The organism is Ottowia thiooxydans, assembly GCF_040548795.1.
Lineage (GTDB): Bacteria > Pseudomonadota > Gammaproteobacteria > Burkholderiales > Burkholderiaceae_C > Ottowia > Ottowia thiooxydans_A.
Window position 1 is genome coordinate 57,482 of sequence record NZ_JBEPSH010000005.1, and the last position, 56,762, is coordinate 114,243.

Genomic DNA, 56,762 nt, shown 5'->3' on the forward strand with positions numbered 1-56,762 from the left:
TTGTTTAATGGACCGCTAAATGCTTTTCAAGACGTTCTGGGTCCGCCAGCGCTTCTGTACTGGTCATGCTGTCTACCGTTGCGCCGTCCTCTAGCAGGACAACGCGATCGGCGACATTTAGCGCCATACGCAGATTCTGCTCGACCAATACCACCGTCAGCTTCTCCTGCTTGAGTTTTTGAAGGACCTCGGCGACCGCTGTCACCATCACCGGTGCCAGGCCCTGGGAGGGTTCATCGAGCAGTAGCACGCGAGGGTTCATGGCAAGTCCCCTGGCCATCACCATGATTTGTTGTTGACCACCTGAGAGCTCCCCGCCTTTTCGGCCTCGGAACTCCTTGATGATAGGCAGCAAGTTCATAATCCGATCTAGCGTGAATGGTGAACCTTCGCGGTAGCCCAGCATGATGTTTTCTTCGACGGTCAGAAGCGAGAACGCGTCACGCGTCTCGGGCACCAAGGTCATCCCCATGCGTGCGATTTCATGGGTCTCTCGGGCACTGATGTCCTGGCCGGCGAAATGTACCCTGCCCGTAGCTACATGGTTGAGCGCCATGATGGAGCGCAGGGTAGTGGTTTTGCCAGCGCCGTTGCGCCCGAGGAGCGCCACGGTCTCCCCTTCATTCACATGGAAGGTGACGCCGTGCAGGGCCTGACTCTTGCCGTAGAAGGTTTCGATGGCATCGATTTGCAAAAGGGTTTTCATGGTCGTTTCTTCACAGTCCGAAGTAGGCGGCTTTGACGGCTGCGTCATTCGATATTTGCTCAGGTGATCCAGAAGCAATAACCCGGCCCCGGGCCATCACCGTCACGTCGTCGGAGATGTCCATCACGACGTTCATCTTGTGCTCAATCATCACGATGGTGTAGCGCGACTTGAACGAGTTCACGACGTCCTTGACGCGTTCACTCTCACGTTGAGACAAACCAGCGGTGGGCTCGTCGAGCAGGAGCACTCGGGGTTGAGTGGCCAGGGTGACTGCAAGCTCCAACATGCGCTGGTCACCGTAAGACACGTCGGCGGCTTTTCGGTCATTGAATCGCTCCAAGCCTAGGCTGCCTAGCAACTCTCGCGCCTGGGCTGCGGCTTTCGGGTCTTGCCGTACCGCTCGCCAAATGCCAAATCGGCCTCTGCGTTGAGCACGATAGGCTGCCAGAAGGACATTCTCGAAGAACGTAAACTCGCGGATCACGCTTGTGATTTGATACGACCGCCCAACTCCGCGGCGGGCAATTTCATGCGGCTTCAGCGACGTCACAGCTTCGCCCAACAGATGGATCTCGCCGCCGTCGGGTTTGTAGTCTTTTGTGAGCAGGTTGAAGAGCGTGGTTTTGCCAGCGCCGTTGGGTCCGAGGACTGTGTGAAGACGCCCTGTCTGGAAGCGAATCGACACTCCGTCGACTGCCGTCATACTGCCGAACTTCTTGCTGACGTTCACTGCTTCAAGTGCGATATCGGTGCTCATTGCCGGTCACCTTTCCTCTGAATCAAGAACGCGCGCAATTTTTCGAATGCGCCCACCAGGCCATTGGGCATGGTGAAGACCACCAATACTATGAAGAGCCCGAACAGCAAGGCCCACCTTGCCCACATCAGGCTGAACAACCCCTGTAACCATACGAAGACTGCTGCACCAATCAGTGGGCCGACCATGGACGACAGGCCACCGATCACGATCATGAACAGCACATTGCCCGACATCGCCAGGCTTATGGTGTCCACGGGGACAAAACGGTACAGCAGTGCGTACAGTGCGCCGGCCAGGCCAGCGAATGCGCCGGAGATTGCAAAGGCGGTGATTTGTGCCCGATAGACTGAATAGCCGATAGACGCGGTGCGCCGTGGGTTATCTTTCGCAGACTCCAGAACCAAGCCAAGCGCACTGCGCTTTACCCGATTAAGGATGTAGTAGCTGGCCAGGAACACTAGAGCACACAGTGCATAGAACACTTGGCGATCATCGAGGTTCAGTGCTCCAAGGCCGGGGATGCCCAGGGGGGTGCGGGAAATGCCTCCCATGCCATCTTCCCCACCTGTCACGTTTGACCATGTGAGCACCACGTAAAACGCCATCTGGTTAAATGCGAAGGTTAGCATCATGAAGTAGAAGCCAGCGCGCCGAATCACGATGGCGCCGATGATCGTGGCCGATAGCGCGCCGGCCACGATGGAAATCAACAGCGTGGTCAGTGTCGATGTCTGGAACTGGGCCAGGACGTAGCCGCCCATGTACGCACCGACTCCAAAGAATGTGGCGTGTCCAAAGGAGTAGAGGCCGGCGACGCCAATGATGAGATTCGCGGCCATGGCGAAGATTGCCATGACCACAATCTCATTGGCGATGTTGACGGGCATGGTGAGTGGGGCTACGGCTAAAACCGCCGCGAGGATGGCCGGTACGCGCCAGCCGTTGTGTTTGTTATTCATGGTTTCAGCGTTCTCCGAAGAGGCCTTGCGGACGAACCAGCAACACCAAAGTCATTACGACATACAGCAGCAAGGTGCTCATGGTGGGCGCCACCAGCGTGCTCAGGCTCTGCACGATTCCCAGCAGCAACCCGGCAACCACTGAGCCGTAGAGTGAACCCAAGCCACCCAAAACCAGAACGACGAACGCGATTGACATCATGTCGTTGCCCGAACTGCTATTGGCGCCCAACAGGGGCAGGGCAATCCCACCAGCAAGGCCGGCCATGCCCGCGCCCAGCGCAAAGCCCAGGATAAGCAGGCCTTTGATATTGATGCCCAAGCAGCGCGCCATCTCACTTTTTTCGATGCCTGCGCGCACTTGAGAACCGAGTTTTGTTCGCTCGATAAGGAACCAAAGCACCGCGATGCACATAGCGCTGGCAACCGTCACGAATACCAGGTAACGCGGCAGCCGCATGAACCCCAGGTCGAAGGACCCACCGAAGAGGCTAGGCGCAGCCAGGCTCACACCCGAGGTTCCCCATATCACGACGAGCGTTTGCTCCAGCGCCAGTGCAATTCCGAAGAGGAACAGCACCTGCAGCAAGTAGTCCGCCTTCGCCAGTTTTTCCAGTCCGAATCGTTGCAACATTGCGCCGATCAGTGCTGGTACGGCAAAGGCGCCGATGAGCGCGAGACCAAATGGCAAGCCCATGTTGGCAATCGCGTAGCAAACGTACGCACCCGTCGCAAAGAGCGCTCCATGCGCGAAGTTCGGGACATTGAGCAGCCCCTTGATGATGGACAGCCCGAAGGCCATGACCGCGTACAACATTCCTATCGCGCAGCCGTTGATTAGCTGCGCCATGACAAGGGAACTCAAGAGGCTTCTCCTGTTGGCTGGCCGTTTAGGCTCGTTTGCAATCGTTGAGCTCTGCCGGCTGCGGCTTGTTGCCCTGGTAGACGATTTCGGCAATGTCGTCCGCATTCTTCATTTCACTTGCTGCCTTGCAGCGAGCGAGGTAGTAGGGGCGCAGGCTCTGGTGGGTTTTCGCGTCGATCTGTGTGCTGCCGTGCACGCTGTCGAATCGCCAGCCTTCCAATGTCTTGGCCACCACCTTCGGGTCAACACTGTTGGCTTTCTCCATCGCCAAAAAGAGCGTGCGAAAGGTGTCGTAGCCCATCGCCATGGGATACGTCGGCACACTCTTGTATTTTTTGACCGCGCTGACCACGAAGGATTTGTTGACCGGGTTGTCGATGCCTGCGTGATAGTTCAATCCCAGGATGAGCCAGGCGCGCATATTGGGGGTGAGTTCCTTCAAGTCATCAATCTCGGCCGCCCAAGGCGCGCCCACGACCAGGTTTTTGGCGCCAAAACTGTGCAACTGACGCGCAGCGGCCAGGAAATCGGCACCTGCGGTTAGCAGCAGGACCACGTCGGGCTTGGCAGCAAACGCTTTGTTGAAGTACTGGGTGAACTGACGCTCGTTGGCCGGATGCCGGTCTCCAGCGATCATTTCGAAACCAAGACCCGGGGCCAGCGCCTGGGTGTACTTCAGAAGTGAATGGCCAAATGCATAGTCAGCTGTCAGCGTGTAGATGCGCTTGGCATTGGGATGCAGCTTACGGATGTATTCGAGAGTGGCGCTGCAGGCTGTGTAAGGGTGGGCTGACCACTGGAAGGTGAAGTCATTGCATCGCGCACCAGTAAATTCATCCGAGCCGCCTCCAGCGAACTGAACAACTTTTGAGCGAGCAGCGATCTCTGCTTCAGCCAAGCCGACGGCACTGGAGGCATTGCCTGTGAAGTAGCGTACGCCTTCGTTCTCCACCAACTCCGTAATGCGGCGCACGCCGACTGCCGGTTTGCCCTCGTCGTCGCGTTGCAGAAGGTTGATCTTGCGACCGAGCACCTTGCCGCCGCGCTCTTCCACGATGAGCTGAGCTCCCCGAAGAATGGAAGGTCCCAAGGTCGCGTAGTTGCCGCTGAACTGCGACAAGACCGCAATATTGAGATCCCCTTGAGCGGACTGCGCCCAGGTAGCACCACTTATTATGGAGCCACTCGTGGCGGCGAGGGTCTTGAGTGCGTCGCGGCGGCTAAAGTGAAAGTTTGACACGGCAGTTCCTTTAGTTAAGGTTTAGGTGGGAGAGAACAGGAGCGAAAAGCGCTGCAAGCTGGCGTCCAGGCGTTGGAGCAACACAGCGATATCTGCGTCGCCAATCGTCAGTGGTGGACTGATAATTGCGGCGTTGTTGGCCGGCGCGATGCCGGCCGGATAGATGATCAAGCCTTCTGCCTGACAGGTATCGGCAAATACGGTGTTGGCGTTCAACGAGGGTGTAGGTGTGCCGCCGCGAACGGGGTCGAACAGATCAAATCCCAGCAGCAGACCCCGCCCACGCACATTTCCCATCAACCCTGGATGGCGCGCTTGGATTTGTTGAAGGCCTTCACGCAGCTGATTGCCCCGTGCAGAAACGTTGTCCAGCACGTCATGCGACTTGAGGTAGCGAACTACGGCCAAGGCCGTTGCAGCACTCAACGGGTTGCCACTGAAGGTGTGTCCAAACGGCGCACTGCGAGAGCCCTTGCTCATCGCCTCAACCAGGGTGTCGCTGTAGAGAACGGCGCCCAGCGGTGTGTACCCGCTGGTAAGTCCCTTGGCCACGGTGATGACATCGGGCGTGACGCCGTCATGGTCACAGGCGAACCAGCGGCCCGTTCTTCCCATTCCCGTAATCACCTCATCAGCAATGAAAAGAATGCCATAGACATCGCAAACCTCGCGCAGCATGCGCATGTAGCCCGATGGCGGCGTGAGTGCACCGCCAGCCGCACCCACGATGGGCTCGATGATCAAGGCCGCCACCTTTTCTGCTCCAATGGATTCGATGGCTTGAGACCAGGCTCGACGATCTGCCTCGACATCGGTGGCTTCTGGACCCTCCGCAACACGTGAAAGGCTCGGGCCAACTGCCAGCGGGTGCAGCAAGTTGGCGTAGTCGCCACGCCGTGCCGTATGTCCCGACAGCGAGAGGGCTCCCATCGTCATGCCGTGGTAGCTGATGTCGCGGCCGAGTATTAACGTCTTGTCAGGCTGCTCGCGCTCGCGCCAGTACTGGATAGAAGAGCGAATGGCTAGCTCAGAGGCTTCGGAGCCGCTGTTAACGAAGAACGCGTGCGAGATGCCCACTGGCGCCAGGCTCACCAATTCCTCAGCCAGTTCCAGTGCGGGCGTGTTGGCAAATTGGGTACGGTAGGAAAAGCACAGGCGTTCGGACTGGGCCTGTATCGCCTCGATGACCTCCGGCACAGCGTGTCCCAGACTAACGGTCATGGCTCCGCCTGACCCATCCAGATAACTTTTTCCTTGCGTGTCGTAGATGTAGCAACCCCGGGCGTAATCGGCAGTGGGGAGGGGTGTCGAGCGGAAGTTGAGGAGTGCAGTCATAGCTGGTCTGGTGAATTTCGGTGCATTATGAATTCGCATGCACATAATTGGATACAGGGATAACACCAATTCGGAATAACGAGCCAAAATAGTGCGAATGAATGGGATATTGGATAGATCCTTGCTGATTTATATGAATGCGTATGCAGTTTGCGTGCCAGAATTTATCGCGCCGTGTTCGAGCGCTGAGTCGTCAGACTTCAATAGCTCTTTGACTGGTGGAGGGGTCAACGCCAGATACAGCCGCCGAAAGCCGTGCACTCAACACTGCGACCATCGCGACTGCAGCGCTTATGGCCGCAGTGTTTTTACGGCCGTCGTCGCGCTCCAGTGACCGAGGGGAGGCGGGGTGCGCGAAAAGGGTTGGATATTAGGGATGACGACGCAAATCTGCCAACGATTGATCGGCTCTGACACCGAACTCGGCTTGGCAGTGGGTGATCATGGTTTACTTGACCAATTGTTCAAGTATTGCTATGCTGATGTTATGGGCCGCCCTAAACAGTTTGATCCAGAAGATGCTCTTGACGCCGCAATAGCGCTGTTTCGCGAGCATGGGTATGCCGGCACGTCAGCAGATATGTTGATTGAGTCGATGCAGATTGGAAAACAAAGTCTCTACAACACCTTCGGTGGCAAGTGGCAGTTATATGTTGCCGCTTTGGCGCGATATGCCACAGCAGAGACCTCCCACCACATGGCCGCCTTAAGGGGTGGGCCGACTGCCTTTGGTGGCATCGAACGCATGATGAAGCGGGTTGTGGCAGAGGCTCAACAGCCTTGTTTGGGCGTGAATTCTGTCAGCGAGTTCGGTTGTACCAAGGACGACCTGACGGAGATTCGTGAAACTGTTGGGCGGCCGCTTCATGCACTGCTGGTTTCCAAAATCCTGGAAGCCCAGAAAAATGGGGATGTATCGCCCACCTTGAATCCTGAGCATGGCGCAGCCTTCCTCCGCGCTAACGTGACAGCGATTCGCGTTGCAGCGCGGGCCGGCGCAGGAGAAGCTGAGTTGAGAGGCGTGATGCGACTTGCACTGCAGGCGCTTAAGTGAGCCTGCTTTTTTTTGATTAATTTTGGAACGGTCATTCAATAAAGGAAGAACCATGAGAGTAGTGAACATCGCCCACCCAGGTGGGGCAGAAGTGATGGAGTATCTTGACCGGCCAGACCCGGAAATCGGTGTTGGACAGGTGTTGGTAGGGGTGACCGCAGCCGGTGTCAACTTCATGGACATTGGCGTAAGGCAGGGGAATTTCTGGCGGGAGATTCCGTATCCCAAAACGCTCGGAGTCGAAGGTGCGGGTCGGGTGTTGGCCTTGGGCGCGGGGGTTCAAGGCTTTGCGTTGGGCCAACGCGTCGCGTGGGTCTACGCGCCCGGGAGCTATGCAGACAAAGTCGTCATTCCGGCCGCATCGCTGGTCCCGCTGCCTGACGGGATAGACGACCGGACAGCCGCAGCCTTGATGATGCAGGGCCTGACGGCCAGTCATTTTGCAACCGACTTCTACCCCGTACAGACGGGCGACATTGCATTGGTTCATGCAGCAGCGGGCGGCCTGGGGCTGCTGCTTACGCAAATCATCAAACTTCGAGGCGGCACAGTGATTGGTCGCGTGTCATCGTCAGACAAAGTTGCTGCGGCCAAAGAAGCAGGGGCCGATCATGTGATTGTGGATCGTGATGGCGGCTTTGCGGAGGAAGCTATTCGTGTATCTGGCGGAGAAGGCGTGCATGTCGTTTATGACGGATCTGGCCCCACTACGTTCCAGGGATCGCTGAACGCCTTGCGAACCTCGGGTACGTTGGCCTGGTTTGGCCCCGTGCTTGGAGCACCTGCGCCTATCGACATCATGAGTCTTCCTAAAAGCATCAAAATTGGTTATCCCTCCTTTGCCCATCACATCAGGACGCCGGAGCTGCTGCTTTCACGCTCAACTCAGCTGTTCGATTGGGTCTTGAAGGGGCAACTCCAGGTCCGAATTGGCCGTGAGTATCGTCTGGAAGATGCGGCACAAGCACATGCTGACATGGAGAGCCGGGCAAGCACAGGCAAGTTGCTGCTGATTCCATAGGGGTGAGAGGCCAGCGCGGGTTCAGTTGATGGCCACACGTCTGACCCTTAGCGTGTCGCCGGGATACATTCAGAGTTCTTTAAAAGTAGTGTTTGAAAAACCTTCACTCAGAGGCCCGCTCCATGATCCTTGTCGGCCAATATGACAGCCCCGTCACACGTCGCATCGCAATCGCGCTGCATCACTACGGCATACCCTTTACCCGAGACACCCGCTCGATCTTTAGCGATGCGGCTGCGCTCAGTAAGATCAGCCCTCTGACCCGCATCCCGGCTCTCGTCCTCGACGATGGTGAGGTGCTGATCGACAGCGCCGCCATCCTTGACCATCTCGACGAGCAAGCGGACCATGCGTTGCTCATCCCTGCCTCCGGCCCTGCGCGCCGTTTCGTCCTCCAGATGACGGCACTGGCTCAAGGTACGCTGGAAAAGGTTGCGGCTGTGGTCTATGAGAGGCACTTCCATCTCCCTGAACATCGAAGCATCGATTGGCTTAACCGCTGCCTTGGCCAAGCCCGCGCTGGCCTCGACGAACTGACGCACCGCCTTGTCACCCCCTATGCCTGCGGGTCAACGCTCACCCATGCCGATGTCATGATCACAACGCTGATCTGGTACATGCAGGACCGGATGGACGAAGTGCTGTCACCCACCGCCCATGCTTCTCTGATCACCTTGGCCGAACACTGTGAAACGCTGCCCGCCTTCCGCGCGGCCGCCCTGAGCGATTTCGAGAAAATGCCGCGCAGCTAATTTTTACCAGCCTGCAAGTCATACAGACCTGTCTCTCCCTTCCTCCAATATCCAACGCGAGGTCCGCACGATCGGTTGGGCCGCACCTGAGGGCGGTCTTGCGCGGGTCCTCGTTCAGTTGGCAGTGGGGGCCGGCAGTGTGGCCCGGCGATTTGAGCGGACTGCAGGTGAACCAAGGTTGTTCATGCAACGCCAAATGCGATCACTTCTCATTTGACAATTTATAATAAGGGCATTCCCGTCATATATCGCGCGATAGATCAGCTGCCGCCACATCTCAGCCATTCGACGGATCACGCTTATCCATTGGCTGGGGCAAACCGTGGTCGTACGTTATTACCAGGACCTGCTGCGCTTTTGCAGCCACAACGTCAAAGACGCTGACGCGGCACGTGATGTCGTGCAGGAAACCTATGCACGCTTCCTGGCTGCTCAGCGGGATGGCGACCCTCCTGCAATCCAGCCCGGCGCCGTGCTGCGGCAGATTGCCAAGCACCTGCTGGTGGACCGCCATCGACGCGCCGTGGTGCGTGCCCATGAGAGCATCGACGAACTACAAGAGTTCGAGCAGCCCGCCGCACCACGCCATCTACAACCCGAAGAGGCTCTGGCCTCCATGCAGGTCATCCGTGCCTACGTGGGCGTCATCGAATCCTTACCCCAGCGTTGCCGTGAGGCTTTCGTGTTGCACGTATTCGACGGCCTGCCACACGCGCAGATTGCCCAGAGAATGGGCATTTCCTACAGCATGGTCGAAAAACACATCGTTCGGGCGATGGTCGCGTGCAAAAACTGCGAACGTGCTCAGGCTGCTTCCACCAAGCGTACAGGTGATCGCACGTTATAAAAGACACCAATGCATTCCGCACGGGGTGAGGATTCCGTATAGGGTCTGCGTCTATATCTATAAGCCCCTCGCATTTGCACCCCATGAATCAGTCATCGCCAAATGGCTCGCCCGGCCATCCTGCTCCAGACCATGGCTCTGGTCGGGACGACGGGGACGAGCGCGAGTACGAGGAATTTGCCGACAGGCAGAACCCGCTGGACATACAGGCTGCCACGTGGGTTGCCCGAAGGCGTAATGGGCTAGATGCGGCCGGCGAGGTTGATTTGCGCGCCTGGCTTGCTGCCGACCCCAGTCATCAAGCCGCCTACGATGACATGGACGACACCTTCGGCAGACTGCGCGACATGCCTGCCGACCAGGCGGAAACGCTCAAGGCAGGCCTTCGTCCGAGCGAGGCACTGAACGCATCCACGCACACGCCGGAGCCTCGGCAGCCAGTTGCTCTCGCCGCCCGTCCGTCTTCAGCTCCTTGGCAGCCGACGCCGCCGCGCCCCGCATCGCCCGGCCGCCGCACCTGGCTGCTCGACATCGGTCGCCTGTTCCCGCAAGCGGCCACGGCCGCGGTGGCTTTCAGCATCGTCGGCGGCGGTTGGCTGGGATGGGAGCACTGGCGCAGCCAGCCTACCTTTGAGAAGGCGTACACCACCGCGCGAGGTCAGCAACTGCGCGCCGACTTGCCTGATGGCAGCATCCTGACGCTGGACACCGCGACCCAGGCCGAAGTTCGCCTGGGCCGCGACCGGCGAGAAGTGCACCTGCGTGATGGCCAGGCGCTGTTTAGCGTGCAGGCCGATCCCGAACAGCCTTTCCATGTGTTCGCCGGAGGGCTACGCGTTACCGTGGTGGGCACGCGCTTCTCGGTGCGCCACACCCGCAGCGGCCTGGGCGAAGGAGAGACTCGCGTCGTGGTGGAGGAAGGCCGTGTGCGCGTGGCGCGCAACACATCCGCCGATGCTGTTGAACCTCTGAGCGGCAGCGATGACGCGGTGGAACTCACTGCAGGTCAAAGCGTCGCAGCCAGCAGCGACGGCCAGTTGGGTCGCGTTACCGAGGTACCAACCAGTAGCGTGGCACCGTGGCGCGATGGACGGGTGAACTTCGACAACACGCCGCTGGCCCAGGCCCTGGCGGAATTCGAGCGCTACGGTGCGACGGGCCTTGTCATCCGTGATCCGGTGGTGGCCGGCATGCGTGTGGGTGGCAGTTTCGAACTGAAGCGTTTCAACAGCTTTGCGCGGTCCCTGCCCCAGCAATTGCCGGTACGCCTGGAGCAGCGCGGCGGCTCCATAGAGGTGGTCGACCTCAGGTGACACCATCCGGGCGTGCTGCGACAGAAAGTTGAAAAAAATTCTGAGGAGGACCTGAGGACAAACTAGGGGTGGCGCGTCAATGTCAGTAGAGCTTGTTTTTCTACTTACTGTCATTGGAGATTTTGCCTCATGCGCAAGACGCAGTTCACCCTCGCGCCGCTGGCCCTCGCGGCCGTCCTCGCGGTCAGTGTTGGCAGCATGGCGCATGCCCAGACGGCGCAGGCGATCAGCGTGTCGATCGCGACCCAGCCTCTGGGGCAGGCGCTGAATGAGTTTGCGCGGCAAGCCGGTTTGCAGCTGAGTTTTCCGGCGGCACTGGTGACCGGAAGGACAGCGCCACCGGTGTCTGGCAGCTTTACAGCGCAGCAGGCGCTGGACAGACTGCTGGCGGGCAGTGGCCTGGAAGCACGCGTCAACGGAAACGAGGTCGTCGTGCGCCGCATGCCTGCACCCGAATCTTCCAGCGCGACCACGCTGTCACCTGTCACAGTCACGGCCAGTGCGAACTCCACAGGAGATCTGCCCAAGGCCTATGCCGGCGGCCAAGTTGCGCAGGGCGGCTCGTTGGGGCTTCTCGGTAACACCCGAGTGGTCGATTCTCCGTTCAGCCAATCCAGTTTCACTGCGGAGTTCATTCAAAACAGTCAGGCGCAGACCTTAGGGGAGGCGCTGGAGTCCAGCCCGTCTGTCCGGCGTAACGGTTCTCGTTTCAATCAAAACGACACCTACACAATTCGCGGGTTTGGAGTGACCGTCGGCAGCGATATCGCCTACGACGGCATGTACGGCATCACTAACACCCGCCGAAATGCCATGGAGGGGATAGAAAGGATAGAAGTGCTTCGTGGCCCGAGTGCATTGCTGAACGGTTTACCTGCGGGCGGCAGCGTTGGCGGAACCATCAACCTTGTGCCCAAGCGCCCAAGCGCAGACCCCCTGACCGATGTAACCCTGTCCTACAGCTCTGCGTCGCAGCGCGGCGCCCATGCTGATCTAAGCCGCCGCTTCGGTCCAGACGATCGGTTCGGCGTGCGTACGAATCTGGCGCATCGCGAAGGAGCCACAGGCTTTGACTTTAATCGCGATCGATCCACTCATGCCAGTGTGGCAATGGACTACATCGGCGACAAGTTACGGTTGTTTGGGCATCTGAATCAAGAGGATCAACGTTTGGACGCGCCCTTATTTGGAGCATTGACGCTAAGTCCAGGATTGCAGGTTCCATCGGCGCCAGATGCGGGCAGGAACTTCAACCCCCCATTTGTCTATACCGAGACATCAAGACTGGTTGGCTTGGCGCGCGCAGAGTACGACTTCAGCGAGACGTGGACGGGCTCTCTAGCGTTTGGGGCTCAGAATCTTGAGGATGAACAGGTCACCGCTAGCGGCCAGCGCTTACTCAACAGCCATGGCGACTACTCGAGACCGAGCCGCAATCGCCTGACACGAGGAGACCGAAACGGTCGGTCGGTCGACGGCAAGCTGACGGGATCGTTTCAAACTGGCTCGGTAAAGCATCGCTTGGCAATAGGCTACTCGGGCTTTCGATCGAAGCAGAGCGTGGACACCATCAATGCCCCGGGCAGGGGAAGCAACTCCAACATCTACCATCCGGACCCGAATGCAGAGCCAATTCCGGTCTTCGACACCGCTCCGACGAATGCTCGCCAGAATCTCAGCTTTGGTGGACTGGCGATAGCTGATACCTTGCAGTTCCTGGACGACCGCATTCTGCTCACCATTGGCTTACGTCGCCAGCAGATCAAGGTGGTCGACAACGGCTCGCTCAGCTACGACCGTGCAGTCACCTCACCCTCGGTAGGACTGGTCATAAAGCCCTGGAAGAACTGGTCGCTATATGCCAACTACATAGAGGGCCTCTCACAGGGCCAAAGAGCGCCCGCCGATGCAGTGAACGCAGATGAGGTTCTTCCCCCGTTTGTCAGTAAGCAGCATGAGATCGGGATCAAGCACGATAGCGGAAATTTGCTAACGACGATTTCATACTTTGAGATCAAGCGGCCATCGGCCATCACGGATCCAGTGACACGCGTTTTCAGTGCAAATGGAGAGCAACGCAATCGAGGTTTGGAGATCGAGACTTTCGGTGAGATTTTGCGCGGGACGAGGTTCATCGGCGGCTTCACGCTGATTGATGCCAAGCTCAGCAAAACTCAAGGCGCCGTGAATGAAGGCAACTTTGCCCCGGAAGTGCCGAAATTCTCTGCGAACCTCGGGCTGGAGTGGGATACGTCTTTCGCGCCTGGACTGACCTTGACCGCACGCGCCATCCACACTGGTAGTCAGTATGTCGACCCTGCCAACACGCAGAAGATTCCGTCTTGGACGCGTTTCGACGTGGGAGCTCGATATGCACTGCGGGCGGCCGGCAGGCCTCTCACGCTGCGCGCCAGCATAACGAATCTATTCGACAGGAACTACTTCGAGTCGACGAGGCTTTTTACCGGCTCCGCGCGCAGCATTTCGCTGTCGGCAACCGTCAGCTTTTGAGCCGCCTCTCAGTACTCAAACGCATGGATGTCCTTGAAGATATGGGCTGGCCCAAGAGGTTTTCCTTTTTCCTGAAAAATCAATCCGTTCGAACGGTGGCCAGGTTGATAGTGGCCGTGCCCTTGGGATACGCAGCTACTTCGCTGTTGGTTGCCTTGCTCGGTGCCGCGGGCGTTTTGGTCGGGGTGCCGAGAGTAGACGCAGTTGTCTTATCGGGCATGGCGGCATTCTTGCTCTACATGGTGTGGATTCTCTGGTCTTTTTCCGCACGCAGCATCGCTCTCGTCTACTTCATTGCCTTTGCCGTTGGCTTGGCTAGTGCCGGTCTGCTTTGGTTGCTGGGCATGCCAGGGGGGTGACCATGGGTGAAACCTTTAGAAAGTCCATGGCCCTTCTACACACATGGGCAGGCGTCATTCTAGGTAGCGTACTGTTCGCGATTTTCTGGATGGGCAGTCTCAGCGTTTTTGACCGGGAGTTCGATCGCTGGATGCAACCAGGGATTCGGTTGGGCGCCGCCATGAAATCAGCCTCTCTGGACGAGGTTGTGAAGCCAGCGTTGAAAAATGTGGCCGCTGGCAGTCCGCAGTTGCTGGTGCGCTTGCCCACGGAGCGGATGGCGCACATCCAGCTTTCCTATAGAGACGCCAAGGGTCAGTTCGCGTCTCGCGCGATGAATCCCATGACGGGACGACTGATTGAAGAGCAAGGAAGCCTGTCAGGTACCGGATTTTTCTTTCCATTCCACTTTCGCCTGTACCTCAACTGGATGAGTATTGGCTACTGGCTCGTTGGACTGGCCAGCATGGCTATGCTGGTACTGCTCGTATCAGGCGTGATCATCCACAGGAAGATCTTCAGCGACTTCTTTCTGTTTCGTCCGAAGAAGCAACTGCAACGTGCCGCCTTGGACCTGCACAACCTGACCGGCGTGCTGGGCTTGCCCTTCCACTTTCTGATCACTCTGTCAGGGTTGATCATCTTCCTACAGGTGTACTTCCCCTTTTCCCATGTTGGCGCCTTTGGCTTTGGCGTGGAGGCAAGATCGGCATTTCAGACCGAGGTCGCAGGGCGCTTCGCGCGTCCTCGAAATGGCAACCCTGGTGGGTTGGCTTCGCTGGACACAATGGTCGCCGAGGCTGAGCGAGTTTGGCCTGGTGGAAAGGTCTCTCTGGTACGTATTTGGCATCCCGGCGATGCTGCCGGATACGTTGAAGTGCGGCGCAGTTATGCCAATGACGTAACGATGAACCTTGATCAGCTGTACTTCGACGCGCAAACGGGCGATGTCCTGCACCGCTTCGAGGCAAGTCCTATCGTAGGAATTCAGCGCTTTATTTCCGGAATGCATTTCATCCAGTTCGATCATTGGGGGTTGCGTTGGCTGTACTTTTTTGCAGGCCTATCGGGCTGCGTGATGATCGTGACTGGTTTTTTGTTTTGGCTCGAGTCACGCCGTGCGAGCCATGCAAGAAAGGGACTGCCGGGCGTGCGCACGGTGGAAGCGCTCACGGTGTGCAGTGTCACTGGCATTTTGGTTGCGACCTTGGCCTACCTGGTGGCCAACAGGTTGCTTCCTGTCGGTGTCACCTTGGCCGGACAAGATCGCGCTGAGCTGGAAGTATGGGTGTTCTACCTGGTCTGGTTAAGTACCCTTGTTCACGCGACGTGGCGTCGGGCCGATCCCATCAGCAAGCCGGCACGAAGAGCTTGGCTGGAGCAGTGCTCGGCGATTGCCGCACTGGCTCTTTTAGCCGTAGCGCTCAATGCAATCACGACGGGCGATCACCTTTTTCGAACGCTGCGGCGCGGTGATTGGCAAGTGGCTGGAGTAGACCTGACATTACTTGTTTCCGCCGCGATATTCGCTTGGGCTGCAAGGCGGATTAGTCGCTCTTCGCGGGAAACTGGAAGCGCCGGAAGATCGTATCGGGAACGCCGCGCGGCGGGGGCAATGCAGGAGGCTTCACGTGTATGAAGCATTTGGCCTGTTGGCAGCCTTTACGCTGAGTTTCATAGGCTTTGCATTGATTGCATTAAGTCAAGACAGGCATTGGGAGGCCGTGACAGCAATGCAGGCGGACCATCGCGTCAGGGGAGCCTGTTTGCTGGCAGTTGGATTGATCATGCAGTGTGTGGCATGTCTTCTGATTGTCTTCTCGCAAGGAGCGGGGTTCGGTGTTCTGCTATGGGGCGTAGGCATCACTGGCACAGCCATGCTGGTTGCCTTCGCCTTGGCTTGGCGCCCGCGTTGGATAATTTTCATAGCACTCGTCAGCCGGCGACGACGTGGGTCGTGAATGCGTAAAGATAGATAAGCTTCGAAGCGCTGCCCGCCTTCCGCGCGGCCGCCCTGAGCGATTTCGAGAAGATGTCGCGCAGCTAATTTTCCAGAGTTGACGAAAAATCCAATGCATAGACGTTTTCCGTATTTCCAGTTGATCGCCCTGATAGTCAGCTTCGGCGCTTGTAGCGCACCGACTCACGCCCAGGCCCCATCTATACCAAAGGTGCAGTCTGGCAATGGCCACCCTTACGAGATCGCCGGCAGCGAGGTATGGGACGTGCCCGATCCCATTTCTAAGCGCGGCTACCAAATTTTCGTTGCGTTGCCGCCGTCCTATGCCAAGCAGCCACAGCGGCGCTACCCCGTGCTGTATGTGACCGACGCCGACTACGCCTTTCCCATCATCCGCCAGCTAGGGCGTCGCTTGAATGTGGAAGGTCCCCAGATCGAGGAATTCATTCTTGTCGGCCTGTCTTATGGAAAGGGCGAGGACGGCAGTGTCAGCCGTCAACGCGACTACACGCCCACACCGAATGGCCCAAGTACTGCACCACCGAATGCGGTCCATGGTCAGGCGCGCGCCTATCAACAATATCTGCGCGATCAGGTAAAGCCCTTCATCACCGCTCGCTACCGGGCCGACCCTGCCAGAGCAATCTTTCTGGGCCACTCCTACGGCGCGCTGCTTGGAACGCAGATTCTTTTTACCGAACCTGGCTTGTTCAGCAGCTACATTCTCGGCAGTCCTTCCCTCTGGTACGACAAACGACATGCCTTGAAGCTCGAAGCGGGCTATGCCAAGCAGAATCAGGACCTGAAGGCGAATGTCTATCTTTATGTCGGTGCCTATGAGGCCTTGCGCAAAGGTGATCGACGCTACAACCAGACAGTAGACATGGTTGCTGACAGCCGCGCTTTGGAAGCGGCACTGATAAGCAGGAAGTACCCGAATTTGACACTGAAGTCAGCGGTCCTGAACGACGAGGATCATCTCACCGTTGCACCGCGAGGTTTCACGCAGGGAATCAAGTATCTGCTGCCAGTGCGCTGAATCATCACATTGAGCTGACAAGTCGCTGCAAGGCTCCGTGGGTATGGGCGCTGCTCAACCGGTTGGCCGCTATGGGCCCTAGCTGGCCGATTTTTACCTAGGTTCTTAGCCCTGAACTAGACAAGGTTTGCAACTGCAGCATTGATTTCAACTCAATGATGTATGCAACTATAAGTAACTATAAAATACATATAGAAACCATCTGCAATAAAGCTGGGCTAGTTATGAAGATTATCAAATCGCTTGCAATCTGTATTGCTCTGCTCGCAAGTGGAGCCGTCGCTTTCGGGGCTCCGACATCTGTGACTTTCACCTATACAGGCGCCGTCCAAACCTTCGTCGTGCCTTCGGGGGTCACGAGCCTTACTCTGGAAGCCTGGGGCGCGCAAGGCGGCACCAGATCCCCTGCGTTTTCTGCAAACCAAGGAGGCTATGCAACCGGTATTCTCGCGGTCACTCCAGGCGAAACGCTTCAAATCTATGTGGGTGGTCGCCCCTCGGATTCTTCCGCTGGCTTCAACGGTGGGGGCGCGGGCGATTTCGGCGGCGCCGGCGGTGGCGGTGCATCGGACATTCGCCAGGGAGGAACAAGCTTGGCGAACCGTGTGCTGGTAGCTGCTGGTGGCGGGGGTGGAGGCGAGTTCAGTTCTTTAATGGTCGTCGGCGGGGTGGGCGGCGGCCTTAGTGGAGGGGACGGATATCGTGAGCCAGATTATTCTGCGAATCCCGGAGGCTTAGGGGCCACTCAAACCGGGGGCGGCGCCAACGGCACATGTGGGTCACTTTACGTCTCAGCTCTGGCCGGTAGCCTGGGCCAAGGTGGATCACCTGCGGGACTGTCATGCGCCGGTTGCCAAGGTCATGGCGGCGGTGGCGGCTACTACGGGGGCGCCGGTAGCGGCAATTGCCGTGGCGGGGGAGGTGGCTCGTCTTATTTCGGCAGCCTATTCTCAGGCAGCAGTACGCCGGGTGTGCAATCGGGTAATGGAGAGATTCAGATTACCTTTGGCGGGTTACCGCAGACGTTGACCTTTGATTCAGGTCCCGTCGTCGCCGTCAACGCAACCAACAGCGTCAACGCAACCAGTGCGTCGCCAAATTCCGGCAATGCCGTTGTCTACACCACGACTTCCACCGGCTGCTCAGTAACAGCCGCAGGAGTGGTCACGGGAATTCATGCCGGTACTGGCAACTGCACCATCTTGGCCACACAAGCTGGCGATGACACTTTCGCAGAGGGGACTGCGTCGCTCACTTTCAGTATCGTTCAAAGCGGCCAGACGCTCGTCTTTCCTCCGCAGACCCCAGCCAGCCTAACCTTTGTCTTGGGTTCCACGTTCGTCATCAATCCAGCCGCTAGCAATACGGGGCTTAGTTCTGGCAACGCCATTACATACTCTTCGCTAACCACCGATGTGTGTACCGTCAGTGGCACCACCGTGACGATGCAAGCCGCTGGGGCTTGCATACTTGCCGCAGACCAGGCGGGCAATACCGATTTCACATCCGCCATTCAAGCTACCCAGACCGTGACGCTCAGTGCCGTACCTGTCGTACCTGCAGTGACAGCGGTGCCTACGCTTTCCGAATGGGTCATGGTGCTGCTCAGCCTTGGCGCTGCAGCACTCGGAGTGCGACGATTGAAAAAGGATTGAGTAGCTTCAATACGGTAGCGCTTTGTACGAGGCGCGGCAGGTTCTCGGGCAAACATCGCGCATGATCATGCGAATCGGTAGGTCCGGTTCGGTGTTCGGGCCGGTATGTCTTTAGAGGCTGCGCGTGTTGAAAGGCGTCTTTGTTCAGGCCGGCGGGCGTCATGAGGACTTCACCCCCGCAGCCGCCCGCGCAATCGCACTTGCAAGTCCCACATGGTGCGTCTCGTCCAGCAGCTCCGGGTGCTCCGCCAGTAGGGGGCGAAGCTCATCGCTTTGCCGCAGCACGTCCTTCATCGTATTGCGGCTGTCACGCGCCAAGTTGGCGGCGCGTTTCATGAGTGCGTAGGCGCTGCGCTTGCCCATGTGCTTTGCGAGTGAGAAGGTGAGGGCCTCCGACAGGATCATTCCACCCGACCGCAGTAAATTGTCCTGCATGGCTTGAGGCGAAACCACCATACAGGCCAGCAGCTGGTCGAGTGCGGAAAGCAGGTCTGCCATTTTTCCGCACATATCGCGCAGCACCTCGCCATGCTGAGACGAGTCACGATCGTAGGTGATGGGGATCCACTCCATGAGCGGCGCGACATACGCACCCACTTCACGCGATAGTGAAACCACCGCAATGCTCAGGCTGGGATTGACCTTGTGCGGCATGGTGGATGAACCCACTGCTTTAGTAGATTCGCCAAGTTCGCCGATGTCGTCGCCGCAAGCAAGAAACACTTCTTGCCCCATGTGGCCGCAACCACGTGCGGCCAGCGCCAGCACGCAACCGAATTCGGCAAAGCGGTCACGGCTGCCTTTCCAGTCGACAGCCTCGGGAGCGTCCAGGCCCAGTTCGGCCATGACCTCACGTTCAATATCGGGCCCCTCGTCGCCGAAAGCTGCATAGGTCCCCACAGCTCCGCTGAGGATGCCCGTGCAATAGCGTTCTAACCAGTGCGCCAACCGCTCCATGCTGCGCCTGTGCTCGGCAAGCCAAGTGGCCACTTTAAAACCGAATGTGATGGGCTGGGCGTGCCGCCCTAGCGTGCGCGCCACCATGGGAGTGGCGCTGTACTGGTCACATAGCTTGGCAAGACGTGTTTCAACGCTGCCCATCTGAGAGAGCAGCGCAGCGCCGGCTTCCTGCAACTGCTGTATGAGCACTGTGTTGAAAACATCCGCTGTGGTTGCGCCGTAATGCAGCCATTCCCGGCTGCCCGGTTGCAGGCTGGCCGACCAGGCCTCCAGCACCGAGACGAGAGGATGGCCCAGCGTCTTGCGCTTTTCTTTCCAGCTCTCGGACGGGAAATGCTCCAGAGAGGCCTTGTCCGCAATATCCTTCGCGGCAGCCTTAGGGATCAGCTCGCGGCGAGCCTGAACTCTGGCCAGAGCCGCCTCGAACTGCAAGATGCGGAGCACGCTCGCTTCGGCAGAAAACACGTTTCGCACCGCAAACCCCTCGGTGCTTGATGCCGCATCATCCGATAAACAGATCATTGCCCAAAGACCTCTTTATCGATCCAGCTTCAGACCGGCTGTGGCCTTGCGGAAGCGCGCATCATCGCGCTCAATAAGTTGGCGAAACTGTGTTGGTGTGTCGGCTACGCCGGTGCGAAACCCCAGTTTGCCAAGACCTTCACGCACTTCGGGCTTAGCGAGCGCTTGCAGTAGGGCCCCATTGAGCTTCTGTCCCAGAGCTGGTGACAACTTGGCGGGAGCGAACAGGCCAAGCCACGCTTCAGTGGAAAAGCCCTTGATCTCACGCCCTTCGTTGATGGTGGCTATGTCTTTGTTGACTTCGTCGCGCTGCTGGCTCATGAGGCCCAGTGATCTAAATTTACCTTCCTTGATGTAGGGCACTGCGGACGGCAACGTGACAACGGCAGCATCAATCTGGCCACCCAGAAGATCTGCATTGAGTGGAGCCGCGCCCTTGTACGGCACGGTGGTCCAGCTCAGCTTGGCCTGCTGCTCAAGCATGGAAGCTGCCACATGCTGAAGTGTGCCCACGCCCGGAATGCCCACATTGACTTTACCGGGGTTCTTGCGCACGTAGGCCAGCAACTCGTCGATGTTCTGTGCGGGCAGCTTCGGGTTGGCCACCATCACAAAGGCAGTGCTGCCGATCGCGCCGATGGGCGTAAAGTTGTCGAAGGTGTAGCCTGCGCTCGGGTTCGTGATGGGAGCCAACACGACATCGTTGACTGTTCCGGCCAGAATCGTGTAACCGTCCGGTGCCGAACGCAAGGTCTTTTGTGCGGCTATAGCTCCGCCAGCGCCTGCCACGTTATCCACCGCAATCGGCTGACCCAGTACCTGCCCCAGATGCGTGGCCACCAGCCGGGCGGCAGCATCCGTGGCGCCGCCTGCAGGGAAAGGCACCACCATACTGATGGGCTTGCTCGGGTACACATCCGCTGCGGCCATAGTCGGTGCGATCAACAACGCGCAGCCAAGCGCCAGTGCATTCGCGGCAAGTCGCAGGGGTTGTGGGAATGCGCGAAGCGCGCGAAGTAGTGGGGTGATCTGCACAGCAATGTCTCCTGTAGTTATGAACTCACAAGATTCTGCGAAGATATCTACAGGCTATAAACATATAAGTGGCACTGAGCCATAGGTAAACCCAATGGCTAAACAGCCCGACGTCTCCGACAACCAACTCGATCGCGTAGGGCAGATCACGCGACGTCTAGTTCACTATGCTCGGCCGCGTCAGCTTCAGCTCGTGCTGCGCATGGCTGAGCTGGGCACCATTCAGAAAGCCGCTAATGCGCTGGGCATGAGCCAGCCATCTGCCACGCAAGCGCTGACGCAGTTTGAATCGCTTCTAGACCTGCGGATATTCGACAGGCATGCACGGGGAGTCCGCCTCACACAGCAGGGCGAGCTTCTGCTGCCCACTATGCAACGCGTGCTCGCATCGCTTGACGCGCTGGGACGAGACACCGTGACGGTACTGCAAGGCGCGCGAGGCTTGGTAAGAGTGGTCGGCATCTCGGCTGCCAGCACGGCTGTCGCCGCCCAGGCGTTCCCCGCACTGTGCAAACAGACCAAGGACCTGTCTATCGACTACACCGAAGTGGACGCAGCAGACATTCCTTCGCTCTGCGCGACGGGAGAAGTGGACATTGCGCTCTGCCGATCGTCCACCGAGGTATCAGCCGACTTCGAGTTCCTCGCACTTCGGGAAGACTCGCTGGGCGTGTACTGTGTCCCCGAGCACCCACTTGCAGTCAAGCGTCGACCCAGCCAGCGCGACTTGGCTGAGGCCACCTGGCTACTGCCGCCAGCCGGCTCGGCACCTAGCATTGCATTCATGAAATTTTGCGAGAGCGCCCACATCACACCGCAGCTCGTACGGTTGAACACGCGATCTCTGTCGTTGACCTTTGCCCTTATGAGACAGTTGCAATGCCTCTATGTCGGCTTGGCCAGCCATATGGACACCCTCGTTGAGGCCGGGCAGTTCCACCGGCTCATGCTGACGATACCCACCGAGCTGGAACCCCTGGGCATGTTGCGCCGTCGCGAGGGCAGAACGCCCGCAGCCGATGCGGTGACCGCCCACCTGTTGCGCTGGTTCACGACTTAACCGAAAGGCTTCTGCCATGTCGAAGGCAATGACAGCGCCATAAGCGGATCGGGTCGCGCAATAAGGGCGAATGAGCATCGCCCCCGGGCCTCGCCATTTGGCGAGGCCTTTCTTCTCGTGTGGTGGGCCCTGTCTTCAGGCCGTCAGGTCGACGACCGTGGCGTCGGCTGCGTTCTTTTTGACCGAGGCAATGCCGCCTTCCATGGCGGAGGGGGACGAATAGGTCTCGCTGCGGCCTATCACCTGGCCGTTGGCGGCCTTGAGGTTGAAGTACGGCTGGCCGCTGGTGGAGGTGCTGCGCTCGTAGCGCTCGTCCAGCGGCGCATTGGCTTTTACCGAGTCGATGCCCTGCTGGGCGCTGGTCTTGGCCTCGTAGAGCTGACTCGTCAAAATAATCTCGCCGTTGCCGGCCTTCAGATTAAACATGAACTTGTCGTTCTTGGACTTGGTGATTTCGAACTTGCCGCTCATTGAATCCCTCCGTTAATTAAATGAAATGCCGGTAGGCACAGGCTTTGTACCAGATCCACCTGACAGGCTTGTAGGAGGAGTTGTCCATGCTTCTCATTCATGGGTTCTGCCAAAGCCTATATTTGCGCCGATCTTGAGCCTTCATCAGGGGTCGAAAGGGGACTAAATAACTGCGTGTTCGGTGTGTTTTCAGTTTTCTGAAAAAGGGTCTTTAGTGCTAAGAAAGCAAGCGAATGCTAGAGGGCAACCCAATTTTTGCCATCATATTGTTGAGTTTGTTTTCAAAAGTATTTTTTGAAAACCTCCAGCGAATGCGATGGCGGCCGAACCTCCTATTTGGGAGCGCAAGCGTGCCGACCAACGCCACTCCCGCGCGTCCTCTGCAGATGGAAAATTTTCATGACACACGCTTCGTGCGTCCGTACGGCAATGACTTTGGTACCGGCGCGTTGTCAGGAGATCGCGCTGGCGCAAGTCCACCTGCCGGCGGACGCCGAGGCCCTAGCGCTCATGCAATTGGCGCATGGCGTCCCCGAACCGACTGTATTCCTTGCCTCGTCAAGACAGGTCCTCAAGGCTGAAAAATGCTTATCGGCCTATGCACCGCCGTCAGACGGCCATCATTTTTTCGGAATACCGGCCGCACTGATCAATTGACCATACCGTGCAATCTCGGAGGAGACAAAGCTGCGCAATTGATCGGGACTCATGGACATCGTAGAGGCGCCCATCTTTTGAATGTATTCCTTGCCATGTGGGCTGGCGAGGATCTTGTTGATTTCTGCATTCAGCCGTTTCACGATCGCTGGATCGGTTTTGGCGGGTGCAAACACTGCAACAAAACTCACGAGCGCCACGTTTTGAAAGCCAGCCTCGGTCATGGTTGGGATATTGGGAAGCAGCTGTACCCGTGAGGCATCGGTCACGCCCAGTGCCTTGACCTGCCCGCCGTTGATGAAGCCGGCTGCCGCAAATGGATCTGAAAACGTAAAGTCAATCTGTCCGCCGACCAGATCTGTCATGACCTGGGGCATGCCGCGGTAGGGGGCAATGGTCAGTTCCAGACTGCCCGCCGTTTTCAGCAACTCTGCTGCAATTCGACTTGAGGTGTTACCGGTGCCTAGGGACAAAGGCTTGCCAGCAGCACCACGTTCCTTGGCGAGCTTCATGAAGCTCGCCACATCGTTAGATGGAAAGTCCTTGCGCACCACCAGCATCTGCGGGATCTTCATCACGCCAGCAACGGCTTCAAAATCCTTTTCCGGGTCGTAGGGAAGCGTGTTGTACAACGCGGGATTAGAGCCGTGAGCCGAGTTGGTGCTCACCATCAGCGTATAGCCGTCGGGCGCCGCAGCCTTGACCGCTTGCGCTGCGATGATGCCGTCGGCGCCCGTACGATTGTCAATCACAAACGTTTGGCCCAGGCTTTTGCGCAGTTCGTCCGCAAGGAAACGCGACACGCCGTCAGTGGCGCTTCCGGCTGGAAATGGCAAGACCAGCTTGATGGGCCGGTCGGGATAGGTCTGAGCCAAAGCCAACGTGGTGCCGGTAAGCAATGCGCAGGCTGCGAAGAGGTGTTTGAGTAGACGAACGACGGTCACGACTTGTCTCCTGTATTTCTGTTTCTAAGGAATCGGCGCAGTGCACACTCACACGGTTTACTCCGACCGTGCGCAGTCTATGAATGGCGCCTGTCATGTGTCCATTCGTTTTTTCGGGATGCGGAGTCCCTGATTCCTGAAGATGTGACTTTGGGGAGCCTCTGCGCGAATCCTCGGCGACACGTTAATGCGTCTGCGGCATGAAGCATTAGCGGTTGGTCCCTCGCATGCATCCTTAGACCATTACCCGGGTCCACTTTGCCCTGGCTTGGTGGGAGCGAAGCGGAGGTTGGTTGTTTTTGACAGGTGTCGCGAGCGAGCCCCCACCTCAGGCGGCTTGGCGTTGCAACTGCTCCCAGCCGATACAGCTAGACCAACGGTTTTCGGCACAGGATCCAGAACGATCACTGCACGCTCAAAGCATGGCGTGCAGGGCTAGGGAAAATGACCTATCGCTGTCTAAAGCACGCCCGTAGCCATGCTGTTCAGTAGGCTCATCAGTGTCTTGTCCTCATAGCGGGCCAATCCCAGCGTTTTGGCATATTCAGGCAAAGGACTTCCCGCCACCAGGGCCGCGCCAAGCGAGCCTGTCGAACACGCGGCCATCGTGCCGAACCCCGACAGTGCGCCCGCAACGAAGGCGCCTTCGGTACGCATCGGTCCGATGAGGGGCCAGTTCTCATCGGTCATGGTGTAGTAGCCGCCATAGTGGTGCGCGCCACGCGGTAGACGGCCAATATAGGCAGCCAGGCCCGGGTGCAAACGACTTCCGGCGCGCAGCACCGAATCTGGAAACTGCGGGTCTCTGGGCTCATCATCATGCGGGTCCGTCGCTGTCGCGTTGTACGCCCAACCCATCTTGATCCAATTGCCGTCCACCGCTCCGTCTGGACGGCAGTGAATGCCGCCGGGCATGGGTTCCACCAGCTTGCGGCTGGCGGGGTCAGAGGCCAGCAGTTCACGGTCTTCGTCCGACCAGACCAGCGTCTGGCCGTCCAGGTCGATGGTGAAAGGCATCTGACGTGGGATGGCGCCCTCGCGGTCCTGGAACGCGATCTTTTGCTGGTAGAGGCATTTGACCGGAAGATCTTCGCCCAGCATCTTGGCGATGTCGCGCAAAAAGGGGCCGGCGGCATTCACCAGGCGGTTCGCACGCAGGGTGGCTGTACCGCCACCTTCGTTCTGCAAGTCCAGCGTGAACGGCTTGGCCCGCGAGATGCCCTTGACCTGCGCGCGCACCAACTGGCCACCAGCGGCGCGAAATTGCTCCAACATGTATTGGCCCATCTGCTGGCCGCTGATAGAGCCCGCGCTGCGGATGTGAATGATGCTGCGAACGTCCGTTGCCAGGTGCGGAAAATGTTGTCTGATCAGCGCGGTATCAAGGAGCACATCAACGCCATCCGGCGCAGCCTGCCACGGCGTGCGCACTGGCGGCTGGTAGCCGGTAGATCGCGATTCGTGGAGGCGGATCTGCTGGCTGGATTGCGCATAGCCGCGGTACAGATCGTCAATCAGATCTTGCGGCCGCTCGCGCCGCGTGACCAGCGCATAGCCACCCCGCGTCATGTTCAGCCGGCCGCCGCTGGCGATGTCCATCTCTTCCATCAAACGAGTGCTGTGGTCCGTGAACGCGGTCATGGTGGGATGCGGCCACCAGTTGCGGTAGTTCTCCCCGGACTGCGCCGAGGTCAGACTCATAGGGTCGCGCGCATCGATGAGCGCCACGCTCCGGATGCCTTGCTCTTTGACCAGGTAATAGGCCACGGCAATGCCTGCATTGCCTGCGCCGATGACGGCGACATCAACTTCTTCCATAAACATAGATTCCTTGGGGAGGTACTAGCGAACGATGGTGACGCGGCGTTGCAGAGACTTGGCGACGCGTGAAAGACTGACGCAGACCACGAGGTAGACGAACGCTACCGTCAGGTACATCTCATGCGGACGGCCGTCGCGCTTGGCAACAAAATCAGCGCTGCCAAAGAAGTCCTTGATGGACAGAACCGACACCAGCGACACGTCCTGGAACAGCACAATGGTCTGGCTCAGCAATACCGGCAGCATGTTGCGAAAGGCCTGGGGCACGATGATGTAGGCCATTACCGTCCAGTAACCCATGCCCAGTGCCTTGCCGGCGTGCAGCTGACCAGGGGGAATGGATTGCATGCCCGCGCGCATGATTTCGCAGAAATAGCAGGCTTCAAACAGGATGAAGGTAATCACGCAGGAGGTGAGCGCGTTGATTTCCACAGGTCGCTGGCTGCCCGTCACCCACGCTGCGATGTAGGGCACCAGAAAGAAGAACCAGAAGATCACCAAAAGCAGCGGAATGGAGCGCAACGTGTTGACGTAGGCGCCAATCATCCGGGACAGCACCGCGTTGCCTGAAAGCCGCCCCAGTGCCAGCAACGTGCCCAGCAGTACCCCGCCCAGCGCGGAGATGGCAGTCAGCTGTAGCGTGAACCAAAAGCCCTTGGCCAGTTGCGGCAGAACCCGGATGATGAGGTTGGTATCGAAGTCCATTGCCCTTCACCTCGACTGCCGAATACCCAGGCCCGGCACGTCGAGCTTGCGCTCAATGAAGGCCATGAGCCTGACGACCAGCAGATTCACGGCCAGGTAGATCAGCGTCGCCGCCGTGAACGCCTCGAAGATCTGGAAGGTGGTTTCCTGCATCGACCGCGTGGCGGCCATCAGTTCCACCACGGCGATGGTGAAGGCCACCGAAGTGTTCTTGATGATGTTGAGAAACTCATTCGTCAGCGCTGGTAATATCTTGCGCAAGCCCACGGGCAGCAGCACATACCGATAGACCTCTGAAGTTGTAAGCCCCAAGGCGCGCGCTGCATGGCTCTGCCCGGTTGGAATGGCCTGGATACCTGCTCGCACCTGCTCCGCCACGCGGGCGGAGGTATAAAAAGACAGGCACAGGATGGCGGCAACCACGTTGTATTTGTCCCAGGCCTTGACAGCAGAGGCGGCGCTTTCCGGCAGCAGGTCGGGCGCCACATAGAACCAAAGGAACATCTGCACGATCAGCGGAATGCTCCGAAAGAATTCCACATACGCGTCGGCCAGACGCGCGAACACGCCGCCGGTGAAGGTGCGGGCGACGCCGACGACGGCGCCGGTCAACAGCGCCACAACCCAGGCGCTCAAGCCGACCACCAGCGTCCACTTCAGGCCCAGAAAAAGCGTGCCAAGATAGCTATAGACGCCGTCCGACGAGGTGGCCCAGAGAATGGGCCAGTTCCACTGGTACATGAAGGTATGCCAGGCGTCTTATTGGTTTTATGGGTCTTCTTGATTTACTCGATACCCTTGTCGTTAGGGCTGGCTAGCACGCTCTTAAGCGCCGCCGTCATCGGGAAATTGAGGTTCACATTCTTGGGTGGAATGGGCGACTCAAACCATTTGGCATAAAGCTTCTGATAATCACCCGAGCGCACCAAAGCGGCCAGCGTCTTGTCCACCGCGGCCTTGAACTGCGCATCATCCTTGCGCATGACCAAGCCGTAGGGTTCCACGCGCAGCGCTTCGTCGATCAGCTTGAAGTCGGCTGGTTTGGCACTGTTGGCCACCTGCGATGCCAGCAAAATATCGTCCATTACGAACGCCTGTGCTCGGCCGGTGCTGAACATCAGGAACGACTGGGCATGGTCAGGGTTGGTCAGCTTCTTGGTCTCAAACTTCTTTTCCTGCTCGAACTTGGTCAGCAAACTGATGGAGGTCGAAGCGGCAGTGAGCGCCACGGTCTTGTCGTTCAGATCGGCAAACTTGTTGATGCCACTATCGCGGCGCACCACAGCGCGGATGCTGGAGACATAGAGCGTATTGCTGAAGGACACTTGCTTTTGCCGCTCTACGGTGTTCGTCGCCGGTCCACAGACAATGTCCACGCCCTGGTTCTGTAGCAGAGGAATCTGGGTACTGAGGGTCACTGGGCGCAGTACGACCTTCACTTCCTGCTTGAGATCGGCCTTGATCGTGTCGACCACGCGGGCGCAGATGTCCATGAAAAAGCCAATAGGCTTTCCATCGTCGGTCAGGTAGGAGAACGGAACAGACACATCGCGGTGGCCAATGCGGATCTCGCCGGTTTCCTTGATGCGCTGCATGGTCCCGTTCAGAGGCTGGGCGTAGGCCGCACCGGTGGCAAGCAAGGCGATAGAGGCGACGCAAGCGCCCAGAACAAGGTGGCGTGAGTGTTGCATGGAAGGCTCCTGGGTTGACGCGAGCTAAAAATGAACCGCGAACCCCTGGATTCTTCCTATTTAACTGTTCGTGAAAAGCGATATTTTTAGATAAAACATATTCCTTGAGGTGATGTTTTATCTGGCATTCGCTTCACTGCCCGCCTAACCACCTCTTTCGTCGCCAGTTAACCCCAGTTAACGCCGCGCTGTAGTGGTGTTGATCTGGAAGGGCTGGCTGAAATCGCAGCACTCTTTCACCAGCTCCACAACGGCATCCAGGAACGTGCTGCGCAGCTCTTTCTTGTAAGCAGCCACATAGGGAATGTCCGGTGCCTGAGGCGTTACCCTGAAGACCTGTAAAAGACCTGCGCTGATCAACGGCGACAGGCATCTGTGCGGCAGGCGGCTAACACCCAGTCCAGACACCGTCATGGCAACAATGGAGACAAGGTTGCTGCTGACGATGGTGTTTTCAGGCACAACGCCCAGGCTTTTGAGCCAACGGTTGAAGATGCGGCCCGTTCCCGAACGCGCGCCTTCGACCAGGAACGTCTGTTCGGTGAGTTCGTCAAGCGCAATGGTCTTGCGCCGAATCAAGCCGGGCTTGCACATCCAGCCCATCTCCACCTCGCCCACAACTTCTTTGACCAACCGGCTGTCTTCCAGCTCGGAGGGAACGACGATGAGGTCAAGTTCGCCAGCCAGCAACTTGTCGCGCAGCGGCACCATGGCGTCCGCATCCAATTCGATGATCACGCGTGGCCAGGTCAGGCGTATGCGCGCCATCAGCGCCGGCATCCAGGTCATGGCAGCCACCTCGGTCACCCCGATGCGCAGCCGACGCTCGATGACGTCCGCCCGTGAAAACGCCTCGACAGCTGCGTTACGCTGATCGAGAAGGCTTTTGGCGATGTGATACATCTCCTGACCCTTCTCGCTCAGTTGCGCCGTGCGCAAGGTGCGGTCAAACAGCGGCGTGTCGAAGAGCGACTCAAGCTCCTGCACACGCTTGGAAACCGCAGACTGCGTCGTGTTGAGCCGGGCCGCCGCCTGCGCGAAGCCGCCAAGTTCCACGACCCAGTAGATGGCTTCAAGTTGTTTGAACGTCAACATAAACAAGTGTAGTCGCTCACTCCGTTTGTCTGACCGGGCAACTTGCAGTCAGACTCCTTGTTTGTCCGCGGTGAAGCATCTCAGAGCGGCTGGTGATGAGATTGGCTGCTGGCGGAGCGCGGGCGTGTTTCTAAAAAGCCACTAACGGCACTAAAGATGCGCAAAATGTATCGCATAAGATTTAATATGCGGACAAGCGGTTTCCCAATCACACCCTTTCGCCGAGGTTTAAAGATGTTTAAACGTTCTCGTCAACTTTATTGCGTGGCCATCGCGGCTATGGCGTTGACGGCGTGGGTGCCGGCTCAAGCACAGAGTTACTTCAACGGCTACAGTGACGCTGCTACCCCCCGAGTGCTTGCTCCGGGAGAGACCACAACGGTGACGATCACTCTGGTACCGCCGGGGGAAAATTGGGGTGTAGTCGCGAGGCTTACTGAGCCCACGCTGAATCCCGGCGCCGGCCCCTTCGCTATCACGGGCGGTACGTGCGATACCATGACCTACACAGGGGGGGCAGATCCGGCTTCCAACTGCACCATCGAGGTCACTAACACCAGCAATGTGCCGGTTGCTGCCGAGGGTACTCTGAGCATCGGGTGTGTCGCGGTGGTACCCCAGGTCGGTGGATTTATGTTCAATTGCTCTGCCACGGAAGACGGCAGTGCAGAGCCCACCAGTACGCCAGGCGTGGTAGCCCAGTTCAGCAGCCGCGTAGCCGCCGCAACGGCCGTGGCGGTCGATACCTTGGGACCTATGGGGCTGACCTTGTTGGCGCTTTCTCTCTTTGGCTTCGCCAGCGCTCGGGGTTTGCGCAAGAAAAGCTGAGGAATGCCTGGCGGCTTCGCCCGGCTCAGACGCCTGGCAGTGCGCAGTGAGATTTGAACACCATGGTTGATTCGGAGTTCGCTCGCTTCGTCAATTTAGTGGCCATGGTTGCCGTGTTCGGCGGTTTTGCGCTAACCGCCGTACTCGAATCCATCTGGCCACGTTATCAATGGAGCGCGCGCGAACGCACGCTGCATTTTCTCCAGAATCTACTGATCTGGATTACGCTGGTGGTCAGCTTCAGTCTCGTGTTCCAGTGGTTTCTAAAGCCCGTCTGGGATGTGCTCAGTCTGCAAAAAGTCGGCCTTTTGAATCTACTGGAAGTTCCCTACTGGGCCGCATGGGCAGTAGGTTTCCTGATCGCCGATTTTTCAGACTACCTGGTTCACCGGATCTCTCATCAGTGGAAGCCCATGTGGCTTCTGCATGCGGTCCATCACTCGGATCCAAAGGTGGATGTTTCCACCTCGTTGCGCCAACACCCGCTGTCGCCGTTTCCAGGACTTGCATTCAGACTGGTCATCCTGTTGGGATTTGGCGTGCCGCTGGAGGTGTTCCTGGTGCGCGATGCGCTGGCGATCGTTCTTTCGCACATGCACCATGCAGCGATTGCCTGGACTCCCAATGCGCTGGCCTGGTGGGAGCGCTGGGTGGGCTGGCTGCTTGTCACCCCAGCGGCTCATCAAACTCATCATTCGCCCGACGTGAAATACACGGACAGCAACTTTGGGCAATTTCTTTCCCTATGGGACCGGTGGCTGGGCACGTATCAAACACCACCCATTCCCTTGCAGGAGACAGGGCTGAGTCGGCTTAGCGATCCCGAATGGCATACATGGTGGGGCTTGCTTAAAACGCCATGGAAAGTAAGGCGCTACTGGGACCAGCTATAGGGAAGGGTGGGTTCAAGCAGAGTTCTCACGCCAAGCGATACATCCAATAGGCTGTTATTTTGATTGACAGCTTTCAGTTTGTTTTTTGAGTCTATAAACCATGATGCGTGAATCAACTAGACAGGGGGAGTTTCCCATGGCGCTGGCTGACAGCGTCCTCAAAGGGCTGGGAGACGCGGTGCTCAAGCTTGGGCAATAGACACTATTGCATCTTCACCTCAGCCTTCTGAATCACATCTTTCATCAAAGCATCGTCCTTGGCGAGCTGAGCCTTGAACTCCGCAGGGCCTTGATACGACGCGGCCATGCTCATCTTGGTGAGTTTGTCTGTATCCATGGATTGCATCACTTCGCGTGACGCTTCGCCCAGTTTGTCCACCACGTCCGAAGGGGTGCCTTTAGGGACAAAAACCCCATACCAGTTGGGTGTGTCCAGATCAACGCCCACTTCCTTGAGTGTGGGAACACTCTTGAGCTCGGGGTGGTGGATGTTGACCATGCTCACCATGGGCCGAAGCTGTCCGGCCTTCACCTGAGGAATCACGACGCTGTCGTACACAAAATCCACCCGGCCGGAGATGAGATCAGGAATGAACTCGGCGGAACCTTTGTACGGTACGTGCACGGTTTTGACGCCAAGCTTGAGGTTCATGAGCTCGCCCATCAGGTGGGTCATGGTGGCGGGGCCGGCTGAAGCGAATGAATACTTGCCCGGGTTCTTCTTCAGTTCTGCCACCAGCTCATTGAAGTTGTTCGCGGGGAAATCCTTGCGCACGACCATCACGGGTATCCACGAGGTGAGCTTGGCGACAGGCAAAAAAGCTTCTAATGGGTCCAGCCCCATCTTGGTGAGATGCGGGGTTACCACGAACACACCGGTGGGAGCGACGAACAAGGTGTTGCCGTCCGCCGGTGCGCGTGCTGCGGCCTGCGCGCCAATCACCGCACCGGCGCCTGGGCGGTTCTCCACCACGACGGGGCGGCCCAGTTTCTTACCCAGAGCTTCCGCGTAAAGCCGCGCAATGTTGTCCGCGTTACCACCCGCTGGGTAGGGCACTATTACACGCAGATTCCGGTCTTGCTGTGCCATGGCGGGCAGTGTTAGAGCGAGTGCAGTCAGGGCGAACACCAAGCGTCTTTTCATGGTTTGTCTCTTTTCACTATGGGAATGGTTTTAGTATGGGCCATTTTTCTAACTTTGGGCAAAGCACGGCCAGATGGTGCGGAAACGATGTAGTGGATTCAATGTTCATTGATGAACCCATTCTGAAGTTTTATTGATAAAAATTATTTACTAAGCAGCAAGATCATTTCAATTCACAAAACAAGTCACCGTCCCTACAGTGCGCTTTAAGCAAATGGAGACTGATTAAAGTGAAACGGGACATCGAACCCATGGCCGACACAGTGCGGCGCCTTCTTCATCCGCGTTCTATTGCCGTCATTGGCGCTTCGGACGACGAGACCAAATGGGGGGGCCGCTTCATGGCTATTTGCGCAAGCACCCGCCACAAGGCGAGTTGTACCCGATCAATCCGAAGGCTAAAACCATATTTGGCTTGCCAGCCTACCCTACGGTGTCTGCCTGCCCGGGCCGGTGGACATGGCCGTGTTGCTGCTGCCACGTCAACATACGCCTGCCGCAATGGTCGACTGTGCCGCCAAAGGCGTTCAATGCGTGGTGGCCATTACATCGGGCTACGCAGAAAGTGGCGCCGAAGGCAAGGCTGCTCAGGATCTCATGGTGGCGGAGGCGCGGGCTGCTGGCATGCGCATCGTGGGCCCCAACTGCATGGGTTTGATGAATACGCACCATAACCTGGCGGCGACAACCGGAGTGGTTGTTGGCTTAGTAGACAAGCTGCCCAAAGGGGGTATCGGTATCGTCAGCCAGAGCGGCGCACTCATGGGCACCATGCTGGCCCGCGGAGTGGACATGGAGGCCGGCTTCAGTTCCACCGTGTCGGTGGGCAATCAGGCGGACCTGAACATCAACGACTTCTTTGAATACTTAATCGAAGGCCCAAAGACCGATGTCATCTGCCTCTACATTGAAGAAGTGCGCGAGCCTGCTCGCTTTGCCGCGTTGCTCGCGAGTGCACGTGCCGCAGATAAACCCGTCCTGGTGCTGAAGGCGGGGCGTACTGCGGCAGGTGCGGCCGCCGTTAGCTCACACACCGCCAGTCTGGCCGGTCCCTATGCGGTGTTCGAAGCCGTCTGCCGCGCCCACGGCGTGTTGCTGTTCGAGAGTCCGTTCGACATGATTCAAGGCGCCATGCTCATGGGCCGTCGGCCAGAGATGAGCTCCAATGCCGTGGCCGAACGCTTTGCCGATGATGTCGCGCCGCTGATTACTGCCGTTGCCAACGCCTAGGACCTACTCTCGCAACACACATCGCTGCGCGTTTTTTTGCTGGATGGAGTGAGATTCAGAATACGAGTTCGTTTGAACAGTTAACAAGCTATTGAAAAACGACGTGAAGCACTCATCAGCAGGTTCCCCATGTTTCGCGAGCCTGCGCGATCAGGACGTCCCGGTGTTGCGGCGCCGCGATAGCAGCCAGAGCCCGAATCCGTTCACGGATCGTGCGGCCACGCAATCGCGCGATGCCGTACTCAGTGGCAACGATGTCGACGTCGCTGCGCGGCGTGGTGACCGGACCTGACAGCGACGCGACAATCTTTGATTCGCCGTTTTTGCCCGTCGCAGCCAGCGCGACGATCGACACGCCACCCTCGGAAAGGCTTGCACCGCGCACAAAGTCGACCTGACCGCCCACCGCGCCGAAATAATCGGAGCCTATAGCTTCAGCATTCACCTGACCGGTGAGGTCGACTTCGAGCGCAGAGTTGAGTGACACGAGCTGCTTCACCGAAGCAATTGTCGAGCTCGCATGCGTGTAGCTGCTCGGGCACAGGCGGAAAGCGGGGTTGCGGTCCGCGAACCGGTACAGCCGCTCGGTGCCAATCAGGCTGCCCGTGACCGTGACGCCCGGGTCAATGCCTTTATAGGCGTTGGTCACGACGCCGCGCTCCATCAGATCGACGACTGAATCTCCTACCATCCCTGAATGTATGCCAAGGTCGCGCCGGTCTCCGAGCATAGCGATGATCGCTTCGGGCACACCGCCGATGCCGACCTGCAGCGTCGCACGGTCGGGTATTACGTCCTGGAGATTTTTCGCGATTGCTCGCTCGGTGTCGCCGAACGGGGCTGCGAGCAGTTCTACCACGGGCCGATTAGTGGAGATCATTGCCGTGATCTCTTCCCGGCGCAGCGGATGGTCGCAAGGCGTCCAGGGGACCTGCTCGTTCACCTCAGCGATCACCTCGCGCGCCGATGCGATAGCCGCCCTCACGTAATCGTTGATTACCCCGAAGCTGTGCTCGCCCGCATCGTTGGACGGACTCACGAGTACCATCGCCACGTCGCAACGGATCGTGCCGTCACGAATCAGCCCCGCGACTGATGAGATATGGCACGGGACCGGATCGAGCACGCCCGAGGTGGCGAGCTTGCGAAGCGTACCGACACCGCCGATGCCCGAGAAGCGCAGATGGTCAGCGTGGGCGGGTTGGAACGTGCGCGAAAAACCCGAGCCGAAGAAAATGCTGCTGCCGCTCAGTGCCGCACGCTGCTGCACCAGGGCCTCGGTGAGTGTCAGCGGCTCGCCCGTGGCTTGCCCGAACACAATGCCGTCGCCAGGCCGTATGTAACGTGCGAGGTCCAGTGTCATTTGCAGCTCGCTGCAGAGAGATCGAGTACCTTCTGTGCTCGCTTCAGAAGCGGTGCATCGATCATCTTGCCTTCGAAGTCGATCGTGCCGATGCCGTTCCGCATAGCAGCCTCGTAGGTGTCCACGAGCCGCCGCGCGGTGTCGTGTTCCTCGGAGGTGGGGGTGTACGCAGCATTCGCGAGCTTCACCTGCCCTGGGGTGACGCAGGTTTTTCCGTCAAATCCCATGTCACGGCCGCTGAGCGTGTCTTCGGTAAAGAGTGCGTCGTCGCGAATGTCCACTACCGCCTGGTCGATTGCGAGCACGCCTGCGGCCTTTGCGGCCATCACGACCATACCGCGTGCGGTCGCGACTTCGACACCTCCGCGCGTGCGCCGCGCGCCCATCTCGGCGGTGAAGTCCTCCGCGCCGAAATACACTGCATCCAGGTGCGGCGAGGTGGCGCAAATCGCCACTGCATTGAGCACGCCGCGTATCGATTCGATGCCGCCAATCACGAATCGAGGCCGGCGGCGCGGTGCCTCGGCATCGCGGCGCCGTATCCAGTGCGCCACCGGAAATAGCTCGTCCGCACTCTCGAGCTTCGGCACGACAATGCCGTCGATGTCACACGCTAGCGCTGCGGCGACGTCGTCAAGGTACAGCGGCGACGATGGGAGGTTCACGCGCACCGTGAGCAATCCGTGATAACCGCCGTTGCGCGCCTTGCCCACGGTCTCGGCAAGCATTTCGCGCGCGCGTACCTTATCAGCGAACGGTGTGCCATCTTCGAGGTCGATGACGCAGCAGTCTGCGCCGAAGCGGGGGAACTTGGCCACGAGGTCTGGCCGGTTTGCGGGAGCGAGGAGGAACGAACGCATCATGCCTGGACTCCCGTGTGCGATGCGTCGAAGCCATATTCTCGGAGGACCTCACCCGTGTGTTGCCCTAGCATCGGTGGCGGTCGGCGGAACTCGCAGGGAGTCTCGGAGAACTTGACCGGAAAACCGAAGGTCTGCACTTCACCCGCAGCGGGGTGATGGAACGTCTGTAGCATCTCGCGATCGGAAATTTGCGGATCTGCCAGCAATTTATCGAGTTTGTTGACAGGGGCGAGCGGCACGTCGAGATCCTCCATGATGGCGACCCATTCGTCGACGGTCTTCGTTAGAAACCGCGCATTGACGATATCGAGAAACTCTTCGCGGTTGGCGAGCCGCTGGGAGATGGTGAGAAAGCGTGGGTTTTCTGCTAACTCGCGCAGTCCGAGGCCCACAGCTGCGCGCTGCCACAACCGGTCGTTGAACGTGGCCATCGCCACCCATCCGTCGCTGCAGCGGAACGCGCCGTAGGGCACAATACTCGGATGGCCCGCGCCCTGGGACTGCGGCACTTTACCCGTGGCATGGTAAGCCGTGATGTGGTAGGAGAGAAAAGCGACTTGACCTTCCATGAGCGATGTGTCGACAAGTTGCCCCCTTCCTGTGAGATGCCGCGCCTGCAGTGCTGCGAGCACGCCGTAGGCGCCGAAAAGCCCCGTTGTCATGTCCGCCATGCTCACACCGACGCGCAGCGGGCCGCCATCGACTTCTCCCGTTAGACCCATGATTCCCGCGAAGGCCTGTGCGTACACATCGGTCGCGGGTTTGTTGCGCCGTGGGCCGGTGCGCCCGAAGCCAGTGAGCGCGCAATAGATCAACCGCGGGTTGACCTTGCGCAGCACCTCGTAGCCGAGCCCGAGCCGGTCCATTACGTCAGAGCGGTAATTCTCGACAAGCACATCTGCTGTCTCGGCCATGCGCAGCATCACTTCCTTGCCCTCGGCGGTCGTGAGGTCGAGAACGATACTGCGCTTGTTGCGGTTTACGCTCATGAAGTAGGTGCTCTCACCATTCACCATTGGCGGCCATTCTCGACTGTCGTCGCCGAGCCCCGGCGGTTCGATCTTGATCACGTCAGCCCCGAGATCGGCCAGCATAAGGCCGCACATCGGTCCGGCGAGGGCTCGCCCTAGGTCGAGGACCTTCACTCCTTCAAGCGCTTGCATGGGATTCCTTGTGTTCAGTCAATGACGCAGTACGCCGCCGCGGTCGACGCGTTGGCGCAGCATGTCGAGTTCCATATCAGTGGGCGGCGCGGTGAAAGGCACTTGGCGCGGAACGATGAGGTCGCACCCCGTTTGATCTACGAGTTCCGCCAGGCTTTGGCCCGGATGCACCGAGCGCAGCCTCAACCGCAGCGTTTGTTCGTCGAAGTCCATCACACCGCGTGGGCTGATCACGAGCGCCGGACCACCGCCCCGCAGAGCTAGCTTCTCGCGTGAATTCGGGCCCGAGCCATGACCGATTGCGGTCATGTAGTCAAGCTTCTTCACGAAGGATCGTGGGCTATGCTCGTGCATGTATATGAAGAAGCGTTTGGCCATCGCCGATGAGTACGCGAGGCCTGCCGCGCCCGGACCGCGCATGGCCGTGCCGTCCTTCAGCATCACGGTACTAAGGTTGATGTTGCCGTAGCCATCGACCTGCATCGCACCGGCGAAGAACCAGTCGCGCCTCGTATGAAAGACGCCGCTCGAGGCCATCACCGCTTCGGTACCTGCATAAAGATTGCGGTAGTCCATCGTCGAGTGGAACAGCGGACTCCATGGTTTGTCGACCAGGGAAGCCACGAAGCCGACTGCACTCGTGATGATCGACAGGTTGGGTGCATGCATGAGTTGCGCGAGCCGCGCCGCAGCCAGTGGAATCTCGCTACGCGAGCCACCTGGCGAGCCCACTTCGCCGTCGCGCAGCTCACGGCTCAGGACGATGGCCGCGAGCTCGCCCCACGACCATTGTTGGTGTTCAACTTCCTGCATAGATGTCCTTGCGCAACGCGGCCAACCGCGACGGCGTGATGGAGCGGTCAAGGTACGCCTCGTGCGTCTCCTGTGTCCGCACATGCTCGTTTAACCATGAGTCCATCTCCAGCTCCCCCTTACGCGCCTGGACCTGGTAGTTTTCGATGTAGGCTTCGTCGTACTGGTAGCTTCCGTGTGAAGAGCACGGATGCGCGCCCCAGGGGGCCTCGACGACAGCATCGACGAGGATGTGAGCGATGGTCGTGCGGAACGGGTCTGCGGAGATCAACGACGGCGGCACAAGTTCATCGACGCTCGCGATCACCTTGCCGCCGCATCGACGCGTGGCTTCGGCAATCAACACGTCGGAAAAGGGGTACCCAGCGTAAGTGAGGTTGCCCCATCTGTCGCCGCGCGACGCATGGATGATTGAAACGTCGGGGCGGATCGCCGGCACGGCCACCATCGGCTCGCCGGTGATCGGGTCGTCGATAGCCCGCAGATCGGGATTCGTACGAAGGAGGTCGGTGCCGACACCGGTCTTCGTAATACCCGACGGGAGGTTCTTGGCGGTGGCCTCAATTCCTGCGATCACCTGAGTTTCGTCGCAGTCCCAGACGCGCAGACGTCCATCGGCCGCATGACGCCTGAAATTCGATGCAAGCCCGAGGTACTCGAATCCGAGGTACGGTACACGCACCTCCGCGACGCAGCCGGCAGCGATCAGAAGATCGACGTCGATAGACGCCTGCGTTATCGCGACCACGGTGAGGCCGCGGGTGCGCCGCCGCGCAATCTCGCGGATGAGTCTCATGGGCTTGTTGTGGAACAACGAGCCGCCGATCGCGAGCGTAGCGCCGTCTTTCAGCCACGCGAGTGCGTCGGCCGCAGAGGCCTGTATGGAAGTCCGCTGCGTCATTCGGGCTGGATCCCGGCGTCCTTGATGCGCGCGCCCCATGCATCTAGCTGCACTTTGGCGTAGTCGGTGTGCTCGGCGAGGGTGTTCGTCTGCAGATCGAGGCCGGCAGCCGCGAAACGCTGCCTCACGTCGTCGCGCTGGCCCATTCTCACGATCTCAACGCTGAGGCGGTCCGCGATGTCCTTGGGGATACCCGCAGCCGCACCGATGCCGAGCCACACCTCTGGATCGAACTCGCCCATGCCCGATTCGGCGAGCGTCGGGACATCAGGCAGTTGGTTCGATCGCGTGCGTGACGTAATCGCGAGCGCACGCAGCTTGCCTGCCTTGACATGCGATGCCGCCACGGAGGGGTCTGCCATCATGAAGCGGGTCTGTCCGCCGATCAGATCGGTAACCGCGGGCGGCTGGCTCTTATAGGGCACACCCATCGTGCTCACCTTTCCAAGCGAGGAAAACGTGGCTGCCGCGACCTGAGAAGTGGATGAGCCATAGCCGTAGCTCAAACCGGGGTTTTTGCGCGCGTACTCGAGAAATTCCCTGACATTCTTCGCGGGCACGTCGGGATGCACCAGCAGCAGGAAAGGCACGTTGATGACGCGGCCTATGTGCACAAAGTCCTTGAGCGGGTCGTAAGGCATTTTCTTGAGGAGCCACGGGCCCGCGGAGTGGGTGGCCGAGGTCGTGAGCAACAGGGTGTGGCCGTCAGGAGCCGCCTTCGAGACGATTTCAACTCCAATCAGGCCGGCGCCCCCCGGCTTGTTGTCCACTACGAAAGTCCCACCGAGCGACTTGCGCATCTCGTCCGCGAAAACGCGTGCAACCATGTCACTCGCGCTACCTGGTGTGAACGGTACAACCACGCGCACCGGCTTGTCGCCCGGGTAGGTCTGCGCGCAGAGCACGAGCGGTACGGCGAAAGCCACACCAGCCAGCCAATGAACCAGTTTCTTCATGCATGTCTCCGTTGTACGGGGAAATCTGCTTATTCGGGCTGGATGCCTGCATCCTTGATGCGCTTGCCCCATGCGGCCAACTGGTCGCGCATGAACACTGCGTGATCGGGCATCGTGTTGGTCACGAGATCGAAGCCTACGGCCTGGAAGCGCTGCCGCACGTCCTCGCGCTGGCCCATCTTCATGATCTCGGAGCTGAGTTTTTCAGTGATGTCCCTCGGCAGGCCCCGCGGCGCACCTATGCCGATCCACACTTCGAGGTCGAACTCCGGCATCCCCGATTCGGCGAGTGTGGGCACTTCCGGGAACTGCGGAGAACGGTTACGCGACGTGATCGCGATTGCGCGCAGTTTGCCGGCCTTGATCTGCGGGCCGACCACCGAGAGGTCGCCCATCATGAAGCGGGTCTGACCGCCTATCAGATCGGTCACTGCGGGCGGCTGGCTCTTGTACGGCACATTGACTGTCTGGATCTTGGCCAGCGCGGAGAACGTGGCCGCGGCCACCTGCGAAGTGGCCGACCCGTGTCCGTATGCCAGGCCGGGATTCTGGCCTGCATAGTCGATAAATTCCTTGACCGACTTCGCAGGCACGTCGGGATGTACGACCAGCAGGAACGGCACCGTGATCACGCGCGCGATGTGCGTGAAATCCTTGATGGGGTCGTAGGTCACTTTCTTGGTGAGCCAGGGCCCTGCTGAGTTCTGTGCCGACGATGTTTGCAGCAGCGTGTAGCCATCGGGCGATGACTTGGCCGCCATCTCGGTGCCGATCTGTCCCGACGCACCCGGCTTGTTGTCGATGATGAACGTGCTTCCCATCGATTTGCGCAACTCGTCGGCCACCACCCGCGCGACGGTGTCGCCTCCGCTGCCCGGTGTGAACGGAACGATGATCTTCACTGGCTTGTCCGGATAGACCTGTGCACTCACCGCCAGCGGTATCGCCAACAGCACACCGACAGCCCATGCATGCAAATTCATAGTTTTGTCTCCTGATTTTTCTGTATACAGAATAAGATTCTATATACAATATTCACTCTATCAGACCAGCAAGTACCCCACAAGGGGGTGAGTGCCTAGACCCACCATGCCAAAAACGCCTTCGATCGACACGCCCTACATGGTCCCAGCCGTGAATCGGTCGATTCAGATACTCCGCTATCTCCAACGTAACAAGAAGGTCACGGTCACCGACGTGGCACATGCACTCGGTGTCGGACCGAGCACTTGCTACGCGATCCTCAAGACGCTCCAGCACCATAATTTCATCGCGTTCGACGAGCGCACCAAGACCTACAGTCTCGGACTGGCGCTACTCGAGCTCGGCGGATCAGTGAGTCGCGACTTCACCTCGGTGCACAAGGCACGATCACACCTTTCGACCTATGCCCGCGAGACTGGTCTCACAGTGTTTGTCGCGGCGCGCGCGAGCCACGAACATCTGCTCGTGGTAGACCGCGAGGAACCACCGGGCGACGTGCGCGTCGACATCGCAGTAGGCACGCGCTTCCGCATCACCGAGGGATTGAGCGGCCGCTGCTTCATGGCTTACTTGCCTGAGGAAGAATGCGATGCATTGATCGAATCCCTCGGGCTTCACCCCTTCGCAGGTCTTCCAGCACCCTCTCCGGCCATGTACCGCGCGCAGTTGCGCGCAACCAGGAAGGCCGGCTTCGTGACCCTGGTCGACCTTCCCCAGAGAGGATCGAATGGGGTGGCGGCGCCAATCTTCGACAGCGAGGGTCGCGTGCTCTTTGCTGTAGCGGCAATGGGACTCAGTCCATCGATCACCGGCAAGGCGATCAAGGAGACCGGCGCCACCCTGCGCCGTACCACAGACCTCATTACGCACAGTCTCAATGAAACAGCCACCTGAACGTGGGCAGAATCCCGAGTCCCGGGACGACGAAGTGTCTCGTCGTTGTCGACTTGCAGAGCCATACTCCGATGGCTATAGAGATCAGTATGTACAAAATGGCAACCCAGAGCACATCCGTCCTCACATCAATTCAGGCTGACTGGAATCGCGCCCTCCTCAGACCAGGAAACCGCCTTCACACATTGGTGTTCCGCGTTTTCGTACATTGTTCCAAATGCTGGAGGAGCGAAACCCTTTGCGTTGCTTGCAGAACAGGCATTGACAGTTCGCTACGCTGCGGACGTTCTAACGCATGGCAAGCAGCGACTGCCTGACTGCTTGTACGGCGGGAATGCCCAGCGCTTCGCGGCGAATGGCCAGTACCATCCGATCTTCTGGAAAAGGCACGCGCAAGCGCACCGGCTTCACCTTTCCCAAAGCCTCGTAGTAACGCACAGCGCTTCGAGGCGCGATGGTCACGAAGGAGGGGTTCTCCGCCATGATGGCGAAGCTTGCGTGAAAGGACGGTGATTCGATGACAGGAACGGGAGGCTGCATGCCCAGCCCCAGGAAGGCAACTTCAAACGCTTGCCGTGTGTACGTTCCCCGGGGCGCCACAATCCACGGTTGATCGATCAAGTCTTCCAGTCGGACGACCCGGCGGCTCGCCAGCTTTGAAGAAGGGGCGCACGCCGCCTCGTATGGATCGTTTTGCAAGAGCGAGATTTCGAAGCGCTCCATCCAACCCACCTCCTCACTCACTTCCAGGCGGCTGATCACCACATCCAGGGCACCGGAAACCAGATCCGCCATCAAGCCAGAGACGGAGGATTCGTGAAGATGGATGCGCGGAAGCGCATTCTGCTGTTCCAGTTGCAGCACCAAGTCGGGAAGGATGGAGATGCCGGCCAGGCGGAGGATGCCCATGCGTACCAGAGGGCGCTCTTGCATGGTGCTCAACTGCTCGTCCAATGCATGGAGCGCATGGATGGCGATTCGACCTCGTTCCAAAGCGCGTTGACCGGCTGCGGTCAGCACGCCACCTCGGGTGCTCCTGTCTACAAGAGACTGACGCAGCGCGATTTCCATTTCCTGCAAGAGTTTGGTGGCCCTGGGCTGGCTGATGCGCAGCGCCTCTGAAGCCGCGGTGAGTGAACCATGGCGCGCTATCAGATCAAGCAGCTTGAAATGCTTGAGCCGAAGGTGATCGGAACGCGAACGTTTGTCTGACTCAGTGTCGATGGTATCCATACTTCATTCGAATTCGGAATGGCTTCATTCTCAAATCATAGTATTCAGGAAACCAATGGTCCACCACAATTTGGCATCTTTCGACCCAAGCTAAAACCAAGGAGACGACCGTATGTCAGGCAAGAACAATGAGTTTGAACAGGGGTTCATGCAGAAACGAAGCACTTTGTTCAAGGTCTTGCTGGGTGCAGCCATCACAGTGTCAGGCTCAGTTGCGCTGGCCAATGAGCCCAACTATCCCGCCAAGCCGGTCCGGATGATCGTGAGCTACGCGGCAGGCAACGTCACCGATACCTTGGCTCGCATTGTGGGCGACGGCCTGGCCGCTCGATGGGGCCAACCGGTCACGATTGAAAACAAGCCGGGCTCCGGCGGAAGTCTGGGCGCACAGGTGGCAGTCAAGACACCGCCAGATGGTTACACGCTGCTGGTCTCGGCCATGGCCGCCATGGCCATCAACCCGCACGTGTATAGCAATGTCGGCTATGACGTACGAAAGGACTTTGTTCCCGTTGTGAGCATGGCTTACCCAGACATGATCATGGTGCTTACGCCCGGGTTGAAGATCGATTCACTTGCCAAGCTGGTGGAGTTCGGCAAGGCCAATCCTGCTGCCCTGAACTACGGGACCGCGGGCAACGGCACCGTACCGCACTTGAATATGGAGCAGCTGAAAGCGCGCAGCGGCTTGGTGGCGCAGCATGTTCCTTACAAGGCCGCGGCGGCCGTGCTGACGGATCTGATCGGAGGCAGGGTACAGATTCAGCAGGAAGCCTCTTCTGTGCTGCTTCCGCAAGTCAAGGCAGGCAAGGTCATTCCTGTCGCGGTGGGCTCTCAGGTACGCAGCAAGCAATTGCCCGACGTGCCTACCCTTTCAGAGCTGTATCCAGGGTTTGAACCGGTGACGCCATGGCTGGGCATTTTTGCCCCAGCAGGCACCTCGCCCGCGATCGTGGAAAAGATCAACCGCGATGTGCGTGAAATTCTTTCGCGCCCAGCGATTCAGAAGCAGCTTTCAGACAACGGACTCACGGTCTCCGACGGGCCGCAAAAGCAGTTTGAAGCCACCGTTCGAAAGGACTACGACCGGCTTGGCGCATTGGTGCAAAAAATGAACCTGAAGGTGGATTGAGCATGCAAGAAGCTTCTGTTGCCCAAGCGGGCACCGACTCGAGGCCAATGCCCCTGAAGGGCATCCGGGTGTTGGATCTGACTACAGTGTTGGCCGGGCCCTACTGCACTTATCAACTTGCGCTGCTAGGCGCTGAGGTCATCAAGCTGGAGAAACCTGGCGTAGGTGATTGGGCCAGGCAAGGTCATAGCGTACGCGGCATTCCAGAGCTGTCGGCCCAGTTTGTGGCCCAGAACGCTGGCAAGAAATCGATCGAGCTGGATCTGAAGTCTGCAGAGGGTTTGCAGCACGCCCTGGCGCTTGCAACAACTGCGGATGTGGTGGTGGAGAATTTTTCGCCGGGCGTTTCTGATCGGCTGGGCATTGGCTACGAGCACGTTCGCCAAGTGAAGCCCAACATCGTCTACTGTGCGATGTCCGGTTACGGCCAGGTAGGCGAGATGAGCCAACGGCCAGCCTATGACCATGTCATTCAGGCTGCCTCCGGCATCACCATGCTGACAGGTTCGCCGGAGTCAGTGCCTAACCGAATTGGTCCACCACTGGTCGACTATCTCGCGGGCATCTATGGTGCCTTTGCAGTGCTTGCGGCCCTGCGGGAACGTGACCGTACAGGCGCTTCGCAGTTCCTTGATGTCTCCATGCTGGACGCCGCTGTGGTCGCCATGGCATCCACCGTCTCGCTCTACGCCAACGCCGGAAAGATTCCGGTCGCCAATGGAAATACGGCAGCCAGCGGCAGCCCCATGTCCGGCATATTCCCCACGCGTGAAGGCTTGCTGTCCATGACTGCAAATCAGCACGGGCAGTTCGTTCGAGCCTTGCGCGTGCTGGAGCTTGAGGGACTGATGGAAGACCCGAGATTCCGTGAAGACGAGGCACGTCTGGCCCATGCGGCCGAACTCAGGGAAGTCCTTTCTCGCCGCCTGCTCGATAAGACTGCTCTGCAATGGGAAGAACTTTTATCAGCTGCACATGTTCCTGCAGCCAAGGTTCGCACCGTACCGGAGCTACTGGCCACAGAGCATTTGGTGCAGAGGGGAACCATCGCGCGGGTCAAGGATTCGGGTTCTGACGTCACGCTGGATGTTCCTTCCATCGGGTTTCGATGGAACGGCGCTGCCCTGGGCCCCTTGTCTGGCCCTCCCAGGCTAGGCGAGCACACGAGTACCGTACTCGGACGATTAGGCTGATCTGATAGGCTTTTCAAACGCGGTTGAATTCTTCAGCGCCGCGCGGTCAGGTCAACTGTGCCGGTGTGTGATTTCCGTGAAGCATTGAACAGCTAAGCAGGTCTGGGTCATGAATCAGCCGGGCAACTTGGCGCCCGGGGCGCGGCGGTTGGTTTCGTATAGCAGGCTTCGAAACCATTTGTTAGCGGGGTCGCTTTGCATACGGCGATGCCAATACTGCTGAACCTTGATTTGGGGCATCTTGAAGGGCAGATCAATCCTCTTCAGTTCTATGTGACGGCCGACTACGGTTGCGATGTCGTCTGGCACCGTCGCAATCAGATCGCTCCCTGGCAATAGGGCTACAAGGCTCATGTAGTGTGAGAGTTCGAGCGTCACGTGGCGATGCCATCCCTTGGTGTTCAGGAAGTGATCCAGTTCGTGCTCACGTCCATCAGGTCGGACAACGATGTGACGCGCCATGAGGTATTGGCGAAGTGTCAAGCGTTCCCCGGCAGAGTCGTTTCCCGCGCAAACGATACATGCATAGGAAGTCGTGAAGAGCGCTTGTTGGAAGAAGTTAGCTCTTTGTAAATCTGGGAAGAAGCCCACTGCGAGCTCGGCCTCGCCACGCTCGAGTGATTCCGCTGCCGCAGAACGAGGCTTCGCGAGCGCTCTCAATCGAACTTCGGGCGCCTCAAGACGCAATCGCTTCAGCAAGCCTGGAAGGAACGCTACCTCGCCAATGTCTGGCGTGAGGATCGTGAACGTCCTGTCAGCCAATGCGGGGTTGAACCCGGCTTGCTGAAGGATTTCGGACTGAATCGTCTGCACCACGCTTTGCACTACCGGCGCCAACTTGGTTGCAAGCGGCGTTGGCTCCATCCCAGAGCCAGTGCGGACGAACAAGGGATCGTTAAAGAGCTTGCGTAAACGCCCTAGCGCCCCACTGGTTGCCGGTTGGCTGAGTCCAACAGCTTCGGCGGTCTTGTTCACGCTGCGAAGGCGTGCCATCGCATCGAAGATGAGCAAGAGGTTGAGGTCGACGCTTTGAATATCCATGAAACGGATTTTACTAATTCGGCAAATCGTCTATACAACATGGGGAGCGATCCCTAACATCCGATGCGGAGACACGAATTGAGACACATCAAAACATCATCAGGTTGCTGCTGCGGCATCGACACCCACGCACACGTCGTGCCGGAAGACTTTCCGGCCTACATCGGTGCGGAGGTGCCGGCCGACTGGCCTTCGATGGCTGCGGCACAAGCATGCCATCGCAGCGTGATGATTTCGGGCAAGGTCTACCGGACTGTGTCCGATAAGTGCTGGGACACAGGAAAGCGACTTGTCGATCTTGAAGCGATGGGACTGGCACTACAAGTGGTGTCCCCTATGCCCGAACTCCTGTCTTACTGGATGAAGCCTGCGGCCGCAAAGCAATTGCTTCGATTCCTGAATGATCAGATCGCCGGCATGGTCAACGACGGCGGTGGAAGGATAGCCGGCTTGGGGGCCGTTCCGCTGCAGAACATCGATCTGGCCATGCGTGAGTTGGAATACTGCGTCAAGGTGCTGGGCTTCGATGGCATTGAAATTGGAAGCAACATCAATGGCGTGCCAGTCGGTGATCCAAAGTTCCACCCGTTCTTTGCAGCCTGCCAGGAGATGGGCGCCGCCGTCTTTGTCCATGCCATTCGCCCGGCCGGAATGGAGCGACTTGTTGGACCCGCCCAGTTGCAGCAGGTTCTCGCTTATCCCGGCGATGTAGGCCTTGCCGCCGCGTCGGTAATCACGAGTAATTTGATGGAGCGGTACCCCAGGTTGCGTCTTGCGTTCAGTCACGGCGGAGGGACATTGGCAATGCTGCTTCCCCGCCTGCAGCAGGGTTGGCAAGTCTTCCCCGCGCTCGCTGAGAGCATCGAGGCGGCACCGGTGGAACAGGCTCGCAAGTTCTTCTACGACACGCTGGTGTTCGACACACCGACGTTGCGTCACCTGGTTGACACGTTCGGCGCTACTCAACTGATGATCGGCACTGACTATCCGTTCAATTTTCACGACCGTAAGCCCGTTGAGCGCATCACTGAAGCAGGATTTGATAAAGGTACCACTATGAATCTGATCAAGCACAACGCTGAGCGCTTTCTCGCTCGCTTACTGGAGACAACGCAATGACTTCCCCTTGGATCGAGGGCTTGCGCAGTGTGGCGCTGAACGTCCCTGACCTCGTGAAGGCAGAGCAGTTCTACGTCAATATCTGGCACTTGGAGGTGGCCCATCGGAAGGAAAACGCCATCTACCTTCGGGGGAGCGGCGGCGACGACCATCTTCTAGCCCTCTACGCCGGAAGCGAGGTGCCGCAGGTGCGACAGGTGACGCTGCGGGCGCGCAGCGCCGAAGCCTTGGTGAAGGTGTCAGAGGCAGTCGAACGCGCGGGTGGCAGCATCGTTACGCCGGTGGGGCCATTGACGAAGAATCCCGCCGGGGGCACCGGTGTCACCGTACGCGATCCGCATGGGCGCATCTTCCAAGTGGTGCATGGCGATGCGCGCCACGAACCGCAGCCTCCGGTCAAAGACATACCGATTCGATTGACGCATGCGGTCCTGAACAGCCACGCCGTGGATGAAACACAGGCATTCATTGAGCAGGCCTTCGGCTTTCGGCTTGCGGACCGGACGGGAATCATGGCGTTCATGAACTGCGACCGTGATCATCACACCATCGCTATCGGCATCACTGATAACGATGCGCTCAATCACATCGCATTCTTGATGCCAGACATGGAGTCCGTGATGCGCGGGGGAGGCCGCATGAAGGATGCGGGCTTTCCCATTCAATGGGGGCCTGGCCGCCATGGTCCCGGCAACAACCTCTTCAACTACTTCATCGATCCGTTCGGGATCGTCATCGAATACACAGCTGATGTAGAGCAGATCGACGACTCCTACGTGCCACGCGGACCGTCCGACTGGAAATGGCCGGAGGGCCGTTATGACCAGTGGGGCATTTCACAGCCTCCCGGAGCACCGCTCAAAGAGGCTCAGCGCCGCGTCTTCTTTGCTTCCTGATTGAGAACTGATTCCATGAAATTCACAACCTATCTCCGCCACGGAGCTCCCCGCCTGGCCGTCATTGACGGTGCAAACATCGTCGACCTGAACGACGCGCAGCCGAATATTCCCGCAGACATTCGCCTGGCGTTGAAGTCCGGCATTGACTTGGATGCCGCGGCGCGTGCTGCCATTGTGGGCGAGGCTGCGCGCCAACCTATAGCTGGCGTCAAGCTCGCGCCCCTCGTTCCCGAACCAGGCAAGATCATTTGCCTTGGTCTCAACTACTTCGACCATGCCAAGGAAGGTGGTCGTGACAAACCCGAGTACCCCTGGTTCTTTTTTCGTGGCGCGTCTTCACAAGTCGCGCATGGCGAAGCGGGTTGGCTGCCGCAAGTTTCAAACAGATTCGACTATGAAGCCGAGCTCGCCGTCGTGATTGGCAAGACTGTACCGCGCCACACAAAGGAAGCTGACGCCCTGCAATACGTATTCGGCTACAGCTGCTACAACGACATGAGCGTGCGAGATTATCAAAAACGCACCCCGCAGTGGACCATTGGTAAGAACTTCGACCGCACCGGCGGCTTTGGCCCCGCTCTGGTTACTGCGGATGAACTGCCCGCCGGCGCTGTCGGCCTGCGTATCCAGAGTCGCTTGAACGGGCAGGTAATGCAAGACGCGAACACGAGCGACATGATCTTTACTGTCGCCGAGACTATCGCACTACTGGCGGATGTGCTGACGCTAGAACCCGGAGACGTCATTGTGATGGGTACGCCCGCAGGAGTGGGCCAGGCACGCACGCCGCCGGTTTGGATGAAAGCGGGTGACACGATCGAAATCGAGATCGACCATGTGGGCCTGTTGTCCAACCCGATCGTTGCTGAGCCCGCATGAGCAAAGAGATGATCTACGACGTTGCGATCGTGGGCTATGGACCGGCGGGCGCGGTCGCAGCTGGACTGCTGGGCCAGCAAGGTTTGAACGTCTACGTCTGCGAGAAGCTGCAGGAGGTGTACGCGATTCCGCGTGCTATCGCGATGGACCACGAGATCCTGCGTGTATTCCAGCAGCTGGGGGTGGTTGAAGCTGTGGCGCCATTCATGGAACCCTTCACAGACTCCGAGTATTTCGGCGTCGACGGGCAACTGATCAAAAGAATGACGATGCTGGCTGCGCCCTATCCGCAGGGCTTCACGCCGTCCAATGTGTTTACCCAACCTCCGGTAGAGGAGGTACTGCGCGCTCGCGTTTCGCAGCTGGCCAACGTTCATGTCGACCTGGGTGTTGAGATGACGCATGTTGATCCCGATGTCGACGGGGTCACGCTGAAAATCGACGAAGGTGGAAAGTCGAAGGTCGTTCGCGCCAAGTACCTGGTCGCATGCGACGGTGGCTCCAGTCCCGTGCGCACGCAGTTGAACATGCCGCTGGAAGATCTGGACTTCGATGAGCCTTGGCTGGTGGTAGATGTCCTGGTCAATGAACAAGGGTTGGCCAAGCTCCCCAAGACGAGTGTGCAGTATTGCGAACCGGAACGGCCCTGCACGATGGTGATCGGCCCGAAAAACCATCGGCGGTGGGAGATATCGCTCAGGCCAGACGAAGATCCGATGGAAGTCCAGAAGCCCGGGGAGACCTGGAAACTGCTCTCGCGTTGGTTAACTCCGCAAGACGGCGAGTTGTGGCGCCAGTCCAGTTACCGTTTTCACGCGCTGGTCGCTTCGGAGTGGCGCCAGGGTCGAGTGTTCCTGGCAGGAGATGCGGCGCATATGCAACCTCCCTTCCTTGGCCAGGGGATGTGCCAGGGAATCCGTGACGTCACCAATCTCAGCTGGAAGCTAGGTTCGGTGCTCCGAGGCGACGTGCAGGGCGATGTGGCCGAAGATCTGCTGGATAGCTATGGCATCGAGCGCAAAGCTCATGTGAGGGAACTCACCAGCCGCATCAAGCACGTCGGTGAAGTGATTTGTGAACGGGACCCCGTCAAGGCGCGAGAGCGCGACTCAAAGCTCTTGGCTGAGTGGGGTGGGGTCGTGAAAGACACTCCGCGGCAGGACATCATTCCGAAGCTGGAGACTGGATTGCTCTCTCGGGAGACATCGAATGCGCGCGGCACTTTGTTTCCTCAACCGTGGATTCATCAAGCGGGCGCTCCGCAACGAATGGATGCACTTGCAGGCAACGGCTGGCGGCTAGTGACGGCTTCGAGCGTGGAGCTTTCGTCTGCGCCCCAAGGTTTGCTGAACGTGTCAGTGATTTCGCTCCAAACGCCTGCGTACTCCGAGACCGAGGGGGTGGCCGCCGCTTGGTTCCGGCGTCATGAGTGTGTCGCGGCACTGGTGAGACCTGATAACTATGTGTTCGGCACTGCGGCTACTGAAGAAGAGTTAAGCAATTTGGTTGATGGGTGGCTAACGCGGATGACCAACTCGAAGGAGGTCGCTTGATTCCCATTGACGAAGGTGGTCGCCGGCATGGCGGCGCTGAACGCACCGACCTACTTTGAACCATTACCGCCCACCAATCTCGAGCAACACTGCTACCAGTTCACCGTCATCGGGATTGACTTCAAGCCAGGGTTGTTGGCAGCACTGTGCTGCGCATAGTTCGAAGAGCTAATGAATATTCAAGGAGACATCATGAAACGCCGTGACTTTACTCGTTGTGCAACCGCTCTAGCGATAGCCGCTACTGCGCCGGCAGCCTTCGGCCAGAATTGGCCGGATAAGACCGTAAAGCTGCTCCTGTCGCAGCCGGCAGGTTCGGGGGCCGATGCTATGGCACGAATGATTTCCGACCAACTCGCGAAGAAGTGGTCTCAGTCCATCGTGGTCGAGAACCGACCCGGAGGGCAGAACGTCATCGGTGCCCAAGCTGCGGCCAGGTCCCCCGCTGATGGATATACCTTTTACTTCGCTACCGCCGCGGCGCTTGTGACAAACCCCTACCTGATCAAAAACCTTCCCTACGATCCCCAGAAGGACTTCGTCCCCGTCGGCATGGTTGGCAAGGTTCCTTTCGTCCTCAGCGTGAATGCCGGCTCTCAGTTCAAAACGCTCGCTGACCTCGTTACCTATGCCAAAGCAAACCCGGGGCGACTTGCCGTCGCCAACGAAGGACCGAAGACCTTCGGTGGCATGATGACCCGTCTTCTAGCGTCGCAGCTCGGCATCCAGGTGAACTCGGTTTCGTACGTGTCGGTGGGTGCCGCCGTTACGGATACAGTGGGTGGACAAGTCGAGGTGCTGTTGAGCGACTTACCCTCCGCTGTCCAAATGATTCGCAGTGGAAAGCTGCGCCCGCTCGGGGTGACTACAGCCCAACGCGTCTCGGGCCTCGAGAACGTTCCATCGATCGCAGATACGTTGCCCGGTTTCGATTTCGCCGGTTGGCTTGTCATCGTGGCACCGGCGGGCACACCCACCGCGGTGGTGCAGCGCGCCAACCGGGATCTCGACGCTGTTTTGACGGACAAGGACATCGCCAGCCGCCTCCTGGCCATCGGCCCGATCACTGAAGGGGCGGGCACTGTGGACCAGACAGGCGCATTCCTGCGGCGTGAATATGAGCGCTGGGGTAGTGTCACCAAAGCCGTCGGCATCCTTCCGGAGTAATTTAATGCCCTTCCTCAAAAACACCTGGTACGTCGCGGCGTGGGCCGACGAAATCACACGAGCTTTGTTGGCCCGGCAGATACTGGGCGATCGAATCGTTCTCTACCGAAAACTGGATGGCAGCGCCGCGGCTGTAGCAGATCGTTGCCCGCATCGATTCGCCCCCCTGTCGATGGGCAAGCTCGTGGACGATACGATCGAATGTGCATACCACGGCTTGCGCTTCGATTGTTCCGGAAAGTGCACCTTCAACCCGCACGGAAATGGAATGGTGCCTCCTAAGGCGCTCGTACGAAGCTTTCCTGTGGCAGAACGCTACAAGCTTTTGTGGATCTGGATGGGCGAACCGGAAAAGGCTGACGAGAGTGCGATTCCGGAGTTCGACTTCCTGGTGGACCCCAAGTTCCAGAACGTGAAAGGCTACACGCTCGCTGAAGGCCACTATGAATTGATGACCGACAACATCATGGATCTCGGCCACATCGAGTTCCTGCACCCGGGCTTGCTGGGTAGCGAAGCAGTTCGCAAGGCAAAGACGGAGATCATCCAGCGCGGCAATACCGTTTTTTCCAATCGCCTCACTAGCGACGAGGTCCTGCCTCCAGTACTGCAGAAATGGTATGAGGCAGGCGAGCGCACCGTGCAACGCTGGTTGAATGTGCGCTGGGATCCGGGTGCGATCATGAAGCTGACGGTTGGCGTGCTTCCTGATGGCGAGCCTCAGGACAAGGCTCATGAAAGCCAGGGATGCCATCTCATGACCCCGGCCACCGAAACAACGACTCACTATTTCTGGGCGCAAGGGCGTAACTGGGGCACGTCGGATCCGGCGATGGACTCACTGCGGCTTGAATCCTTGCGCACGGCATTCGACACTCAGGACAAACCGATGATCGAGGCTGTCCAGCGAAATATGGGTACGACTGACCTGGATTCGCTCAGCCCTGTCATGTTGTCCTCGGACGGCGGACCCGTGCGTGCCCGCCGAGTCCTCAAATTGCTGATCGCGGAGGAAGCTAGGGCGGCGGCTCCGCTAAGCGTGGCGCAAGCCCCTATCGTGCGGGTCGGTTGAAGTGAACTTGCTTCAAGTCCGAGTTGCGGCCAAGAAGGTGGAGGCGCAAGACATCTGCTCATTCGAGCTGGTGGCGGCGCTACCTGGTCAAGAGCTGCCGGCTTTCGGTCCCGGGGCGCACATCGACGTGCATATTCCAGGGGGGGCGATACGGCAGTATTCGCTCTGGAATAGTCCCGCCGACACCGGTGTCTACCGCATCGGCGTTTTGCGCGAGGCTAATGGGCGAGGTGGATCTGTGGGCATGCACGACACAGTGCAGGAAGGCTCAACGCTTCAGATCGGGCTGCCGCGCAATCATTTCCCGCTCTCATCCTCCGGCAAACATAGTCTGTTACTGGCGGGCGGTATCGGGATTACGCCCATCCTGTGCATGGCCCAGTCGCTGGTCGAGGCGGGCCGAAGCTTCGAGTTGCATTATTGCAGCCGCTCGCATGCGCGCACGGCCTTCATGAATCGCCTGCATGCTCTCGGCCAGCGTTGCCGCCTGTATGTGGACGAAGACCCCGTCGGTGAGCGGTTTCGCATTGGTGAAGTGCTTTCCGCGCAACCCGCAGAAACCCACTTGTACACCTGTGGCCCCAAGGGCTTCATGGACGCGGTGCTGCAAGCTGCACGGGGGATGGATTGGAACGAAGACCGCCTCCATTACGAATTCTTTCAGACAGAGACCATCCCCGTCGAAGGTGACACGGCGTTCGATGTGCAGCTGATGCGATCGGGTCGCACGGTCCGCGTCGGTCATGCCCAGACGGTGGCTCATGCGTTGATGTCCGCGGGAGTCGACCTTCAGACTTCGTGCGAACAGGGGATCTGCGGCACTTGTGTAACCCGAGTGCTCGCAGGCATCCCCGACCACCGCGACTCGTTCCTGATGCCTGAGGAGCAGGCCGCCAACGATTGCTTCACGCCTTGTTGCTCGCGATCCCTTTCCCCCACGCTGGTGCTTGACCTGTAGACGCACCATTTCTTTCGCAAAAAAACCAGAACTCCAGGAGACAAAGACATGAAATTGTGGATAAAGCTTGCAGCAGCGCTTCTTAGCGGCGCCTGCACCGTCGCGAGTGCGCAAAACTTCCCTAACCGGCCTGTTCGCATCATTCTTGCCATCACGCCTGGTAGCGTTGCAGATGCCATTGCGCGATTCATGAGTCAGGATCTCACGGCGCGGCTCGGGCAACCCGTGGTCGTGGAAAACCGCGCCGGCGGCGGCGGTGCCGTGGCTGCGGAGGCTTGCAAGCAGGCGCCCGCTGACGGGCACACGCTTTGCATGCTGCACGTGTCGACCTTCTCGCTCAATCCGTTCACAATGCAGCGGCTGTCTTATGACCCGTTCAAGGATTTCAAGCCAGTGACGCGGATGTTCTTCATCAACGAAGCCTTGGTCGTGAGTCCTGCGGTCGCTGCCCGCTCGGTCGAGGAGCTGCGCAAGCTACTGGTGGCGAACTCGGGGAAGTTCAGCTATGCGACGTTGCAGCTGCCTGGTGCCGACTATTTTCAGGCTGGTTTGAGTGAACAGTGGGGTGCGCAAGTGATTGCCATTCCCTTCAAGGGAGGTGGCGAGGTCGTGACCGCTCTGCTGTCAGATCAAGTGAATATTGGGTACGCGGGCGCAGGTAACTTCGCAGAGCACGTCAAGGCCGGGAAGATTCGTATGTTGGCGGTAAATGCCGGCAGCCGTCTCAAGGAGTTCCCGAATGTACCCACGTTCGGAGAAGCGGGTATCAAGCCCTTCAAGATCAAGGCATGGTGGGGCATGTTTGCGCCCGCTGGCACTCCCGAGGAAATCGTGAACCGAGTGAACACCGAGCTGAGTCGGTCACTTGCTGACGCGAAAGTGCGCCAGTACGTTGAGGAGCGCTTCATGGAGTCGGCTGTGACTGCAAACCCTGCCGAGTTCGCCAGCTTCGTGCGCCAGGACTACGAGCGAGGCGGAGCACTGGTCGAAGAGATCAAGCGCGCTGCGGGGAACAAATGAGTAGCGGCGCTCTCGAGGTGGTCGCCACTTCTCCCGGATTCATGGTGACCAACGCTGCGGTGACAAGCAATGGTCGGCTATTCGGTGGCAGTCCACGCTGGAAGCCAGGCGGCACCCCCTGCGTTGCGGAGTTCCTGCCGGACGGCACTTGGCAACCCTTTCCGGGAGGAGCCTGGAACGAATGGGTTCCTGGGCAAGCTCCGCAGGAGGCCTTCGTGTGCGTCCACGGTCTCTACATAGACGAATCGGATCAGATGTGGGTTCTCGATGATGGAGCCCCCTTTCACTCGGACATCGTGCCGGGCGCACCGAAGGTCGTACAGGTCGACGTAACAAACGGCAGCATTGTGCGCATCTATCTCTTCGGTCCGGATCTCGCGCCGGAGGGTTCGATTCTGAGTCATGTTCGCGTCGATGCGACGCACCTGTATGTGACCGACTCTGCGTACGGGGCGCTAGTTGTCGTGGACAGAATCACCGGGCGCGGCCGTCGTCTCCTGGAAGGGGAGCCTTGTTCGCGGGCCGACCCTGAGGCGCGGCCAGTCATCCACGGGAAGCCAGTGCTCGATCCTCAGGGTCGTGTTCCCGTTCTGCATCTGTCGCATCTGGAGCTCTCGGACGATGGGGAATGGCTTTACTTCATGCCATTGTTCGGGCCCACCCTGAGGCGCGTTCCGGTAGCGGTTCTCCGTGATCCGGCGTTCAGCAGCAAGGATGTCGCTGCACGTGTCGAGGACGTTGCCACCGTGCCGGCCTGCGCCGGAATGCATCGAGACGGAAAGGGGGGCTTGATTCTATGTGCCGCCACAGACGGTTCGATTCTTCGCCTCAATGTCCAAGGTGACCTGGAGACCCTGTTGAGCGATGAGCGGATTAGTTTCCCGAATGAGGGCAGTGGCGTGCGCGATGGCGCTTTCTATTTCCCCAACTCCTACGCGCACCTAATAGGTCGTCCTTACGAAATTTTCAAGATGGTGATTGCATGACAGTCGAATTCAAAGATGCGCGTCGCGTCGCGTACAACCTGGATGGCAAGGGATACTCGGGCCAGATGGTGAGGGGTGGCAGCGGCGCATCCCTCAAGCCCGGCTTGCTGATGGCCCCCAATTTCTTCGGCGTGACGCAGGAGGCAGTCGAGCGTGCGCGCATGTTGGCTGGCGACCGCTATGTGGTCTTTGTTGTCGACATGCACGGCGACGGCCATCAGCCCACGGGGTTTCCTGAGGCAGAGGCGGGCGCGGCCATGTTCAAGGCTGACCCCGGGTTCACGCGCCGCCTGATGCGGGCTGGCCTGGAAGCTTTCATTTCAGCCGGAAGAGAAAACCAGCTCTTAGGTGAGCATGTTGCCGCCGTCGGCTTCTGCCTGGGTGGACGCAATGTGCTCGAACTGGCTCGCGCCGGTGCCGATCTCTGTGCCGCCGTTTCGATCCACGGCGAACTGCAGACGACAGAACCTGCGCAGTCCGGCCTCCTGAAGGCCGACATGCTAGCCATCCACGCCTCCAAGGATCCTCTCGTGCCTGGCGAGCAGCTCGGTGGCTTCAAGAGGGAAATGGATGGAGCAAATGCGCACTGGCGGCTCGTCGTGATGGGAGGGCAGCTGCACGCCTTTACTGACCCCGGCATCAACGTGCCGGACGTCGCGCGCTACAACGAACGCGCCTCACAGCAAAGCTACGCTCTACTGAACGCGTTCATAGACGAAGCGATCGCGGCGCGCAGCGAACCGGGGGTGTAGTCGTGGTCCTTGCACAACCCATCCAGCTCATCGTGCCCTACGTGGCCGGCGGCGGCAGCGACCAGCGAGCGCGTCTGGTAGGTCGTTATCTCGCGCAGTACCTCGGAGAGACGGTGGAGGTGGTTAACCGCACTGGGGCCGTTGCTGGCCACGAAGCTATTGCTAACGCACTCCCTGACGGGCGCACTATCGGCCAGATAAGTGGCGAGATTGGCATGATGCACTGGACGAAAGGGCTCACCGAGCTAACACCTGCGGATTACACGCCGCTGGCCGTGCCTTTCGTCGAGGCTGCAGCCATCCTGGTGCGGCACGATGCACCTTGGCAAAATCTTCAGGAGCTGATAGATGATTTCGCCAGAGGTTCATTGCGCGGATCAGGTGGTCCGGAATTCAGCGTTTGGAA

Annotated in this window: 55 protein-coding genes (1 of these 55 cut by a window edge); 30 read left to right on the plus strand and 25 right to left on the minus strand. The window is 58.8% G+C overall.

Translation table 11 applies throughout. From position 1 onward, the window contains the following. Positions 1-4: 4 nt before the first annotated feature. Genes ABIE13_RS12405 through ABIE13_RS12430 form a run of 6 tightly spaced genes read right to left on the minus strand, consistent with a single transcriptional unit; the run spans position 5 to position 5,868 of the window. On the minus strand, positions 5-706 hold the full coding sequence (locus ABIE13_RS12405) for an ABC transporter ATP-binding protein (protein ID WP_354443815.1): 702 nt from the start codon (positions 704-706) through the stop codon (positions 5-7). 10 nt (positions 707-716) lie between these two features. After that, positions 717-1,466 (minus strand): ABC transporter ATP-binding protein, encoded by a 750-nt coding sequence (locus ABIE13_RS12410; RefSeq protein WP_354443817.1) that lies wholly within the window; start codon positions 1,464-1,466, stop codon positions 717-719. After that, positions 1,463-2,428 (minus strand): branched-chain amino acid ABC transporter permease, encoded by a 966-nt coding sequence (locus tag ABIE13_RS12415; protein ID WP_354443819.1) that lies wholly within the window; start codon positions 2,426-2,428, stop codon positions 1,463-1,465. Before ABIE13_RS12415 ends, ABIE13_RS12410 begins: the two co-directional genes overlap by 4 nt. Positions 2,429-2,432: 4 nt before the next feature. Further along, positions 2,433-3,293, minus strand: coding sequence for a branched-chain amino acid ABC transporter permease (locus tag ABIE13_RS12420; RefSeq protein WP_354443821.1), 861 nt, complete (start codon positions 3,291-3,293; stop codon positions 2,433-2,435). Between the two features lie 25 nt (positions 3,294-3,318). After that, positions 3,319-4,533, minus strand: a complete 1,215-nt coding sequence (locus ABIE13_RS12425) for an ABC transporter substrate-binding protein (RefSeq protein WP_354443823.1) — start codon at positions 4,531-4,533, stop codon at positions 3,319-3,321. 21 nt (positions 4,534-4,554) lie between these two features. Next, the gene (locus ABIE13_RS12430) at positions 4,555-5,868 is read right to left on the minus strand and encodes an aminotransferase family protein (protein WP_354443825.1); all 1,314 of its coding nucleotides are present in this window, start codon (positions 5,866-5,868) and stop codon (positions 4,555-4,557) included. A 376-nt stretch (positions 5,869-6,244) separates the two neighbouring features. On the opposite strand from ABIE13_RS12430, the gene ABIE13_RS12435 reads away from it, so the two are divergent. The 11 genes from ABIE13_RS12435 (at position 6,245) to ABIE13_RS12485 (ending at position 18,359) form a co-directional block, all read left to right on the plus strand. Continuing rightward, the gene (locus tag ABIE13_RS12435) at positions 6,245-6,922 is read left to right on the plus strand and encodes a TetR/AcrR family transcriptional regulator (RefSeq protein ID WP_354443827.1); all 678 of its coding nucleotides are present in this window, start codon (positions 6,245-6,247) and stop codon (positions 6,920-6,922) included. 52 nt (positions 6,923-6,974) lie between these two features. Then, entirely contained in the window at positions 6,975-7,943 is a 969-nt protein-coding gene (locus ABIE13_RS12440; RefSeq protein WP_354443829.1) for a quinone oxidoreductase family protein, read from the plus strand. Between the two features lie 122 nt (positions 7,944-8,065). Then, on the plus strand, positions 8,066-8,695 hold the full coding sequence (locus ABIE13_RS12445) for a glutathione S-transferase family protein (protein ID WP_354443831.1): 630 nt from the start codon (positions 8,066-8,068) through the stop codon (positions 8,693-8,695). Between the two features lie 322 nt (positions 8,696-9,017). After that, a complete protein-coding gene (locus ABIE13_RS12450; RefSeq protein WP_354443833.1) occupies positions 9,018-9,542 on the plus strand; it encodes an RNA polymerase sigma factor in 525 nt (174 codons plus the stop codon). Between the two features lie 83 nt (positions 9,543-9,625). Continuing rightward, entirely contained in the window at positions 9,626-10,855 is a 1,230-nt protein-coding gene (locus ABIE13_RS12455) for a FecR family protein (protein ID WP_354443835.1), read from the plus strand. A gap of 129 nt (positions 10,856-10,984) precedes the next feature. Beyond that, positions 10,985-13,366 carry a TonB-dependent receptor gene (locus tag ABIE13_RS12460; protein ID WP_354443837.1) on the plus strand — a complete coding sequence of 794 codons (2,382 nt, stop codon included), beginning with the start codon at positions 10,985-10,987 and terminating at the stop codon, positions 13,364-13,366. A gap of 23 nt (positions 13,367-13,389) precedes the next feature. Beyond that, on the plus strand, positions 13,390-13,725 hold the full coding sequence (locus ABIE13_RS12465; protein ID WP_354443839.1) for a hypothetical protein: 336 nt from the start codon (positions 13,390-13,392) through the stop codon (positions 13,723-13,725). Positions 13,726-13,751: 26 nt separating this feature from the next. After that, positions 13,752-15,344, plus strand: a complete 1,593-nt coding sequence (locus ABIE13_RS12470; protein WP_354443841.1) for a PepSY-associated TM helix domain-containing protein — start codon at positions 13,752-13,754, stop codon at positions 15,342-15,344. Further along, positions 15,337-15,666 (plus strand): DUF3325 domain-containing protein, encoded by a 330-nt coding sequence (locus ABIE13_RS12475; protein ID WP_354443843.1) that lies wholly within the window; start codon positions 15,337-15,339, stop codon positions 15,664-15,666. The genes ABIE13_RS12470 and ABIE13_RS12475 overlap by 8 nt, the downstream gene beginning before the upstream one ends. 111 nt (positions 15,667-15,777) lie before the next feature. Next, positions 15,778-16,704: an alpha/beta hydrolase gene (locus ABIE13_RS12480; protein WP_354443845.1), complete on the plus strand. Its 927-nt coding sequence runs from the start codon at positions 15,778-15,780 to the stop codon at positions 16,702-16,704. 302 nt (positions 16,705-17,006) lie between these two features. Continuing rightward, a complete protein-coding gene (locus tag ABIE13_RS12485) occupies positions 17,007-18,359 on the plus strand; it encodes a glycine rich domain-containing protein (protein WP_354443847.1) in 1,353 nt (450 codons plus the stop codon). Positions 18,360-18,518: 159 nt separating this feature from the next. Here the strand turns inward: ABIE13_RS12485 and ABIE13_RS12490 are convergent, their stop codons facing one another. Both ABIE13_RS12490 and ABIE13_RS12495 read right to left on the minus strand, forming a co-directional pair. Next, positions 18,519-19,841, minus strand: coding sequence for a lyase family protein (locus ABIE13_RS12490; protein WP_354443849.1), 1,323 nt, complete (start codon positions 19,839-19,841; stop codon positions 18,519-18,521). 15 nt (positions 19,842-19,856) lie between these two features. After that, the gene (locus ABIE13_RS12495) at positions 19,857-20,876 is read right to left on the minus strand and encodes a Bug family tripartite tricarboxylate transporter substrate binding protein (protein WP_354443851.1); all 1,020 of its coding nucleotides are present in this window, start codon (positions 20,874-20,876) and stop codon (positions 19,857-19,859) included. 94 nt (positions 20,877-20,970) lie between these two features. Here ABIE13_RS12495 and ABIE13_RS12500 point away from each other — a divergent pair, with 94 nt between their 5' ends. Then, on the plus strand, positions 20,971-21,936 hold the full coding sequence (locus ABIE13_RS12500; protein WP_354443853.1) for a LysR family transcriptional regulator: 966 nt from the start codon (positions 20,971-20,973) through the stop codon (positions 21,934-21,936). Between the two features lie 135 nt (positions 21,937-22,071). Here ABIE13_RS12500 and ABIE13_RS12505 read toward each other — a convergent pair whose 3' ends face one another. The 7 genes from ABIE13_RS12505 to ABIE13_RS12535 all read right to left on the minus strand — a co-directional run bounded on the left by ABIE13_RS12505 (position 22,072) and on the right by ABIE13_RS12535 (position 29,320). Then, positions 22,072-22,407 carry a YegP family protein gene (locus ABIE13_RS12505; RefSeq protein ID WP_354443855.1) on the minus strand — a complete coding sequence of 112 codons (336 nt, stop codon included), beginning with the start codon at positions 22,405-22,407 and terminating at the stop codon, positions 22,072-22,074. 620 nt (positions 22,408-23,027) lie between these two features. Next, positions 23,028-24,008 (minus strand): Bug family tripartite tricarboxylate transporter substrate binding protein, encoded by a 981-nt coding sequence (locus tag ABIE13_RS12510; protein ID WP_354443857.1) that lies wholly within the window; start codon positions 24,006-24,008, stop codon positions 23,028-23,030. A gap of 459 nt (positions 24,009-24,467) precedes the next feature. Further along, complete coding sequence (locus tag ABIE13_RS12515) at positions 24,468-25,826, minus strand: NAD(P)/FAD-dependent oxidoreductase (RefSeq protein WP_354443859.1); 1,359 nt, start codon at positions 25,824-25,826, stop codon at positions 24,468-24,470. 24 nt (positions 25,827-25,850) lie between these two features. Beyond that, positions 25,851-26,534 carry an amino acid ABC transporter permease gene (locus ABIE13_RS12520; RefSeq protein ID WP_354443860.1) on the minus strand — a complete coding sequence of 228 codons (684 nt, stop codon included), beginning with the start codon at positions 26,532-26,534 and terminating at the stop codon, positions 25,851-25,853. A gap of 6 nt (positions 26,535-26,540) precedes the next feature. Then, complete coding sequence (locus ABIE13_RS12525; RefSeq protein ID WP_354443862.1) at positions 26,541-27,275, minus strand: amino acid ABC transporter permease; 735 nt, start codon at positions 27,273-27,275, stop codon at positions 26,541-26,543. Positions 27,276-27,319: 44 nt separating this feature from the next. Beyond that, positions 27,320-28,225 carry an amino acid ABC transporter substrate-binding protein gene (locus ABIE13_RS12530; RefSeq protein ID WP_354443864.1) on the minus strand — a complete coding sequence of 302 codons (906 nt, stop codon included), beginning with the start codon at positions 28,223-28,225 and terminating at the stop codon, positions 27,320-27,322. A gap of 177 nt (positions 28,226-28,402) precedes the next feature. Further along, positions 28,403-29,320, minus strand: a complete 918-nt coding sequence (locus tag ABIE13_RS12535; RefSeq protein WP_354443865.1) for a LysR family transcriptional regulator — start codon at positions 29,318-29,320, stop codon at positions 28,403-28,405. A gap of 234 nt (positions 29,321-29,554) precedes the next feature. Here ABIE13_RS12535 and ABIE13_RS12540 point away from each other — a divergent pair, with 234 nt between their 5' ends. Both ABIE13_RS12540 and ABIE13_RS12545 read left to right on the plus strand, forming a co-directional pair. Further along, a complete protein-coding gene (locus ABIE13_RS12540) occupies positions 29,555-30,148 on the plus strand; it encodes a hypothetical protein (RefSeq protein ID WP_354443866.1) in 594 nt (197 codons plus the stop codon). 62 nt (positions 30,149-30,210) lie between these two features. Continuing rightward, positions 30,211-31,041, plus strand: a complete 831-nt coding sequence (locus ABIE13_RS12545; protein WP_354443868.1) for a sterol desaturase family protein — start codon at positions 30,211-30,213, stop codon at positions 31,039-31,041. A 202-nt stretch (positions 31,042-31,243) separates the two neighbouring features. On the opposite strand, the gene ABIE13_RS12550 is transcribed toward ABIE13_RS12545, so the two are convergent. Then, the gene (locus ABIE13_RS12550; RefSeq protein WP_354443869.1) at positions 31,244-32,185 is read right to left on the minus strand and encodes a Bug family tripartite tricarboxylate transporter substrate binding protein; all 942 of its coding nucleotides are present in this window, start codon (positions 32,183-32,185) and stop codon (positions 31,244-31,246) included. 453 nt (positions 32,186-32,638) lie between these two features. Between ABIE13_RS12550 and ABIE13_RS12555 the strand changes: the two genes are divergently transcribed. Beyond that, positions 32,639-33,415, plus strand: coding sequence for a CoA-binding protein (locus ABIE13_RS12555; protein WP_354443871.1), 777 nt, complete (start codon positions 32,639-32,641; stop codon positions 33,413-33,415). A 115-nt stretch (positions 33,416-33,530) separates the two neighbouring features. Here the strand turns inward: ABIE13_RS12555 and ABIE13_RS12560 are convergent, their stop codons facing one another. Genes ABIE13_RS12560 through ABIE13_RS12590 form a run of 7 tightly spaced genes read right to left on the minus strand, consistent with a single transcriptional unit; the run spans position 33,531 to position 40,457 of the window. Then, positions 33,531-34,778 carry an acetyl-CoA hydrolase/transferase family protein gene (locus ABIE13_RS12560; RefSeq protein ID WP_354443873.1) on the minus strand — a complete coding sequence of 416 codons (1,248 nt, stop codon included), beginning with the start codon at positions 34,776-34,778 and terminating at the stop codon, positions 33,531-33,533. Then, positions 34,775-35,641, minus strand: a complete 867-nt coding sequence (locus ABIE13_RS12565; RefSeq protein WP_354443875.1) for an HpcH/HpaI aldolase/citrate lyase family protein — start codon at positions 35,639-35,641, stop codon at positions 34,775-34,777. Before ABIE13_RS12565 ends, ABIE13_RS12560 begins: the two co-directional genes overlap by 4 nt. Continuing rightward, a complete protein-coding gene (locus ABIE13_RS12570) occupies positions 35,638-36,804 on the minus strand; it encodes a CaiB/BaiF CoA transferase family protein (protein ID WP_354443876.1) in 1,167 nt (388 codons plus the stop codon). Before ABIE13_RS12570 ends, ABIE13_RS12565 begins: the two co-directional genes overlap by 4 nt. 18 nt (positions 36,805-36,822) lie before the next feature. Continuing rightward, positions 36,823-37,617, minus strand: a complete 795-nt coding sequence (locus ABIE13_RS12575; protein ID WP_354443877.1) for a CoA-transferase — start codon at positions 37,615-37,617, stop codon at positions 36,823-36,825. Beyond that, entirely contained in the window at positions 37,604-38,518 is a 915-nt protein-coding gene (locus tag ABIE13_RS12580) for a CoA transferase subunit A (protein ID WP_354443879.1), read from the minus strand. The genes ABIE13_RS12575 and ABIE13_RS12580 overlap by 14 nt, the downstream gene beginning before the upstream one ends. Continuing rightward, a complete protein-coding gene (locus ABIE13_RS12585) occupies positions 38,515-39,474 on the minus strand; it encodes a Bug family tripartite tricarboxylate transporter substrate binding protein (RefSeq protein ID WP_354443881.1) in 960 nt (319 codons plus the stop codon). The genes ABIE13_RS12580 and ABIE13_RS12585 overlap by 4 nt, the downstream gene beginning before the upstream one ends. A gap of 29 nt (positions 39,475-39,503) precedes the next feature. Continuing rightward, positions 39,504-40,457, minus strand: a complete 954-nt coding sequence (locus ABIE13_RS12590; RefSeq protein ID WP_354443883.1) for a Bug family tripartite tricarboxylate transporter substrate binding protein — start codon at positions 40,455-40,457, stop codon at positions 39,504-39,506. A 106-nt stretch (positions 40,458-40,563) separates the two neighbouring features. Here ABIE13_RS12590 and ABIE13_RS12595 point away from each other — a divergent pair, with 106 nt between their 5' ends. Then, a complete protein-coding gene (locus tag ABIE13_RS12595; RefSeq protein ID WP_354443885.1) occupies positions 40,564-41,352 on the plus strand; it encodes an IclR family transcriptional regulator in 789 nt (262 codons plus the stop codon). A gap of 288 nt (positions 41,353-41,640) precedes the next feature. Here ABIE13_RS12595 and ABIE13_RS12600 read toward each other — a convergent pair whose 3' ends face one another. Further along, the gene (locus tag ABIE13_RS12600) at positions 41,641-42,585 is read right to left on the minus strand and encodes a LysR family transcriptional regulator (protein WP_354443886.1); all 945 of its coding nucleotides are present in this window, start codon (positions 42,583-42,585) and stop codon (positions 41,641-41,643) included. Between the two features lie 112 nt (positions 42,586-42,697). Between ABIE13_RS12600 and ABIE13_RS12605 the strand changes: the two genes are divergently transcribed. Both ABIE13_RS12605 and ABIE13_RS12610 read left to right on the plus strand, forming a co-directional pair. Further along, positions 42,698-43,717, plus strand: coding sequence for a Bug family tripartite tricarboxylate transporter substrate binding protein (locus ABIE13_RS12605; RefSeq protein WP_354443888.1), 1,020 nt, complete (start codon positions 42,698-42,700; stop codon positions 43,715-43,717). A gap of 2 nt (positions 43,718-43,719) precedes the next feature. After that, positions 43,720-44,910, plus strand: a complete 1,191-nt coding sequence (locus ABIE13_RS12610) for a CaiB/BaiF CoA transferase family protein (protein WP_354443890.1) — start codon at positions 43,720-43,722, stop codon at positions 44,908-44,910. 114 nt (positions 44,911-45,024) lie between these two features. Here ABIE13_RS12610 and ABIE13_RS12615 read toward each other — a convergent pair whose 3' ends face one another. After that, positions 45,025-45,951, minus strand: coding sequence for a LysR family transcriptional regulator (locus ABIE13_RS12615; protein ID WP_354443892.1), 927 nt, complete (start codon positions 45,949-45,951; stop codon positions 45,025-45,027). Positions 45,952-46,029: 78 nt separating this feature from the next. Between ABIE13_RS12615 and ABIE13_RS12620 the strand changes: the two genes are divergently transcribed. The 12 genes in view from ABIE13_RS12620 to ABIE13_RS12675 are tightly spaced (at most 48 nt apart) and all read left to right on the plus strand, a layout consistent with a single transcriptional unit that may run on beyond the window. Continuing rightward, entirely contained in the window at positions 46,030-47,070 is a 1,041-nt protein-coding gene (locus tag ABIE13_RS12620) for an amidohydrolase family protein (RefSeq protein ID WP_354443894.1), read from the plus strand. Continuing rightward, positions 47,067-47,966: a VOC family protein gene (locus ABIE13_RS12625; RefSeq protein ID WP_354443896.1), complete on the plus strand. Its 900-nt coding sequence runs from the start codon at positions 47,067-47,069 to the stop codon at positions 47,964-47,966. The genes ABIE13_RS12620 and ABIE13_RS12625 overlap by 4 nt, the downstream gene beginning before the upstream one ends. A 15-nt stretch (positions 47,967-47,981) precedes the next feature. After that, positions 47,982-48,848, plus strand: coding sequence for a fumarylacetoacetate hydrolase family protein (locus tag ABIE13_RS12630; RefSeq protein ID WP_354443898.1), 867 nt, complete (start codon positions 47,982-47,984; stop codon positions 48,846-48,848). Next, positions 48,845-50,401 (plus strand): bifunctional 3-(3-hydroxy-phenyl)propionate/3-hydroxycinnamic acid hydroxylase, encoded by a 1,557-nt coding sequence (locus tag ABIE13_RS12635; RefSeq protein WP_354443900.1) that lies wholly within the window; start codon positions 48,845-48,847, stop codon positions 50,399-50,401. The genes ABIE13_RS12630 and ABIE13_RS12635 overlap by 4 nt, the downstream gene beginning before the upstream one ends. Positions 50,402-50,407: 6 nt before the next feature. Continuing rightward, positions 50,408-50,560: a hypothetical protein gene (locus tag ABIE13_RS12640; RefSeq protein ID WP_354443902.1), complete on the plus strand. Its 153-nt coding sequence runs from the start codon at positions 50,408-50,410 to the stop codon at positions 50,558-50,560. A 33-nt stretch (positions 50,561-50,593) separates the two neighbouring features. Continuing rightward, entirely contained in the window at positions 50,594-51,568 is a 975-nt protein-coding gene (locus ABIE13_RS12645) for a Bug family tripartite tricarboxylate transporter substrate binding protein (RefSeq protein ID WP_354443904.1), read from the plus strand. A 4-nt stretch (positions 51,569-51,572) separates the two neighbouring features. Then, positions 51,573-52,640, plus strand: a complete 1,068-nt coding sequence (locus ABIE13_RS12650; protein WP_354443906.1) for an aromatic ring-hydroxylating dioxygenase subunit alpha — start codon at positions 51,573-51,575, stop codon at positions 52,638-52,640. Positions 52,641-52,647: 7 nt separating this feature from the next. Further along, positions 52,648-53,598 (plus strand): PDR/VanB family oxidoreductase, encoded by a 951-nt coding sequence (locus tag ABIE13_RS12655; protein WP_354443908.1) that lies wholly within the window; start codon positions 52,648-52,650, stop codon positions 53,596-53,598. Positions 53,599-53,646: 48 nt separating this feature from the next. Then, positions 53,647-54,618, plus strand: a complete 972-nt coding sequence (locus ABIE13_RS12660) for a Bug family tripartite tricarboxylate transporter substrate binding protein (protein WP_354443910.1) — start codon at positions 53,647-53,649, stop codon at positions 54,616-54,618. Next, positions 54,615-55,604 (plus strand): L-dopachrome tautomerase-related protein, encoded by a 990-nt coding sequence (locus tag ABIE13_RS12665; protein WP_354443912.1) that lies wholly within the window; start codon positions 54,615-54,617, stop codon positions 55,602-55,604. The genes ABIE13_RS12660 and ABIE13_RS12665 overlap by 4 nt, the downstream gene beginning before the upstream one ends. Continuing rightward, positions 55,601-56,356, plus strand: a complete 756-nt coding sequence (locus tag ABIE13_RS12670; protein WP_354443914.1) for a dienelactone hydrolase family protein — start codon at positions 55,601-55,603, stop codon at positions 56,354-56,356. The genes ABIE13_RS12665 and ABIE13_RS12670 overlap by 4 nt, the downstream gene beginning before the upstream one ends. Before the next feature lie 2 nt (positions 56,357-56,358). Further along, positions 56,359-56,762 carry the start of a tripartite tricarboxylate transporter substrate binding protein gene (locus tag ABIE13_RS12675; protein ID WP_354443915.1) on the plus strand. The gene runs 490 nt beyond the window's last position, so 404 of the gene's 894 nt are visible here — the first part of the coding sequence; the start codon lies at positions 56,359-56,361; its stop codon lies beyond the right edge, outside the window.

What these genes read in the sequence shown, in the direction of transcription:
- ABIE13_RS12650 (WP_354443906.1), top strand. Translation starts at nt 51,573, where the DNA reads ATGCCCTTCCTCAAAAACACCTGGTACGTCGCGGCGTGGGCCGACGAA.
- ABIE13_RS12660 (WP_354443910.1), top strand. Translation starts at nt 53,647, where the DNA reads ATGAAATTGTGGATAAAGCTTGCAGCAGCGCTTCTTAGCGGCGCCTGC.
- ABIE13_RS12530 (WP_354443864.1), bottom strand. Translation starts at nt 28,225, where the DNA reads ATGCAACACTCACGCCACCTTGTTCTGGGCGCTTGCGTCGCCTCTATC.
- ABIE13_RS12470 (WP_354443841.1), top strand. Translation starts at nt 13,752, where the DNA reads ATGGCCCTTCTACACACATGGGCAGGCGTCATTCTAGGTAGCGTACTG.
- ABIE13_RS12435 (WP_354443827.1), top strand. Translation starts at nt 6,245, where the DNA reads ATGACGACGCAAATCTGCCAACGATTGATCGGCTCTGACACCGAACTC.
- ABIE13_RS12465 (WP_354443839.1), top strand. Translation starts at nt 13,390, where the DNA reads ATGGATGTCCTTGAAGATATGGGCTGGCCCAAGAGGTTTTCCTTTTTC.
- ABIE13_RS12630 (WP_354443898.1), top strand. Translation starts at nt 47,982, where the DNA reads ATGAAATTCACAACCTATCTCCGCCACGGAGCTCCCCGCCTGGCCGTC.
- ABIE13_RS12410 (WP_354443817.1), bottom strand. Translation starts at nt 1,466, where the DNA reads ATGAGCACCGATATCGCACTTGAAGCAGTGAACGTCAGCAAGAAGTTC.
- ABIE13_RS12645 (WP_354443904.1), top strand. Translation starts at nt 50,594, where the DNA reads ATGAAACGCCGTGACTTTACTCGTTGTGCAACCGCTCTAGCGATAGCC.
- ABIE13_RS12665 (WP_354443912.1), top strand. Translation starts at nt 54,615, where the DNA reads ATGAGTAGCGGCGCTCTCGAGGTGGTCGCCACTTCTCCCGGATTCATG.
- ABIE13_RS12600 (WP_354443886.1), bottom strand. Translation starts at nt 42,585, where the DNA reads ATGGATACCATCGACACTGAGTCAGACAAACGTTCGCGTTCCGATCAC.
- ABIE13_RS12440 (WP_354443829.1), top strand. Translation starts at nt 6,975, where the DNA reads ATGAGAGTAGTGAACATCGCCCACCCAGGTGGGGCAGAAGTGATGGAG.
- ABIE13_RS12415 (WP_354443819.1), bottom strand. Translation starts at nt 2,428, where the DNA reads ATGAATAACAAACACAACGGCTGGCGCGTACCGGCCATCCTCGCGGCG.
- ABIE13_RS12505 (WP_354443855.1), bottom strand. Translation starts at nt 22,407, where the DNA reads ATGAGCGGCAAGTTCGAAATCACCAAGTCCAAGAACGACAAGTTCATG.
- ABIE13_RS12610 (WP_354443890.1), top strand. Translation starts at nt 43,720, where the DNA reads ATGCAAGAAGCTTCTGTTGCCCAAGCGGGCACCGACTCGAGGCCAATG.
- ABIE13_RS12515 (WP_354443859.1), bottom strand. Translation starts at nt 25,826, where the DNA reads ATGGAAGAAGTTGATGTCGCCGTCATCGGCGCAGGCAATGCAGGCATT.
- ABIE13_RS12405 (WP_354443815.1), bottom strand. Translation starts at nt 706, where the DNA reads ATGAAAACCCTTTTGCAAATCGATGCCATCGAAACCTTCTACGGCAAG.
- ABIE13_RS12540 (WP_354443866.1), top strand. Translation starts at nt 29,555, where the DNA reads ATGTTTAAACGTTCTCGTCAACTTTATTGCGTGGCCATCGCGGCTATG.
- ABIE13_RS12590 (WP_354443883.1), bottom strand. Translation starts at nt 40,457, where the DNA reads ATGAATTTGCATGCATGGGCTGTCGGTGTGCTGTTGGCGATACCGCTG.
- ABIE13_RS12635 (WP_354443900.1), top strand. Translation starts at nt 48,845, where the DNA reads ATGAGCAAAGAGATGATCTACGACGTTGCGATCGTGGGCTATGGACCG.
- ABIE13_RS12605 (WP_354443888.1), top strand. Translation starts at nt 42,698, where the DNA reads ATGTCAGGCAAGAACAATGAGTTTGAACAGGGGTTCATGCAGAAACGA.
- ABIE13_RS12455 (WP_354443835.1), top strand. Translation starts at nt 9,626, where the DNA reads ATGAATCAGTCATCGCCAAATGGCTCGCCCGGCCATCCTGCTCCAGAC.
- ABIE13_RS12525 (WP_354443862.1), bottom strand. Translation starts at nt 27,275, where the DNA reads ATGTACCAGTGGAACTGGCCCATTCTCTGGGCCACCTCGTCGGACGGC.
- ABIE13_RS12625 (WP_354443896.1), top strand. Translation starts at nt 47,067, where the DNA reads ATGACTTCCCCTTGGATCGAGGGCTTGCGCAGTGTGGCGCTGAACGTC.
- ABIE13_RS12575 (WP_354443877.1), bottom strand. Translation starts at nt 37,617, where the DNA reads ATGCAGGAAGTTGAACACCAACAATGGTCGTGGGGCGAGCTCGCGGCC.
- ABIE13_RS12670 (WP_354443914.1), top strand. Translation starts at nt 55,601, where the DNA reads ATGACAGTCGAATTCAAAGATGCGCGTCGCGTCGCGTACAACCTGGAT.
- ABIE13_RS12570 (WP_354443876.1), bottom strand. Translation starts at nt 36,804, where the DNA reads ATGCAAGCGCTTGAAGGAGTGAAGGTCCTCGACCTAGGGCGAGCCCTC.
- ABIE13_RS12430 (WP_354443825.1), bottom strand. Translation starts at nt 5,868, where the DNA reads ATGACTGCACTCCTCAACTTCCGCTCGACACCCCTCCCCACTGCCGAT.
- ABIE13_RS12520 (WP_354443860.1), bottom strand. Translation starts at nt 26,534, where the DNA reads ATGGACTTCGATACCAACCTCATCATCCGGGTTCTGCCGCAACTGGCC.
- ABIE13_RS12535 (WP_354443865.1), bottom strand. Translation starts at nt 29,320, where the DNA reads ATGTTGACGTTCAAACAACTTGAAGCCATCTACTGGGTCGTGGAACTT.
- ABIE13_RS12580 (WP_354443879.1), bottom strand. Translation starts at nt 38,518, where the DNA reads ATGACGCAGCGGACTTCCATACAGGCCTCTGCGGCCGACGCACTCGCG.
- ABIE13_RS12490 (WP_354443849.1), bottom strand. Translation starts at nt 19,841, where the DNA reads ATGATCTGTTTATCGGATGATGCGGCATCAAGCACCGAGGGGTTTGCG.
- ABIE13_RS12445 (WP_354443831.1), top strand. Translation starts at nt 8,066, where the DNA reads ATGATCCTTGTCGGCCAATATGACAGCCCCGTCACACGTCGCATCGCA.
- ABIE13_RS12460 (WP_354443837.1), top strand. Translation starts at nt 10,985, where the DNA reads ATGCGCAAGACGCAGTTCACCCTCGCGCCGCTGGCCCTCGCGGCCGTC.
- ABIE13_RS12550 (WP_354443869.1), bottom strand. Translation starts at nt 32,185, where the DNA reads ATGAAAAGACGCTTGGTGTTCGCCCTGACTGCACTCGCTCTAACACTG.
- ABIE13_RS12545 (WP_354443868.1), top strand. Translation starts at nt 30,211, where the DNA reads ATGGTTGATTCGGAGTTCGCTCGCTTCGTCAATTTAGTGGCCATGGTT.
- ABIE13_RS12565 (WP_354443875.1), bottom strand. Translation starts at nt 35,641, where the DNA reads ATGATGCGTTCGTTCCTCCTCGCTCCCGCAAACCGGCCAGACCTCGTG.
- ABIE13_RS12595 (WP_354443885.1), top strand. Translation starts at nt 40,564, where the DNA reads ATGCCAAAAACGCCTTCGATCGACACGCCCTACATGGTCCCAGCCGTG.
- ABIE13_RS12480 (WP_354443845.1), top strand. Translation starts at nt 15,778, where the DNA reads ATGCATAGACGTTTTCCGTATTTCCAGTTGATCGCCCTGATAGTCAGC.
- ABIE13_RS12560 (WP_354443873.1), bottom strand. Translation starts at nt 34,778, where the DNA reads ATGACACTGGACCTCGCACGTTACATACGGCCTGGCGACGGCATTGTG.
- ABIE13_RS12585 (WP_354443881.1), bottom strand. Translation starts at nt 39,474, where the DNA reads ATGAAGAAACTGGTTCATTGGCTGGCTGGTGTGGCTTTCGCCGTACCG.
- ABIE13_RS12500 (WP_354443853.1), top strand. Translation starts at nt 20,971, where the DNA reads ATGGCTAAACAGCCCGACGTCTCCGACAACCAACTCGATCGCGTAGGG.
- ABIE13_RS12615 (WP_354443892.1), bottom strand. Translation starts at nt 45,951, where the DNA reads ATGGATATTCAAAGCGTCGACCTCAACCTCTTGCTCATCTTCGATGCG.